Here is a 49,466-nt window from a genome sequence, read left to right on the forward strand (position 1 = left end):
GTAAGTGGCCCAAGGGCCACCCTCCCACCCCGCGAACACCACCGTTCCCAGGAACGAATGCGCTGCGCCACACCCGGGCCGCCGCCCCGATAGCCAGCCAAATCTTTCTCGAGGGAGCCCGGAGTCAAGGACCGCGAAGCGGCCGGCGAAGCCGGCGGCCGAAGGCCGTCCTTTACTCCGGGGTTCCTCGAGAAGACCCTCGAAGCCGGGTCGGCGGCCCCAGGCCGGCCTTCGGGTGGGACGTTCCGGCAGGGAGGTCTCGACAAGCTCGACCACCGAAGCGACCGTGTTGGTCTCGACACGCCTCCGCCTAGCGGCTCCGGCGGCTCGACCAGCGGGGACGGGGTCTCGACAAGCGGGGACGCAGGTCGACAAGCGGGGACGCAGGTCTCGACAAGCTCGACCACCGGAAGCCGCGTACGGTCGAAGCATGGGAATTCCTATCGCAGACCGCCAAGAACTCCTGTCCCAGCCCCTGATCGCAGCCCTCTCGGTAAGCCGAGAAGACGGGCGAGGGCCCCTGACGGTGCCGATCTGGTACGACTACACCCCCGGCGGCGACGTCTGGTTCGTCACCGGGAAGGACTCGCTGAAGGCGCGCCTGATCCGGGCCGCGGGACGATGCACGCTGATGGTCGAGCGGCTGGATCCGACGGTCCGGTATGTCTCGGTCGAGGGGCCGGTACGGATCGCGGATGCCGGGGAGGGCGACACCGCGGCGATGGCACGGCGGTACCTTCCGCCCGAGGCGGTCGGGCCGTACCTGGCGGAGGCGGCCAACTACCCGCCCGAGGTGACGATCCGGCTGACGCCGGAGAACTGGCTCTCCGCCGACCTCGGGGCGGTCTGAGCCTCGACCGTCTGAGGATGGGCGAGCTGACGCCTCACCGCGAGCGCCGCGGCCCGGCCCGCGCGGCTGGCCCCGATGGTGCTCGCGGAGGGGCCGTAGCCGACGAGCTGGACCCGTGAGTCGTACGCAGCGGTGACCGCGGTCTGCACGTCGGCCGACCCGCGCAGCAGCGGTATTCCTCCGTGCGAAGATCGCAGATGCAGCGGCGCGAGGTGGGTGATGGCGGGCCGGAACCCGGTGGCCCACAGGATCGCGTCGACCCGCTCGAAGGCCCCCGACTCCTCCCACCGCAGCCCGTCCGGCTCGATCCGGGTGAACATCGGCAGCCGGCGCTCGTAGACCCCGAGCCGGGCGGCCTCCTGCTCCTGCGGGCGCAGCCCGAGACCGGTGACGCTGACGACGCTCGCCGGCGGCAGGCCAGCCTCGACCCGCTCGGCGACCAGTGTGACGGCCTCGCGCCCACGCTCGGCGTCGAAGTCGGAGCGCCAGACCGGCTCCCGCCTCGTGATCCAGAGCACCGAAGTCAGCGGCGCGAGCTCGCCGAGGAACTGCACCGCCGAGGCCCCTCCACCGACCACCGCGACCCGCTTGCCCCGGAAGTGGGCAGCACCCGGATAGTCGTGGGTGTGCACCTGCTCCCCCAGGAACGCGGAGGCCCCCGGGTAGTGCGGGATGAACGGCCGCGTCCAGGTCCCGGTCGCGTTGACCAGCGTCCGGGTCAACCAGGTCCGCCCGTCGGCCGAGTGCACCGCCAGCAGATCCCCGACCGACGTCACCGAGGTGACCTTCACCGGCCGCTCCACGGGAAGATCGTGCATCGACTCGTAGAGACCGAACCAGCCCGGCACCGCGACGTTGGCCCGCTCGCCGGACTCCCCCGGCGCCCGCCCGTCCGGCAGGTCGGCCACGCCGTGCACGTCGTGCATGGTCAGCGAGTCCCAGCGATGCTGCCAGGCGCCACCGGGGCGCCGCTCGCCGTCGAGCACGACGTGGCGTACGCCCAGACGACTGAGGTGGTAGGACGCCGACAGCCCGGCCTGACCAGCACCGATCACCACTGACTCGTAGCTCTCCACAGAGACCACAACAACGCGTCGGCCACATCCATGCCCGCCGAACCGCTGCGAGAACGTGTTCCATTTGACTACCCTCAGCAGAGTCACTCGGGACCGGGAGGTCGGACACGATGGATCAGGGCACCATGACAGCGACGCTTCGCGAGATCCCGCCGCTCGCGCCCGGCGACCGCGGCCTCCCCTGGGTCGGCCGGCTGCTGGACTACTCGCGAGACCCGGTCGGGTTCTACCGACACCAGTGGGAGACGTACGGACCGGTCTCACCGTTCTTCCGGGCCGGCGAGACCGGCGTGGTGGCGCTCGGACCCGACGCCTGCGAGGCGGTGCTCCGCAACAAGGACAAGGCCTTCGCCAACGGCCCCGCCTGGGGGCAGATCGTCGGCCCCTTCTTCGACCGCGGCCTGATGCTGCTCGACTTCGAGGAGCACCACGCCCACCGCCGCATCCTGCAGGAGGCCTTCACCCGCCCCCGGCTCGCGGCCTACACGACCGCGATGCACCCGGCGATCGAGCAGGGCATGCGTGGCTGGGACACCGACGCACAGTTCCGCGCCTACCCGCGGCTCAAGCAGCTCACCCTCGACATCGCCGCCGACATCTTCATGGGCGGCGCGAAGGACACCAGCCGCGCGGAGATGAAGCGCGTCAACGAGGCGTTCATCGCCTGCGTGCAGGCGGCTGCCGGCGTCGTACGCGCCGATGTGCCGCTGACCCGCTGGGGCCGGGCGTTCCGCGGGAGGAAGGTGCTGGAGGACTTCCTGCGCCACTACCTCCCCGCGAAGCGCGCCATCGCGACCGACGACATCTTCTCGGTGCTGTGCCACATCGAGACCGACGACGGCGAGCGGTTCAGCGACGAGGACGTCGTCAACCACATGATCTTCCTGATGATGGCCGCGCACGACACCTCGACCATCACCACCTCGACGATGCTGCAGTACCTCGGCCAGCATCCGCAGTGGCAGCAGCGCTGCCGCGAGGAGTCCCTCGCCCTCGGCGAGGCGCCGACGATGCAAGAGATCGAGGGCCTCACCAGCCTGGATCTGGTGATGAAGGAGGCGCTGCGGCTGCGCGCCCCGGTGCCGGCCCTGATCCGGCGTACGGTCAAGGAGACCAGCCTCCTCGGGTTCCGGATCCCGGCGGACACCGGCGTGATGGTCGGGGTCCAGTTCAGCCACATGATGGAGGACTACTGGACCAACCCGGCCGTCTTCGACCCCGAGCGCTTCGCACCGCACCGCCGCGAGGACAAGAGCCACCGAATGGCCTGGGAGCCGTTCGGCGGCGGCGTGCACAAGTGCATCGGGCTCTACTTCGCCGGTCTCGAGGTCAAGTCGATCCTGCACCGGCTCCTGCGCGACTACCGGTGGAGCGTCTCCCCCGGCTACCGCGCGCCTCTCGACAACAGCTCGCTGCCCTTCCCGAAAGACGGCAGCCCCATCCATCTGACCCGGATCTGAGGAGATCGATGACCACGAAGACGACCGAGGTCCAAGGCGTACGTCCCGGATGGATCGACGACGTACGGCTCGCCTCCTGGACCCGCTGGGTGGCCTGCCCGGTCTCCGGAGGTGACGGCACGCTGACCGCGACCGCACCGTACGACGCCCAGCCGACGCTCCCGGTGCCGTCGGTCACCCCCGCGGACGTCGCCGAGGCCGCGGCCACGGCGCGCGCGGCACAGCCCGACTGGGCCACCCTCGCCTTCTCGGACCGCGCCGAGGTCATGCTCCGCTTCCACGACCTGCTGGTCGAGCGCCAGGACGAGGTGCTCGACCTGATCCAGTGGGAGATGGGCAAGGCCCGCTTCCACGCCTGGCAGGAGGTCCTGCAGGTCGGGACGATCGCGCGCCACTACGCCCGTCGTGGCCCGACCTACCTGGCCGACAAGCGGGTCCGCGGCGCGATCCCCGGCGTCACCTCCGTGAAGGAGGTGCGGGTGCCGAAGCAGGTCGTCGGGATCATCTCGCCGTGGAACTACCCGCTCTATCTCGGTGTCGGCGACGTCGTCCCGGCCCTGCTCGCCGGCGCGACCGTGATCAGCAAGGCCGACCCGCAGACACCGCTGACGCTGCTGTGGGCGCGGGCGCTGATGGCCGAGGCGGGGCTGCCCGAGCACGTCTGGCAGATCGTCACCGGTCCGGGTGCGGCGACCGGTGAGGCGGTCATCGACAACGTCGACTACATCGCCTTCACCGGCTCGACGCCCACCGGACGGATCGTGGCCCAGCGAGCCGCCGGCCGGCTGATCGGCGCCTCCCTCGAGCTCGGCGGGAAGAACCCTCTCATCGTCCGCCGCGATGCCGACCTCGGCCAGGCCGCTCGCGGCACGGCGATGGCGGCCTTCGCCAACACCGGCCAGATGTGCGTCCACATCGAGCGCGTGGTCGTGCACGAGGACGTCTACGCCGCCTTCCGTCAGGCGCTGGTCGCCGAGACGGAGGGCCAGGTGGTCGGCCAGTCCTTCGACTACTCGGCCGACGTCGGGTCGCTGGCCTCGCAGGCACAGCTCGACAAGGTCACCGCCCACGTCACCGACGCGGTCGCGAAGGGCGCGACCCTGCTCACCGGTGGCGAGCCGCTCCCCGACGTGGGTCCCTACGCGTTCGCCCCGACGGTCCTGGAGGGCGTCACCGACGAGATGGATCTTTGCCTGGGCGAGACCTTCGGCCCGGTCGTAGCGCTCTACTGCGCGGACAGCGACGAGGAGGCGGTCCGGATCGCCAACCAGGGCGAGGCCGGGCTCTCGGCGAGCGTGTTCAGCAAGAACGTACGCGAGGCCGACATGATCGCGCGCCGGATCCGTGCCGGTGCGGTGAACATCAACGACGGCGCCGCGCTGGCGGCAGGAAGCATCGAGGCCGGGATGGGTGGCATGGGATCGAGCGGGCTGGGCAGACGACACGGCGCCGACGGGATCCGGAGGTTCACCGACGCCCAGACCCTCGCGGCGTCCCGGATGGGTCCGATCGGGCCGTTCAAGGGCCAGACGGTCGAGAAGTTCGTGCAGCTCGGCAACGGCCAGCTCAAGGCGCTGCGGAAGCTGGGCGCCCGATGAACGCGGCGGCGACCGGGGCGGCGACCCAGCCTGGGGAGCACAACCTGGCGGTCCTGGCCGATGAGTCCTACGCCCGGCACGGCGACCACCCGGCGGTCTTCTTCGAGGGCACTTGGCACTCCTCGACCGAGATCGCCGAGCGCTCCGCACGGGTCGCCGGCGGCCTGCGCGAGCTCGGGATCGAGCCGGGCGACCGGGTCGTGGTGCTCACCATGAACACCCCGGAGGTCTTCGTCAGCTACCGCGCCCTGTGGCGCGCCGGCGCGGTGGTGACGCCGGTGATCTTCCTGCAGACCCCGCCCGAGCTGCGCCACATCCTGGAGGACTCCGGGGCCAAGGCCGCGATCGTCACGCCCGAGCTGCTCCCCTTGGTGCAGGCGGCCGGAGAGGGCCTCGACCTCACCGTCATCGTCGCCGGAGGGGACCGTGTTGGTCTCGACACGCCTTCGCCTAGCGGCTCCGGCGGCTCGACCAGCGGGTCGGGGCTGGTGGCGTACGAGAGCCTCGAGAGCGCCGACCCGATCGACATCGTCCCTCGCGGCGACGACGACCTCGCGGCGCTGCTCTACACCGGCGGAACCACCGGCCGGGCCAAGGGCGTGATGCTCAGCCACCGCGGGCTGTGGGAGTCCGGGCACGCGCTCCACCGGGTCGGTGAGAGCCAGGGCACGACACGGTGGCTGCTGCCGCTGCCGCTCTCCCATGCGTACGGCCTGATCGTGGTCATCAGCGGCATGCACTCCTCACGGCCGCAGAGCTCGGTGCTGCAGCGGTGGTTCGACGCCAAGGGATGGCTCGAGCTCGCTCAGGAGCACCAGGTGGAGTCGAGCACGGTGGTGCCCTCGATGCTGCAGATGCTGCTCGACCAGCCCTACCAGGACTATGACCTGAGCTCGCTGCGCTCCTTCGGCAGCGGTGGCGCGCCGCTGCTGCCGGCGCTGCGGGAGAAGGCCGAGGAGGCCTTCGGCGTGACCATCCTGGAGGGCTACGGTTGCACCGAGTCGAGCGCGGTCATCGCCGCCTCGACGGTCGAGGAGTCGCGGCCCGGCAGCGTCGGCAAGCCGCTCTCCCACGCCGAGGTCATCATCGCCGGTCCCGACGGCTCACCGGTCCCGGCGGGTGAGGAGGGCGAGATCTGGGTGCGCGGCCCCGGTGTCATGCAGGGCTACTGGAACGACCCCGAGCAGACCGCGGCCACCGTCGTCGACGGCTGGCTGCACACCGGCGACATCGGCCACTTCGACGACGACGGCTACCTCTACGTCGACGACCGGATCAAGGACCTGATCATCCGCGGCGGGTTCAACGTCTTCCCGCGGGACGTCGAGGACGCCCTCCTCGCCCACGAGGCAGTCACCGCCGCCGCTGTCGTCGGGCGGCCCGACGCCCAGCGTGGTGAGGAGGTGGTCGCGGCCGTCGCCCTCCATCCGGGCGCGCGGGCCACCCCCGAGGAGCTGGTCGCCTTCGCCAAGACGCGGCTCGCGCCGCACAAGTACCCGCGCGAGGTGCTGATCCTCGACGCCGTCCCCGTCACCAGCGTCGGCAAGACCGACAGGAAAGCCGTACGCAGCCTGATCCGCACCACCGAGGGAGAGTCATGACCCGCCAGATCAAGGGAACCGCCGTCATCGTCACCGGAGGTGCCCGTGGCATCGGTCGCGCCACCGTCGAGCGGCTGGCGCGTGGCGGGGCCACGGTGGCTGTGGGCGACCTGGACCCGGACCTGCTCGACGAGGTGGTCGCCGAGTTCGGGTCACGCGTGAAGGCCGCGCATCTCGACGTCACCGACCCCGGCTCCTGGCGAGCCTTCCTCGACTCGGTCGCGGACCTGGGGCCGTGGGACGTGCTGGTCAACAACGCCGGGATCATGCCGCTCGGGTCGATCCTGAAGGAGGACGACGCGCTCACCCGGGCGATCTTCGACGTCAACGTGCACGGCCCGATCAACGGGATCAAGGCGGTCGCGCCGGCGATGGCCGAGCGGGGCAAGGGCCACATCGTCAACGTCGCCTCGGCCGTCGGGCGGGTGCCGGTCCCGGACGCGGCCACCTACTCGGCCTCGAAGTTCGCCGTGGTCGGCTTCTCCGAGGCGCTGCGGATGGAGCTGGCGCCGTCCGGGATCGACGTGTCGCTCATCCTCCCAGCCGTGGTCCAGACCGAGCTCTCCGACGGCGTGCCGGCGGCGAAGGGGATGAAGCCGGTCACCGCCGAGGACGTGGCCGCCGCGATCGAGGTGGTCATCCGGGAGCCGCGTCCCGAGGTCTGGGTGCCCAACTGGGCCCAGGCCCTGACCAAGATCACCCAGGCCATGCCACGCAGCGTCCAGGACTTCGTCGACCGCACCACCAACGCCTCGCAGCTGCTCGCCGGCGTCGACCCGGCGGCTCGGGCGGCCTATGAGGAGCGGGTGCGGCGCAACGTACGTTAGGGCCTGTTTGAAAACTCGGAAAGCGCTGGCCAGACTCGGCGCCGAGTTCTCAAACAGACCCTAGGCGGATGGCCGGCTGAGGATTGGCCCAGGAGACGAGGGGCTGATTGGCCGGGCGCGGAGGGCTCCGCCCTCACTAGCGTCGCGGTCGTGAACAACGACGGACTCTCCGTGCCCCAGGGCGCGGCTCTCACCCTCGGTGCCGTGCTCGGCACCGGTGTCATCTCCCTGCCGGCTCTGGCGGCGCAGGAGGCCGGACCGGCCTCGCTGCTCGCCTGGCTGGCGCTGATCCTGCTCTCGGTGCCGCTGGCGGCAACATTCGCCGCGCTCGGCGCGCGGCACCCGGACGGCGGCGGGGTGGCGACGTACGCACGGCTCGCCTTCAACTCGCACGTGGCGACGATGGTGGGCTGGGCGTTCTACCTGACGATCGGCGTGGGGGCGCCGGTCGCGGCAGGCTTCGGTGGGGCGTACGTCGCCGACGCCTTCGGCGGTGGGCAGGGCATGTCGCTGCTGGCGACGGCGGCGATCATCGTGCTGGTCACCGCGATGAACTGGTTCGGGATCAAGGTCTCCGGGAGCGTTCAGCTGGCGATCGCCGGGGCGATCGCGGTGCTGCTCGCGGTCGCGGTCGTGGTGGCGCTTCCGCATGCCGACCTGGGCCGGCTGACACCCTTCGCCCCGCACGGCTGGGGCTCGGTGGGCACCGCGGCGGCGATGCTGGTGTGGGCCTTCGCGGGATGGGAGATCCTGTCGTCGCTCTCGGCCGACTACCGCGACCCGGCGCGCGACATCCGCCGGGCGACGTTCCTGGCGCTCGGTGTCGTGACGGTGCTCTATCTCGGGATCGCGTTCGCGACCGTCGCCTCGCTCGGATCCACCTCCGGAGCCGCCCCGTTGGCGGACCTGCTCGTCCTGGGCTTCGGGGAGCCGGCCCGGCCGGTGACTGCGGTCGTCGCGGTGCTGCTGACCGTCGGCGCGATCAACGCCTACTTCGCCGGCGGCTCGCGGCTCGGGGCCTCGCTGGCGCGTGAGGGCGGACTGCCGCAGGTCCTCGCCGACCCGGTGTCTGCGATCCCTCGGCGCTCGCTGCTCGCGATCAGCGCCGTCGCGCTGGGGACGGTCGTGGTGATCTGGGCTGCCGGCACCTCGACCGACGCGGCCCTGCTGATGGCCTCGGGGACCTTCTCCCTGCTCTACGTGGTCGGGGCCGCGGCCGCACTGCGGCTGCTGCCGCGGGCGACGTGGTCCTGGTGGGCCGCGGTCTGCTCGCTGGTCGCGGCGCTGGTCCTGCTGGGGCTCACCGGCGCCCATCTGCTCGGGCCGGTCCTCTTCGCCGGTGCCGGGCTGGCCTGGTCGCTGGCGCGCTCGGGACGGGACCGCTCACGACCAGCCCGCGAGATCGGCCAGGAGCTCGAGCCCGCGCGGGAGGCTCTCTGTCCGGACGGCTCCGTAGCCTAGGAAGAGCCCGTCGCGCCCGGGCAGCAGGCGGTGGGCGGCGATCGTGTCCAGGGCCAGCCCCTCGGCGGCGGCGCGATCGGTCAGGTCGGCGGGGAGCTCCGCGTAGGCGGACAGGTGCAACCCGGCAGCAGACGGGAGCACCTCGACCGGCCAGGCGGCGAGGGTCTCGAGGAGGAGCGAGCGACGCTCGGCGTACGTCTTGGACGCCCTGTGTACGTGCCGGGCGAGCAACCCCTCCTCCAGGAAGCGGGACAGGGCGGCCTGGGGCTGGACGGGACCGAAGCCGTCGACGAGCTGCTTCGCGGCCAGCAGGCTGTCGACGAGGGAGCCCGGCGCGACCAGGTAGCCGGTGCGCAGGCTGGGGAGCAGCGACTTGGAGAAGGTGCCGACGTAGATCACCCGGCCCTGCTCGTCGAGGGCGTGCAGCGGTTCGAGAGGCCGCCCGGTGAACCGGAACTCGCTGTCGTAGTCGTCCTCGACGATCCCCGCCCCGTGGGTGTTCGCGAAGGCGAGCAGGGCGCGGCGGCGGCTGAGGGAGAGACGCACCCCGAGCGGGAACTGGTGGCTCGGGGTCGTATAGACGAGCCGGGTGTGCTCCGGGAGCTGCTCGACGACCAGCCCGTCCTCGTCGACCGGAACCGGCACCACCCGGGCACCATGAGAGGCGAAGAGATCACGCGCGGACGGGTAGCCCGGGTCCTCGACCGCCACGATGTCGCCCGGCTCGAGCAGCACCCGGGCGATGAGATCCAACGCCTGCTGGGTCCCGTTGGTGACCACGATCTGCTCCGGATCGGCCTGGACGCCGCGGTGGTAGGCGACCGAGTGCGCCAACGCCTCCCGCAGTCTGGGCAGACCGGCGGGCGAGGAGTAGGTCCCGGGGTTGTGCCCCCGCAACCGCGACTCCGCCGCCAGGACCCGCCGCCAGGTCTCGAACGGGAAGAGCTCCGCGTCGGGGATCCCCACCCGCAGGTCGTACGTCGGGACCGCTGCCTCGGCGCTCGTCGGCCGTGGGGACCACCGCCAGCTCGGCTTCGGGGTGAGGGAGCCCGGGGCCGGGTCCCTGCGCCGGCGGGTGGTCTCGGCGACGTACGTCCCCGCGCCGACGCGCGACTCCAGGAACCCCTCGGCGACGAGCCGCTCGTAGACGGTGGCGACGGTGTTCCGCGAGATGCCGAGGTCCTGGGCGAGCGCGCGGCTCGCGGGGAGCCGGTCGCCCGCCTGCAGTCTGCCGTCGGCCAGTGCCTCGCGCAGCGCCTGGTAGAGCGAGGCGGATCTCTCTGCGCGGTCGGTCAGGTCAAGCGCGAGGTCCACAGCGCGATTGCACCACAGCAGGGCGCCGAGCGTCCGGTGGTTTCAGGACAGCCGGCGCCCGTCTGGGTTGGTCGGCAGCCCGAGGCGCGCGATGATCTCCTCGGCAGTCTCGGCCGCGGACAGGTGGGTGTTGTCGACCACGGTGTGGGGGAAGCTCAGCGGGAACGGCATCTCAGGGCCGGTCGAGAGCACGTGGCGCTCGTTCCAGTCGACCACGTTGGCCCGCGCCCACTCGGTGTCGCGCTTGGACGGCTTCGCGGCCAGCCGCTCCGGGGTGCCCTCGCGGCTCAGTCGGGTCGGCATGTCTGCGTACAGCTCGACGCAGTCGACCTTCCCTCCCGCCTCGACCACGGGGGCGACCAGCCTCTCGACCGCCTGGGTGTCCTCCGGGAGCTCGAGCGCCCAGACGTAGGTGAAGATCAGGCCGGGGAGGTCGGAGGCCACTGCCTCCTCGATCACCCGCCGCCGGAACTCGGTCTTGAGCACCCCGAAGGACGGCATCCCCCAGTCGAAGACCTCCAGCAGCGGCTCGATCGTGGCGTGGTTGTGGAAGAGGCGGTACGGCGTGCGTGCCGCCAGCTCCCGGCCCACGCTCATCTTGCCGACCGCGGGTGGACCGAAGAGATTGACGAGATGCATGGGGTCAGTGTGGCCGCTGAGTGTCGGTGCTCGCGACTAGGTTTGTCCTCATGAGCGACACGTCCCAGGCGTTGGCGCGGTTCAGCGACCCGACACGTACGTGGTTCGCGGCTGCCTTCGCGGCGCCGACTTCGGCTCAGGCCGGGGCCTGGGAGGCGATCGGGGCGGGGCGCAACGCGCTGGTGGTCGCGCCGACCGGGTCGGGGAAGACGCTCAGCGCCTTCCTGTGGTCGATCGACAAGCTGCTGACCGAGCCGGTGCCCGAGAAGAAGCAGCGGTGCCGGGTGCTCTACATCTCCCCGCTCAAGGCCCTGGGCGTCGACGTCGAGCGCAACCTGCGCAGCCCCCTGGTGGGGATCCGGCAGACCGCCGAACGACTGGGCGTCGAGGCGCCCGAGCTCCGCGTCGGGGTGCGGTCCGGCGACACGACCGCGGCAGATCGCCGCAAGCTGACCACCACTCCGCCGGACATCCTGATCACCACGCCCGAGTCGCTGTTCCTGATGCTGACCAGCCAGGCCCGCGAGACGCTGCGCGGCGTCGAGACGGTGATCGTCGACGAGGTCCATGCGGTGGCGGCGACCAAGCGTGGCGCCCATCTGGCGTTGACGCTGGAGCGTCTGGACGCGCTCCTGGAGAAGCCGGCGCAGCGGATCGGGCTCTCTGCGACCGTCCGGCCGTTGGAGGAGGTGGCGCGCTACCTCGGCGGCAGCCAGCCCGTCGAGATCGTCGCGCCGCCGGCGGAGAAGCGGTGGGACCTGAGCGTCGTGGTGCCGGTCGAGGACATGACCGCGCCGAGCCCCTACGGCGAGGACGAGGACGACGACCCGCAGCGGGGCTCCTCGATCTGGCCGCACGTCGAGGAGCATGTCGCCGACCTCGTCACCGCCCATCGCTCGACCATCGTCTTCGCCAACTCCCGTCGGATCGCGGAGCGGCTGACCGCGCGGCTCAACGAGATCGCCTCCGACCGGGTCTTCCAGACGCCGACCAACGCTGGTCGAGCCGCGAGCGCCAGCGAGCGTGTCGAGACCAACACGGTCGACTCGAGCGCTCCAGGACACCGTGTTGGTCTCGACACGCCTCCGCCTAGCGGCTCCGGCGGCTCGACCAGCGGCGGGGCGCCGCCCGCGCAGGTGATGGCGCAGTCGGGGCAGTCGCACGGCGCGATCCCGGTCATCGCCAAGGCTCACCACGGCAGCGTGTCGAAGGAGCAGCGCGCGCTGATCGAGGACGACCTCAAGTCGGGCCGTCTCCCGGCGGTGGTGGCGACCTCCAGCCTCGAGCTCGGCATCGACATGGGCGCGGTCGACCTCGTCGTCCAGATCGAGTCACCACCGAGCGTCGCCTCCGCCCTCCAGCGGGTCGGGCGCGCCGGCCATCAGGTCGGCGAGGTCTCCCGCGGCGTACTCTTCCCGAAACATCGCGGCGACCTGGCTCAGACCGCGGTCAGCGTGCAGCGGATGCGGCTGGGCCTGATCGAGTCGATGAGCCTGCCGGCCAACCCGCTCGACGTGCTCGCCCAGCAGATCGTCGCCGCGACGGCGCTGGAGACCTGGGACGTCGACGAGCTGTTCACGCTGGCCAGGAGGACGGCGTCGTACGCGACCCTCCCCCGCTCCGCCTACGACGCCACCCTCGACCTGCTGGCCGGGCGCTACCCGAGCGAGGAGTTCGCCGAGCTCCGCCCGCGGATCGTGTGGGACCGGGTCGCCGGGACCGTGACCGGGCGCCCGGGGGCGCAGCGACTGGCCGTCACCAGCGGCGGCACCATCCCCGACCGCGGTCTCTTCGGCGTCTTTCTGGTCGGCGAAGGCACGGGAAGGCGCGTCGGCGAGCTCGACGAGGAGATGGTCTACGAGTCGCGGGTCGGCGACGTCTTCGCCCTCGGCGCGACGAGCTGGCGGATCGAGGACATCACCCACGACCGGGTGCTGGTGACCCCGGCCCCCGGGATCCCAGGGCGGCTGCCGTTCTGGAAGGGCGACTCGCTCGGTCGGCCGGCCGAGCTCGGCGAGGCCGTCGGCGCCTACACCCGCGAGCTCGCCGCGCTGCCCACGAAGAAGGCGGAGGCGCGGGCGCAGGAGGACGGCCTGGACGCCTACGCGGCCGCCAACCTGGTCGCCTACCTGCACGAGCAGGTCGAGGCCACCAACGTCATCCCCTCCGACAGCAACATCGTGGTCGAGCGGTTCCGAGACGAGCTCGGCGACTGGCGGCTGGTGGTCCACTCCCCCTACGGCCGCCCGGTGCACGCGCCGTGGGCGCTGGCGATCAACGCCCGGATCCGGGAGCGCTACGGCGTCGACGGGCAGGCGATCGACAGCGACGACGGCATCGTGATCCGCCTCCCCGACACCGATGCCGAGGCTCCGACCGGCGAGATCATCGTCTTCGAGCCCGACGAGATCGAGGACCTGGTCACCACCGAGGTCGGCGGGTCGGCCCTGTTCGCCAGCCGGTTCCGGGAGTGCGCGGCCCGCGCGCTCCTTCTACCCCGTCGTGACCCCGGCCGCCGCTCGCCGCTGTGGCAGCAGCGCCAGCGCTCGGCAGCCCTGCTGGAGGTCGCCTCCCAGTATCCGAGCTTCCCGATCATCCTCGAGGCCGTCCGCGAGTGTCTCCGCGACGTCTACGACCTGCCCTCCCTGGTCGGTCTGCTGAAGCGGATCGAGAGCCGCGAGATCTCCGTCGTCGACGTCGCCACGCCGACTCCGTCGCCCTACGCCCAGTCGCTCCTCTTCGGCTACGTCGCCCAGTTCCTCTACGAAGGCGACTCGCCCCTGGCCGAGCGCCGAGCCGCCGCACTCACCCTCGACCAGGGTCTCCTCGCCGAGCTGCTGGGCCGAGCAGAGCTCCGCGAGCTCCTCGATCCCGAGGTCCTCGCCGAGGTCGAGTCCGAGCTCCAGCGCCTCGCGCCCACCCGGAGGGCCCGCGGCGCCGAAGGCATCACCGACCTCATCCGCACCATCGGTCCGCTCAGCCTGGACGAGATCACCGCCCGAACCACCCCCGCCGAGGCGTCACGTACGTCGGCCGAAACGTCACGCGCGTCGGCCGAAGCGTCATCGGCTGACTTCTCGGCCGACCTCAGTGACGTCTCGGCCGACCGGGGTGACGCCTCGGCCGACCGGGGTGACGCCTCGGCGATGCTGGAAGACCTCGCCACGGCTCGGAGGGTGGTCGAGGTCCGGGTTGCTGGGGAGGGGCGGTGGGCCGTGGTCGAGGACGTGGCCAGGCTCAGGGACGGTCTGGGGGTGGCGGTCCCTCCGGGCGTACCGTCGGCGTTCACCGAGCCCGTCGAGGATCCCGTCGGCGACCTGGTCTCGCGCTACGCGCGCTCGCACGGGCCGTTCACGGCCGCCGATGTGGCAGCGCGGCTGGGGCTGGGCGAGGCGGTCGTCCGGCACGCCCTGGCGCGGCTCTCGGCCCGCGGGCGGGTGCTCGACGGGGAGTTCCGGCCGGGCGGCAGCGGGCTGGAGTGGTGCGATGCCGACGTGCTCCGGATGCTGCGGCGGCGCTCTCTGGCGCGGCTGCGCAAGGAGGTCGAGCCCGTCGAGCCGGCAGCGCTGGGCAGGTTCCTCCCGGCATGGCAGAAGACGTCCGTACGCAAGGGCGCGCTGCGTGGGGTCGACGGGGTCCTGAGCGTCGTCGACCAGCTGGCGGGCTGCCCGGTCCCGGCGAGCGCGTTGGAGAGCCTGATCCTTCCGGCCCGGGTGGTCGACTACGAGCCGGCCTTCCTCGACGAGCTGACCGCCGGTGGCGAGGTGCTCTGGGCGGGCCACGGCACCCTGCCCGGCACCGACGGCTGGGTCTCGCTGCACCCGGCAGACACGGCCGAGCTGACCCTGCCACCCCCGGCAGAGGTCACCGAGGGGCCCCTCGCCCAACAGCTGCTCGCGGCGCTGGAGCCCGGCGGCGCGTGGTTCTTCCACCAGCTCGCCCGCACCGTGGGAGGCCACCTCGACACCACCCCGAGCGACGCCGACCTCAGCGCCGCGCTGTGGGAGCTGGTCTGGTCGGGCCGCGTCAGCAACGACACCCTGCTGCCGCTGCGAGCGCTGACCCGTTCCGGGACACCGTCGCACCGCTCGAGGCGGCCACCTCCGCGCGCCCGCGGCGGGCGCTACGCCGGCGGCGCGCGGATGCCGGTGCGGGCCGGTCTCCCGGAGACGGCCGGGCGCTGGACGATCCTGCCCGAGCCCGATCCCGACCCGACCAAGCGCGCCCACGCCGCCGCCGAGCGCCTCCTGGACCGGCACGGCGTCGTCACCCGCGGCGCGGTCCAGTCCGAGCGCACCCCCGGCGGGTTCGCAGCCGTCTACAAGGTGCTCAGCGCGTTCGAGGAGTCCGGCCGCGCCCGGCGGGGCTACTTCGTCGAGGGCCTGGGAGCGGCCCAGTTCGGCACTGCCGGCTCGGTCGACCGGCTGCGTACGTTCTCCCGGGTCGACTCCAGCGACAAGCCGGTCGCCCTCGCGCTCGCTGCCACCGACCCCGCCAACCCCTACGGCGCCGCGCTCCCCTGGCCGGTCTCGACGAGCTCGACCACCGATGCCTCGGGTCACCGGCCAGGGCGCAAGGCCGGCGCGATCGTGGTGCTGGTCGACGGCGAGCTGGCGATGTACGTCGAGCGCGGTGGCCGCACCCTGCTGACCTGGTCCGATGACCCCAACCTCCTCGAGCCCGCCGCCGAGGCGCTCGCCGAGGCCGTCCGGCGAGGCGCGCTGGGCAGGTTGACGGTCGAGAAGGCCGACGGCGCCCCGCTGCTCGGCGCCGGCGAGACCCCGCTGCGCCAGGCGCTGCAGTACGCCGGCTTCATCGCCACCCCGCGCGGCCTGCGCCTGACCTCGCAGAGCAGGTGAGGACGTGCCCGAGGGGGACGCGGTGCTCCGCACCGCCCGGAGGCTCGAGAAGGGGCTGACCGGGCAGGTGCTCACGCGGACGGACTTCCGGGTCCCGCAGCTGGCCACGGCCGACCTCGCCGGCGGCACCGTCCGCGAGACGCTGCCCCGTGGCAAGCACCTGCTGACCCGGATCGACCATTGCACCGGCGAGTGGACGCTGCACACCCACCTGAAGATGGAGGGCTCCTGGCGGGTCCTCGAGGCCGGCCGACGCTGGCCCAAGCCCGGGTTCCAGGCACGAGTGGTGCTCCGCACCGAGAAGACCGAGGCCGTCGGCTTCCTGCTCGGCATCGTCGAGCTCGTCCCTCGGGACCACGAGGAGCGTCTGGTCGGCCATCTCGGCCCGGACATCCTCGCCGAAGACTGGGACCCGGGCGCGGCCCTGGAACGCCTAGTCCGCCAGCCGGAGCGGCCCATCTTCGACGCGCTGCGCGACCAGACCAACCTCGCCGGGATCGGCACCATCTACGCCGCCGAGACGTGCTTCATCGCGGGGATCAGTCCGCTGCGTACGGTCGCAGAGGCCGGCGACCGGCTCCCCCGGATGCTCCAGCGCACCCGGGACCTGATGCAGGCCGACTGGTCACGCTCCCGGCAGATGTGGGTATACGGCCGCCGAGCATGCCGGCGCTGCGGCGGCACCGTGACCGTCGCCAAGGTGGGCCCTCCCGGTGAGGAGCGCCCGGCCTACTTCTGCGGCAGGTGCCAGCCCTAGGCCTGGTGGCCGTGCACGAGCTGCATCCGGATCCGCGCGATCCGCACCCGGGTGTCTCGCATGTGCCGGGCGACGTGCACGCGCTCGCTGGGAGCGACCGAGGTGAGCTCGTCGCGAAGGATGTTCAGGGTCTCTTCCAGCCCGAAGAGCTCAGCCTCGAGCAGCGCGGGATCCATTCGCGGCGCCGGAGCCGCCGTAGCCGGAAGCTCGTTCTCGACAGCCATCTGCATAACACCATCTCCCAATGAACCTGCGGCCCGTCGTGGGCCCGCATCGCACAAGGAGACGGCGACGTCCGTCTTGAGACACCCGGGAAGCGATCTCCCCGAATTTGGGGAGGATCAGGCTGCGGCGGCGTCGGCCGCGGCGCGGACCGGCATCCGCAGGATGGTGGCCTCTTCGATGGCGACCGCGTCGGAGACGTCGCGAAGCACATCGGAGAGAGCCACGTCGAGTGCGCTGCACAGCGAGGCGAGGAGCTCGGAGGAGGCCTCCTTCTGGCCACGCTCGACCTCGGAGATGTAACCGAGGCTCACTCGGGCCTCCGCGGAGACCTCGCGCAGGGTCATCCCACGCTCGAGCCGCTGGGCACGAAGCACCTCGCCGAGCAGTCGACGGAAGAGCACCATTGCGGTCAGCCTCCTACAGTTCACAAGTCACCGACATCTGGGTGACGTCTTTCTCCAACGCTACCCGACCCTTCGATGTTCCTGCCGAAGTAGTCGGAGTAGTTCATCAACAGCGAACAAACACGTATCACGCTGGATCTCCAGGCGCGAGCCCGACAGACCAAGTAGCGTCGATGTCTCGCCGTGCGGACCGGAAAGCCCGACGTAGACCGTCCCCACAGGCTTTCCCTCCTGCTCCTCGGGCCCGGCCACACCCGTGGTCGCGAGCGCGTACGTCGCCCCCGACCGCTCCCGCGCACCCGCAGCCATCGCCTCGGCGCACTCCCCGGAGACCACTCCGACGGTCTCGATCACCGAGACAGGGACACCCAGCAGGGTCTGCTTGAGCTCGGTCGCGTACGTCACGAACCCACCGCGGTACGTCTGCGATGCTCCCGGAGGGTCGGTGAGCAGCGCGGCCAGGCGTCCGGCGGTCAACGACTCGGCGGTGGCCAACGTCGCCTCAGCGTCCCGAAGTGCGGCGTGGAGCTCCTCAACAGTTGCCATGGAAAAAACGTAGCGGACGAACCCCGCCGAGTCGGCTCGTCCTGACCCAAAGCCGCCGAGTCGGCTCGTCGTGACGAGCCGACTCGGCGGGTTGCTTGTCAGTTTGCGCCGACTCGGCGCAGGGGCAGGACTAACGTCCGGCGTTGCGCGCCAGTCCGACGATGACCGGGTCGTGGTCGGAGGAGCGGAACGGCGAGTCGGTGTGCAGGTCGACGCCGGTGTAGTTGTATCGGCTGTACTCGAACAGCAACGACTCCCCCGAGTTGATCTTCCAGATGTCGGAGCCGGTGAAGCGGCGCTGGGCGTGCCGGTTGAGCAGCACGTGGTCGAGCGAGCCGGCCAGACCGGAGAAGGAGTAGCTGTACTCCTCGTTGCCGCTCAGCGTCTCGGAGTCGGCGTAGCCGGCCTCGTAGAGGACCTGCATCGGGTCCTCCTGGGTGTAGGCGTTGAAGTCGCCGGCGAGCGCGACGTCGGTGATGCCGGTCTGCGCGCGGACCGAGGAGACCCAGGAGACCAGCGCGGTCGCCTGGCGCACCCGCGACTCGTTCGAGGAGCCCTGGCCGTCCCCGGTGTCGCGGTCGCCCGGCCACGGGCCGGGCGAGCCCTTCGACTTGAAGTGGTTGACCACGAAGAGGAACGGGGCGCCGCCGACGGTGGGCTTGAAGACCTGGCCGATCGGCTCGCGAGCGTTGCCGAAGGCCTGGTCGTCGCCGCTCTGGTCGCCCAGCGCACGGGCCTCACCGATGCGCCGGACAGCCGAGCGCTTGTAGATGATCGCATTGGTGATCACGTCGGATCCGGAGGCGTCGGGCAGCTCGGCCGAGGACGGGTTGGCCGTCCAGACCTTGCGGCCGGCAGCCTCGTTGAGCGCCGTGACCAGGGAGTTCGTCGCCTCGTCGGGTGTCTCGCCGAGGCGGGCGGAGTTCTCGATCTCCATCAGACCGACGACGTCGGCGTCGAGCGCGTTGATCGCGGAGACGATCTTCGACTGCTGGCGCTCGAAGTCGGCCGGGTCCCAGGCTCCGCGCTGGTTGCAGCCGCCTCTGACGTTGTTGCCGTCGCCGGAGCGGTCCTTGTAGGCGGTGCAGCCACCGTCGCCGACGTTGTCGTCGTCGGCGTCGCCCAGGGTGGTGAAGTAGTTGAGGACGTTGAACGAGGCGATCTTCACGTCGGCGCGGCCGATCTTGCGCTCGTCCGGTGCGTCGCTGCGTACGTCACCGAAGTCGGCCGGCCAGGAGGCCGGGTCTGCGGTGGCGACCCTGGTCGGCTGGAGCCGGTAGGTCGGCGCCGAGGGCGAGCCGCCCTCGGAGAGGATCACCGGGCCGCGGAAGTCGACGGAGGCGCCGACCACGACGGGGGTGGTGTTGGAGACGTAGGGGATCGTACGGCTCGTCGGCGGGCGCAGCGTGGTCGAGGAGCCGTCGTCGAGCACGATCCCGCGAGCGGCGTTGTCCGCCGCGACCGCCTCGGCCTCGTCCGACCCGGGACGGGCCACCTCGGTCGGCTGCAGCAGCGGGCGCTCGCCCTGGGCGAGGCCGAGCTCGCCGAAGTTCTCCACGCCGTAGGTGTTGCTGACCGTGATGTCACCCTGAGGGGCGAAGAGCATCCCCTCCAGCGACTCCTTCTGCGCGCCGGTGGCCGGCCACTGCGAGACGACCGGCTCGATCGAGCCGGTGCCGTCGGCGACGATGTCGCCCGCGGTGGGCACCGAGACCTGGGTCAGCCCGGCGTACTCGGTCACCTCACCGGTCACCGTCACCGCGTCGCCCGGCGCGACGGTGACGGCACCGGCCGAACGGGGCTGGTAGACGAAGACCGCGTCGGAGGCGTCGTGCGAGCCGAGGTCGAGCGAGCCGCCCGTGCCGGGCGTCTGAAGGTAGAAGCCGAAGAACCCACCTGAGGGGTAGGCCGCGGTGACGATACCGCTGGTGGTGACGGTCTTGCCGGCGAGCGGGCTGGTGGTGCCGCTGCCCTGGATGTCGGCGATGGCGACGGCCTCGGCTGTCGTGGCGGCGCGCGCGGTCGGGATGGCGACCGCGCCGACGCCCGCGACGGCGGCCGTCAGGCCGACCACCGAGCCGAGCACCTGACGTGCTGAGAACATGGATGACTCCCCGCGTGGAAGATAGAAGACGGTGGGCGGTCTGCCCGAATCAGCACCGGCCGAACCACGTGACCATAACGCGGGGTACGCACCCTTTGCGGGGATCTTCGATGAACGTCCGGTAACGGAGTTACAACTACCCGAAATCGGAGATCTGCGCGGTCGCGCGATCGCTCAGGAGCGGAGGGCTGCGCGCTGCTTCCACACGCCGTGGAAGAACTGGGCACCCGACCACATGGTCAGCGCGACCGCGACCGCGAGGCAGACCTGGAAGGCATAGAAGAGGATCTCCCAGACCAGGGCGTCACCGAACGCGCCGCCGTGCGCCGAGCCGTGCGGCAGCGGGAGCAGCAGGCCACCGAGGGCGACCGCCTGCACGGTGGTCTTGATCTTGCCGAGCTCGTCGGCCGGGATCACGATCCTCTTCAGGACAGAGAGCCGCAGCAGGGTGACGCTCCACTCGCGCAGCAGCACGATGATGGTCACCCACCACCACACGTCGCCGACGATCGAGAGCCCGATGAGGGCCATGCCGGTGACCGCCTTGTCGGCGATCGGGTCGGCGATCTTGCCGAAGTCGGTGATCAGGTTGTGCTTGCGCGCCAGGTCGCCGTCGATCTTGTCGGTGATCATCGCGAGCACGAAGATCACGAACGCCACCCAGCGCAGGGTCGGGTTGTCACCGCCGTCAGCCAGCAGCGCCCACGCGAAGAACGGCACCGCGAGGATCCGCAGCGTGGTCAGCGCGTTGGGTACGTTCCAGTTGCTCGTCTTCACGGCAGCGTCATCGTTCGGCTCGGCGTTCACGGGCTGCACCTTAACCGTTCACCGAGGCGACCAGGTCGACGCCTTCGGAGGCGATGACGGTCGCGGCCACGAGATCACCCGGACGTACGTTCTCGACGTCGCCCTCGAGCGAGGTCATCCCGTCGACCTCGGGGCCCTGATGGAGGGCCCGGCCGAGGATCTCGCCGTCTTCGACCTCCTCGACGAGCACGACGACCTGCTCGCCAATCCGCTCCTCGGCGCGCTGCGCGGTGAGCTCCTCGACGAGCTCGTTGACGTGCTCCACGCGGGCCCGGATCTCGTCCTCGTCCAGCTTGATCGAGTCGTCGAAGCCAGCGGCCTCGGTGCCGTCCTCGTCGGAGTAGCCGAAGACGCCGGTGACATCCATGCGCGCAGCGACCAGGAAGTCGGTGAGGATCTCGAGGTCCTCCTCGGTCTCGCCGGGGAAGCCGACGATGACGTTGGACCGGACGCCGGCCTCAGGGGCGTACCCGCGGATCTGCTCGAGCAGCCCCAGGAAGCTCTCCGGGTCACCGAACCGCTTCATCCGGCGCAGGACCGCGTTGGAGGCGTGCTGGAAGCTCAGGTCGAAGTAGGGCGCCACGCCCGGCGTGGTGGCGATGACCTTCAGCAGGTCGGGACGGATCTCGGCGGGCTGCAGGTAGGAGACGCGGACGCGCTCGATGCCGTCGATGGCCCCGAGCTCCGGCAGGAGCGTCTCGAGCAGCCGGAGGTCACCGAGGTCCTTGCCGTAGGAGGTGGAGTTCTCCGAGACCAGGAAGAGCTCCTTGACGCCCTGCTGGGCCAGCCACTGCCCCTCGTGGAGCACGTCGGAGGGACGCCGCGAGACGAACGAGCCGCGGAACTGCGGGATCGCGCAGAAGGTGCAGCGCCGGTCGCAGCCGCTGGCCAGCTTCAACGGCGCCCAGGGAGCGTCGTCGAGCCGCGTACGTCCGGCGAAGCCGGGCACCTGGTCCACGGTCGCCATGCCGGGGACCGAGATCGCGGAGGCATCGCGCTCCACCGGCGAGATCGGCAGCAGCAGCCGCCGATCCTGGGGCGTGTGCGGGTGGTGGGCCTCACCACTCAGGATCGAGCGCAGCTTGCCGGCGATGTCGGGGTAGTCGTCGAACCCGAGCACCGCGTCGGCCTCGGGGAGCTCGGCGGCCAGGTCCTTGCCGTAGCGCTCGGCCATGCAGCCGACCGCGACGACGGCCTGCGCCTTGCCCGTCTCCTTGAGGTCGGCAGCCTCGAGCAGCGTGTCGACCGAGTCCTTCTTCGCCTGCTCGACGAAGCCGCAGGTGTTGACCACCACGGTGTCGGCCTCGTCCGGGTCTGCGACCAGCCGGAAGCCGCCGGCTGTCAGCCGGCCGGCGAGCTCCTCGGAGTCCACCTCGTTGCGGGTGCACCCGAGGGTGATCATCGCGACCGAGACCAGCGGCTGGTCGGTCGGCGTGTCCAGGTGCGAGGGTTCGGTGACAGTGCTCATCACCGTGAAGTATGACGCGCACACACCCCGGAGACCGAACCCTCGCAGCGCCGTCCGTCGTACGGGACTCAGTTGGGTTTGACGGCGAGCACCGGCACGGAGGCCTCGAGCAAGAGCTTCTGCGCCATCGATCCGAAGAGCAGCTTGCCGGTCGGGGTGCGGTGCTTGACCCCGATCACGAGCCGGGACGCGCCGTGCCGGGCGGCCGCATCCAACAGACTGCCGACCGCGTCACGGTCGTGCGGACCAGGCATCTCAAAGGAGACCGGCACACCGTCGAGGTGCTCATCGGTCGGATCCAGCTGGACTCCGTCGAGGTTGAAGACCACCAGGTCCTCATCTCGCAGACGCGCTTCCTCGACACCGGCGCGCAGAGCCGCGGCACTTTCGGGCGTATCGGTACGAGCGACGATCACGGTCATGGTTTCACTCCTGGGTGGTGGAGGTGGATGGGAAGGGTCACGTTCAGACGTCGCGGCGTGCTCGGCCGACCAGGACCTGGCGCGCCTTGAGCCCGACGACGATGAGCAGCAGTGCGTAGAGCACCAACGGGATCGGCCCGGAGACGAAGATGGCGTAGTCACCGTTGGACCCGAGGAGTGCGTCGCGCATGCTGGTCTCAGCCAACGGTCCGAGCACCATCCCGATCAGCAACGGCGCGACCGGGACGTCGTATCGCCGCATGGCGAAGCCCAGGCAACCGATCGCCAGGAACAGCAGCAGATCGAACCGCGACAGTCCGGTGGCGTACACGCCCAGGACGCAGAAGAGCACGATCGAGCCGTACAGGTAGGGCGGTGGGACCAGCAGCAGCTTCGCCCACAGGTGGGCGAACGGAAGGTTGATGATCAGCAGCACGATCATCGCGATGAAGAAGCTCGCGAGCAGCGCCCACACCAGCTCGGGCGAGTTGTCGAAGAGCAGCGGGCCCGGCTGCAGGCCGTACTGGCGGAAGGCCGCCAGCATGATCGCCGCTGTGGCCGAGACCGGCAGGCCGAGCGCCAGCAGCGCGCCCATCGCCATCCCGGTGGTCGAGTTGCCCGCGGCCTCGGGAGCGGCCACGCCCCGCAGCGCACCCCTGCCGAACACAGGCACCTTGCGACGCCGGTCGATGCGTCGCTCGACGTCGTAGGCCAAGAAGGTCGGCACCTCGGCGCCGCCCACCGGGATCACCCCGAAGGGCAGTCCGATCGCCGTGCCGCGGCCCCAGGCCGGGATCGCCTCCTTGATCTCGCTCTTGGAGAGGTACGCACGGTCGCCGGAGGCACCGAGCTGCTCGGGCTTGGGGTCGCGCCGGATCCGGGTGACCACGTGGAGGATCTCCCCGAGCGCCAGCATGCCGACCGCGACCACGACCAGCGAGATCCCGTCGAAGAGGTTCATCGAGCCGGCAGTGAGCCGCTCCGCACCCGAGATGGCGTCGATGCCGACCGTGGCGACGATCAGACCGAGAGCCAGCGCGGTGAGGCCCTTGACCACGGAGTCGGCCACCACCGAGGAGATCGCGCCGAAGGCCAGCAGGGAGAGAGCGAAGAACTCGGCCGGGCCGAAGTTCGCCGAGAGGTCGGCCAGGGTCGGGGCCAAGAAGACCACGACGACCGAAGCCGCCATGCCTCCGATGAAGGCACCGATCGCCGCAACGGCCAGGGCTTGGGGCGCCCGGCCGGCCTTGGCCATGGCGTGTCCCTCGATCGTGGTGGCGATCGCGGAGGCCTGACCTGGGGTGTTCATCAGGATCCCCATCGTGGAGTCCCCGAAGAGTCCGCCGAAGTACACGCCGGCGAAGAGGATGAAGGCGGCGGTCGGGTCGAGCGCGAACGTCATCGGCAGCAGCAGGGCCACCGCCATCGAGGAGCCCAAGCCCGGCAGCACCCCGACCGCGGTGCCGATCAGACATCCGATCAGCACCCAGAGCAGGTTCATCGGGCTCAGCGCGCCGCTGAACCCCTCGAGCAGCAGGTTCAACTGTTCCATGTCAGAGCCCTCCCAGGATCCCGGACGGCAGCGGCAGGCCCAGGCCCACGCCGAAGATCAGATAGATGGCGCTCGACACCAGCAGCGCCACCGAGATGTCGAAGGCGGGGCGACTGCTGCCGAACGCCCGGGTCACGCACCAGAACAGCAGTCCGCCGGCGACGATCCAGCCGAGCAGGTCCAGCAGGAGGATGAAGACGACGAGCCCGCCGACGACCCAGGCGAACGCCGTCCAGTCGCTGTAGGTGCGGTATTCGGTCTGGTCGGCCTTCTCGTCGGGGTTCCGGAGGTAGTGCAGCGTCAGGAGTGCCGCCAGCAGGTAGCCCGCCACCGCCAGGATCGTCGGGAAGAACTTCGGGCCGGGGAAGGTCGTGTCGGGCGGCACCTCCATCATCGCGATGCCGATCACGACGTACGTGCTCACCAGGGCCATGATCAGCGGGATCACGAGGCCTCCGCGGCCGCGGAGGCCGCCGCCGGCGCCGTGGGCCGGCCGATCGACGGTTTCGGTGTTCACTGCTCCAGCTCCTCGTACAGGTCGGCCACCAGCTGCTCTTCGTCACGCAGGAATTCCTGGAACTCCTCGCCGTCCAGCCACACCTCGGTCCACTTGTTGCGGTCGACGGCATCAGTCCACTCGGCGGTCTTGGTGGATTCCTCGAAGGTGTCCCGGATGACCTCGGCCTCCTCGTCGGTGATCCCCGGAGGGGCGAAGACGGCCCGCCAGTTGGCCAGGGTGACGTCGTAGCCCTCGTCGAGCAGTGTCGGGATGTCGACCCCCTCGACGGGACGCTCGGCGGCGATCCCGAGGGCACGCAGCCGGCCACCCTCGATCTGGTCCCGTACGTCGGGAAGGCCCGAGGTGGCCGCATCCGCGGTGCCGGTGACCAAGGCCTGTGCGACCTCGCCGCCACCGGACTTCGGGATGTAGGTGACGTCGCTGGGGGCGATGCCGGCGGCCTTCGCGAGCTGGGCCATCACCAGCTGGTCGAAGCTTCCGCCCCCGGTGAACGCCACCTCGCCCGGGTCGGCCTTCCACGCCGTGATCAGCTGATCGAGGTTCTCATAGGGCGAGTCGGCCGGGACGACCACCACGTCGTACTCCTCGACCACTCGTGCGATCGGGGTGACATCGGACATCTTCACCGTCGAGCCCGTCTGCTCCACCCCGGCCACGAGGCCGCTTCCTCCGACCATCGCGACATCGGCCCGCCCGTCGAGCTGGGCCAGCCGGGTCAGCCCGATCGTGCCGGCCGCGCCGGGCACGTTGAGCACCTGGATGTTGGTGGCGAGCTCGTTCTCACGCATCGAGTTCTGAGACTCGCGCATGAAGGTGTCCCAGCCGCCGCCGGCAGCTGCGGGGGCGATCAACGTCGCCTTGTGGCGGATGTCGGTAGAGGCACCCGCGCGCTGCACGGACGTCACGACCCCCAGCGAGATCACCACCGCCGCGATCACGGCATACACCGCCATCCCGAGCCGCGCCCGACCCGGGTGTCCACCCCCGCCTGCGCCGTCGTTCACGGCGGCCGGTCGGGCCGCGTCGTCGGATTCCATGGATTCTCCCTTGTTCACAGCAGGTCCAACTCGTTCAATGTCATGGCCACTCGCCGGTCCTCGGCGGCGAGGAAGTCGTCGAACTCCTCACCGGTGCGGAACCGGTCGGTCCAGCCGTTCTGCGCCAGCACGCGCTCCCACCGCGCCGATGCCCGCATCCGGGTGAGGAACCCGACCAGCCGGTCGGTCTCCTCGACGCTGAGGCCGGGAGGAGCAAGCACCCCGCGCCAGTTCGTGAAGACCAGGTCGATGCCCCGTTCGGTCAGCGTCGGAACGCGTTCCAACGAGGTCAGGCGCACCCGTTCGCGACCCGAGGTGGCGAGGACCCGGAGCTCACCGGAGTCGATCTGCCCCTCGAACTCCGCCAGCCCCGAGAAGCCGACCTGCACCTCGTGCGACAGCAGTGCACTGGTGAGCGGGCCGCCTCCGTCGTACGGGGTGTAGCGAACCCGCCTCGCGTCGACGCCGATGGTCTGCGCCAACCGCATCGGGAAGAGATGATCCGGGCCACCGAGCGCCGACCCGCCACCGATCAGGAGCGAGCCGGGATCCTTCGTCCAGGCCGCAACCAGATCCTCGATGGTGCGGAACGGCGAGTCGGCCTGCACGAGCACACCCTCCGGCTCCTCGATCAGCTGGGCCAGCGCAGTCGCGTCCTGGGGACGGGCGTCCGCCCGGTACGAGCGGCTCGACCCGACCACGCCCATCCCGATCGTCATCATCAGGTTCGGGTTGCCCTCTTCGTTCATCAGCCGGGACATTGCCACCGTGCCGCCGGCGCCGAGGACGTTCGTGACCCGCAGCTCGCCACCGGTGATGCCCTCCCGCTCGAGGACCCCGACCGCGGCTCGACCGGTCAGGTCGTAACCTCCTCCGGGGCTGTTCGGGATCCACATCTCCAGCTCGGCGGTCTCGGCATCACGGTTCGCCCCACAACCGGTGAGGGCACCGAGCACGACGAGCGCGACCGCCGCAACGGCGGCGCGGGTGCGCCACACTGGGGGCTGGCGCGGGCATGATCTCGGCATGTGGCGATGGTCACAGATCACTCCGGCCCCCGTCAGCAATGTGCAACCAAAGGAGGTTGTGGAACTTGTGGTCATACGAGCGATCCGTGGGCCCCGCTCGACGCCACCGCCGCCCTCTCAGCCTCGCCGGGCAGTTCCTCGTCCTCCAGTGTGGGGTCCTGCTCCTGGTCGTCGTCGTGGTCAGCATCGTCTCGCTCCAGCAGAGCGAGGCCGACTTCCGTGACGCGCGAGAGAACCGGCTTCGGGCCGCCGCGGAGTCCCTCGCCGGAATCGCCGCGATCCGTGACGGCGCCACGGGCGACATCGACCCGCGCGCGCTCGGCTTCTACCTGCAGACCCGTGCCGACAATGCCGGCGCCGGGTCTGCCTATCTGGTCACGCTGGACGGCACCGTGCTCGCCGCCACGGACCCGACACGTCGTGGTGAGCGGGTCGAGCTCGGTGGGCCACCGGCACGCACCTGGACGGGCGACATCACCGACCTCGGCGCCAAGAACATCGCCGCCCAGGTTCCCGTCTACGGAGGCGGGACCAGCGGTGCCGACGCCAGCCCGCCCGAGCTCGTCGGCGCGGTCGTGGTCACCCAGCGCTATCCCCCACTCACCGAGCGGCTGGCCAACACCACCGCCGACGTGCTCGCCGTCCTGGGCACGGGTCTGGCCCTCGGGCTCCTCGGCTCCTGGGCGCTGGCCCGGTTGATCAAGCGCCGCACCCGAGGACTCGAGCCGGCCGAGATAGCCGCCCTGGCCGACCATCGCGAGGGCCTGCTCCGCTCGATCCGCGAGGGTGTGCTGGCCGTCGGGGCCGACGGGCGGGTCAGCCTGATGAGCGACAGTGCCCGGGGCCTGCTCGGGCTGACCTCGGACCCGACCGGCCGCCGGCTCGACGAGCTCGACCTGCCCGCCGACACCCTCGCCCTGCTCAGCGGGGCCGAGGAGGTGCAGGACGCACCGCTGGTCGCCGGCGAGCGGGTGCTGGTGCTCAACCGCAACCGGGTCCATCACGACGGCCGCGCCGCCGGGACGGTCACCACCTTGCGCGACCGGACCGAGCTGGTGGCGCTGCAGAGCGAGCTCAACGCGCGCGAGAGCGTCACCGAGACGTTGCGGGCGCAGACCCACGAGTTCAGCAACCAGCTGCACACCATCACCGGGCTGCTGGAGCTGGAGGAGTACGCCGAGGTGGGCCGTTTCGTGACCGGGCTGACCGCGCGCCGGGCAGCGCTGAGCGACCACATCACGTCCCGGATCGACGACCCCGCGGTGGCCGCGCTGCTCATCGCCAAGGCCAGTCTCGCCGCCGAACGGCGGGTGGGCATCGAGCTGGAGGCGTCGAGCGCGCTGCCGCGGCTCACCCCCGACGGGTCCGCCGACGTGGTGACCGTCCTCGGCAACCTGGTCGACAACGCCGTGGACGCGGCCGCGTTGGTCGGACCGCTGGACGGCCGGGTCGGCGTACGCCTGACGGCTGCCGGCGAGACCGTGACCGTCCGGGTCTCCGACACCGGCGGCGGCGTGCCTGCGGAGCGGCTGCCGGAGATCTTCCGGCGAGGCTTCAGCACGAAGCCGCGCGACGCCAGCGGCCGCGGCGTGGGCCTCGCGCTGGTGCAGCTGGTGTGCCGCACGCGTGGCGGCGAGGTCGAGGTGGAGAATAGCGAGTCTGCGCAGCGTCCCGGGGCCGTCTTCGTCGCGACGCTCCCGGGCGCCGTCCCGCTCGCAGCACCCGCCACCACCGACCCCGAGGAAGCCCGATGACATCCACACCTGAGCTCACCGTGCTCGTGGTCGAGGACGACTTCATGGTGGCCTCGATCCACACCCGCTTCGTCGAGCGCGTGGAGGGGTTCCGGGTCGTCGGCGTGGCCGCCACCGGCTCCCAGGCGCTCGAGGAGACCGCCCGCCTCTCCCCCGACGTGCTGTTGCTCGACGTGCACCTTCCCGACTTCAGCGGTATCGAGCTGCTGCGCCGGCTGCGCGGACGCGGAGACGACGCCGACGTCATCGTGATCACCGCCGCCCGCGAGGCCGACACCGTGCGCGCGGCCGCTGCCGGTGGGGCCGCGCACTATGTGGTGAAGCCGTTCCCCTTCGAGGACCTGGCCGCCCGGCTCGACGACGTACGCCGCTCCCGCGAGGCGCTCGCCCGGATCGGGCGGCGGGCCGAGGGGACCGTCGGCGCCGAGCATCGGGACGAGGTCCAGGCCGGGATCGACGAGGTCTTCAGCCACCAGGGCGGACGGGAGACCCGTGAACGGCTGCCGAAAGGGCTCAGCGCCGAGACCGCCCAAGCCGTCCTGGCCGCGCTGCAGACGGCCGGCGAGCTCAGCGCCGCCGAGTGCGCCGACGCGATCGGTGTCTCTCGGGTGAGCGCCCGCCGCTACCTCGAGCACTTCGCGAGCACGGGCCGGATCGGCGTACGGCTCAACTACGGCACCGCCGGGCGTCCCGAGCGCCGCTACCGCACGGGTGACGCGTGAGGCTCCTGCCTCAGGCGGACTCGCGGATCACCAGCCTCGTCGGGAGCACGATCGAGGCCTCGACCTCCTCCCCCGCCACCAGGCGGAGGATCTGTTCGGCGAGGCGGGTGCCGATCTCGTGGATCGGCTGGTGCACCGTCGTCAGCGGCGGGTCGGTGAACCGGGCCGCCTCGACGTCGTCGAACCCGATCACCGCTACGTCGTCGGGCACCCGGCGGCCGAGCCTGCGCAGCGTACGCAGGGCGCCGTCGGCCATCAGGTCGGAGGCCGCGAAGACGGCGTCGATGCCGGGATCGCGCTCCAGCAGCCGCTCCATCGCGTCGATGCCCGACTGGCGCATGAAGTCGCCCTCCTCGACCAGCGACACCGCGCCCGGCAACGCCTGGAGACCGGTGAGGTAGCCCGCCAAGCGCTCGCGCCCGGCGACCATGTCCCGCGGCCCGGCGATGGTCGCGATCCGGCGCCGGCCGAGACCGACGAGGTGCTCCATTGCCGCCTCGACACCGCTGGCATGCTCGACGTCGATGTACGGCACGGTGGCCTCGCCCAGCGGCCGCCCGCTGGTGACGACCGGGACGCCCGCTGCCCGCAGCTCCTCGGGCAGGGTGTCGGCGCCGTGCATCGAGGCGAGCACGACGCCGTCGACGGTGCGGCTGTGCACATAGCGCAGGATCCGGTCGTGGCTCGACCGCGTCGAGGCGAGCAGCAGCACCAGCTGCTTGTCCGCCTTCTCCAGCACCTCCCCGACACCCCGGATCACGCCGGGGAAGAAGGCGTCGTCGGAGAAGACCCGGGTCGCGGACTCCGGCAGGATCAGGGCGATGGAGTCCGTACGCTGCGTCACCAGGCTCCGCGCCGCCGGGTTCGGCACATAGCCGAGGTCGACGATGGCTCGGCGGATGCTCTCGGCGACGTCTGGGCGCACGGTCGTGGAACCGTTGACGACGCGCGACACGGTCGCTCGCGAGGCCCCGGCCGCCCGCGCCACCGTCTCCAGCGTCGGCCGGCCGGCCGGGGTCTCGTTCATGAGTGGAATCTATCGCCTCCGCTCACCGGGAGAACGTGAACCAGTTGAGGTTCACGAAGTCGGCCGGCTGGCCGCTCGTGAACCGTAGGAACACCGTGTGCGTGCCGATCACCCCGCTGATGCTGCCGGGGACCGTACGCCAGCTCTGCCAGCCTCCGGTGTTGCCCACCGAGAAGCTGCCGATCGGGGTGTTGTTCACGTTGTCGAGGCGTACCTCGACCAGGCCGCTGACCCCCGCGGGTGCGCCGGAGGCGACGCGGGCGGAGAACGTGCGGGCGGCGCTCGAGCCGAAGTTCACGCCGTCGTAGCGGAGCCAGTCGCCGTTGCTGAGATAGCCGACGTTCTGACCACCACCGGTGTCGGCGGTCGCCTCGGTCCGCGTGCCGCTCTGGGCGTTGTATGACTCCGCCTGGATGGTGGAGTAGGCGTCCCGGTTGCCCGGGTCGGTCGGGTCGGTCGGGTCGGTGGTGCCGCCGCCCTTTGAGTAGACCGCGACGTAGTCGACCAGCATCGGTACGCCGGAGGCGGTCGCACGGGTCGGGTTGCCGGGCCAGCCGCCGCCGATCGCGACGTTGAGGATGATGAAGAAGCCGTGGTCGGTCGCGTTGTTCCAGGTCGTCGCGTCGACCTGGTCCGAGCGGACCGTGTGGTAGAGCGTGTTGTCGACGTAGAACCGGATCTGCTGCGGGCTGGTGCTGCGGTCCCACTCCATCGCGTAGGTGTGGAACGACGACTGGCAGGTCGAGCCCGGGCAGCCCTGGAGAGTCCCGCCGAGGCCGGTGGTCTCGTTGCACGGGCCGCCCGGCGAGGTGCCGCAGTGCAGCGTGCCCCAGACCTGGTCGGCGCCGTTGACGTTCTCCATGATGTCGATCTCGCCGATGCCCGGCCAGTTCCAGTAGTCGCCGCGGAACGGCTCTCCCAGCATCCAGAACGCAGGCCAGATGCCCTGCGCCGCCGGCCCGGTGACGTTCGGCATCTGGATGCGGCCCTCGACACGGAGCACACCACCGGAGGGCGGCTCGAAGTCGGTCCGGGTGGTCTCGATGCGGCCGGAGGTCCAGTTGCCGGCGCTGTCACGGATCGGCTTGATGACGAGGTTGCCGCTCCCGTCCTGGTAGACGTTCTGGGTGCTGTCGGTGTGGTACGCGATTTCCCCGGTGCCCCAGTTGGGGGCGCCTCCGGGGTAGGAGTGGCCGATGTCGTAGATCCAGTCGTTCGTGTTGATCCGCGACCCGGCCGCACCGGTGAAGTCGTCGCTCCACACCTTGGTCCAGCCGGCCGGGGTGGCCGGTTCGGACGCCTGCGACGCCTGTCCGAACGATGTCAGCGGGATCGCCACCGCGACCACGCCGACCGCGATCACAGCGGCTCCTAATGTCTTGAGACTTCTCATGATGGCTCGCTTCCCGATACCCGAGCGACGAGTCCTGGCGACTCGTGAGAGCGCTCTCTCGAATGATGGTCCCAAACCCGATGTGACCTCCGTCACCAAACTCCGAACTCTTTAACAACCTGGCCGAGTCGGCCCGTCCTGACCGATGTCAGCGAAGAGTCGGTTCGTCATGACGAGCCGACTCGGCGGGGAATGTGGTCAGGATGTGCCGACTCGGCGTCCTTGACGTCAGGGGCTTGCTAGCCGGCGGTGTAAGTGCGCTGAGCGGCTTCGCCGGTCTTGCCGAGCGCGTTGGCCTTGCCGTCCCCGATGGCGACCTTGAGAGAGCCGTCGGAGGTCTGGACCCGAAGCGGCGGGGTGACCTGGAGCTCCTTGGACTCGCCGAAGGCGAGGTCTCCGCTGAAGACCACCTTGCCGCGCGAGTCGCGCACGACGACGTGGGCCTCGCCGCCGGCAGCGGAGATGGTCACCGGAACGGGCGAGGACTTGCCGTAGGGGCTGTCGGTGCCGGCCGAGCCGTCGAGCTGGATCGCTCCGGCCTCGGGCTGGCCCTGGGTGCCGTCCACGACCAAGCGGGCGACCGACCAGACCAGGATGACCGCCATCACCGCGGCGACGAGAACCGACCAGGACGGACCGCCCCGCATCCGCCGCGACGGGCGGATCGCGGCGCTGTGGGCGAGCTCGGCCTCGAAGACGGCGCGCGCGCTCACCGGGCCGGAGGCATGCTTCTCGTCGTAGGTGCGCAGCAGTGGCGCCACCTCGATCCCGAGGACACGCGCCAGCGTGCGCAGGTGGCCACGGGCATAGAAGTCGCCACCGCAGGGGCCGAAGTCGTCGACCTCGATCGCCTCGATGACGTGGGGCCGGATCCGGGTCCACTCGGCCAGGCCGTCGATGTCCAGCGCGAGCCGGCGGCGGGCGGCGGCGATCTCGGCACCGATCTCGGGGACCTGGTTCGACAGCAGCTCGGTGGGCTCGTCGTCCGCGCCGTCGATCGCGACTCTCTCGACCTCGTCGAGCTCGGCGAGCGGACGTACGCCCTCGAGATCGGAGTCGTCGTCGTAAGGCTCGATCGTGAACGCGTCGTCGGCGACAGCTGCATCGAGATCGGCACGGGAGGGGACCTGCGCCGGATCCAGCTGAAGCGCGTTCGCGCCGTGGATGGCGACCGCCTCCTGCGGCTCCGGCGGCACGTAGCGTACGTCCACCCGGACCGCGGTCGAGGGCTCACGCAGCGGCACCGCCGCCTCGGACTTCACCTCGGGCTCGGGGTCGGTCTTCGGCGTCGTCTCGTCCTGTGTGTCCCGATCCACCTGGTCCTGTCCCGCCTCGTCCACCTCGTCCGCGGCATTGATATCAGGCTCGTCCAAGACCCGGAGCAGCCGGGGGTTGGTGTCGCCGGCCTGAGCGGAGAGGGGCGGACGGACCGCGGTGTCACCATCGTCCACGACGAGGTCGTCGTCGGCCTCGTGACCGGCCTCTTCGGCGGTCTCGTCGGCATCCGTCTCCGGTTCCGTCGCCTCGAGCGCGGGGTCGATCTCGACGACCTCGACGCCGTCGGCAGCCACGATCGCGATGGCCTCGGTGACGTCGTCGCCGGCGCCGAGGACACGGGTGGAGAGGCCGAGCGGGATCGAGAACGGCAGACCGTAGAGACGCTGGGTCAGCATCGCCTGGCGCCGAGCGGTCGGGGAGAGCTCATCGAGCACCTCGTCCTCGTCGTGCAGCAGCACGCCGATGCGACCGTCCTTCCAGAACCGCTCGATCCCGTCGGGACGCGGGGTGTGCTCGACGGCCTCGATCTTCGACCACGGGATGCCCTGCCAGGTCTGGCCGAAGCGGAGGCGTACGCCCTGCTCGTCCACGAGCAGCAGCGGCATCCGGGAGTCCCAGGCCGTCCAGCCCTGCACGGCCGCGACGGCGAGCAGGATCAGGCCGACCAGATAGCCCTCGATGCCGCCGCGCAGCACGAAGGCCAGGCCGACCAGGAGGGAGGCGAGCGCCACGACCAGTGCGAGGCGGCCGTTGCGGCGTACCTCGACGACGTCGACATCGACATCGACATCAGCCTCAGGAGCCTCGCCGCTCGCAGCCGTCTCGGCTGGCTCAGTTGCCTCGGCTGTTTCAGCAGGGTCGACGGTCTCGGCCGCCGGTGGATTCTCGCTCACATCTCCCCCTGGATCGTTGCGATCACGCTGTCGATCTCGTCAGGCTTGACGAGTACGTCGCGCGCCTTGGAGCCCTCGGAGGGACCGACCACCCCGCGCGACTCGAGGATGTCCATGAGACGGCCGGCCTTGGCGAACCCGACGCGGAGCTTGCGCTGCAGCATCGACGTCGAGCCGAACTGGGTCGAGACGATCAGCTCGATCGCCTGGATGACCAGGTCCATGTCGTCGCCGATGTCGTCGTCCAGCACCCGCTTGGACTCCGCCGGCGCGGTCACGTCCTCGCGGTAGGACGGTTCCAGCTGGCCCTTGACGCTCTTGACGACCGCGTTGACCTCCGACTCGGTCACCCACGAGCCCTGCACACGGATCGGCTTGGACGAGCCCATCGGCAGGAACAGCCCGTCACCCTGGCCGACCAGCTTCTCCGCACCGGGCTGGTCGAGGATGACGCGCGAGTCGGCCAGCGACGAGGTCGCGAAGGCGAGCCGCGAGGGCACGTTGGCCTTGATCAGGCCGGTGACGACGTCGACCGAGGGCCGCTGGGTGGCCAGCACCAGGTGGATGCCGGCGGCACGGGCGAGCTGGGTGATGCGTACGACCGCGTCCTCGACGTCGCGCGGGGCGACCATCATCAGGTCGGCGAGCTCGTCGACGATGACCAGAAGGTAGGGATAGGGCGACAGGACCCGCTCGGAGTCGGGCGGCAGCTGCACCTTCCCGGCGCGGACGGCCTTGTTGAAGTCGTCGACGTGACGGAAGCCGAAGTTGGCCAGGTCGTCGTAGCGCATGTCCATCTCGCGTACGACCCAGGCCAGTGCCTCGGCGGCCTTCTTCGGGTTGGTGATGATCGGCGTGATCAGGTGCGGCACGCCCTCGTAGGAGTTGAGCTCGACCCGCTTGGGGTCGACCATGATCATCCGCACCTCGTCGGGCGTGGCTCGCATGAGGATCGAGGTGATCAGCGAGTTGATGAAGGACGACTTACCCGAACCGGTCGCGCCCGCGACCAGCAGGTGCGGCATCTTCGCCATGTTGGCGACCACGAAGCCGCCCTCGACGTCCTTGCCGACACCGGTGATCATCGGGTGGTGGTCGTTGCGCGCCGCATTGGAGCGCAGCACGTCGCCGAGGGTGACGATCTCCTTGTCGACGTTGGGGATCTCCACACCGACGGCGGACTTGCCGGGGATCGGCGACAGGATGCGTACGTCGGCGGAGGCCACCGCGTAGGCGATGTTCTTCTGGATCCCGGTGATCTTCTCGACCTTCACGCCGGCACCGAGCTCGACGATGTAGCGGGTGACCGTCGGGCCCCGGGTGTAGCCCGTGACCGCGGCGTCGATGTTGAACTCCTCCAGCACCGCCTGGAGCCGGCTGACGATGTCGTCGGAGGCCTTGGAGCGGGCCTTGTGCGGCGAGCCGGGCTTGAGCAGGTCGCTGGCCGGGAGCGTGTAGGCAACGTCTCCGGCGAGCATCAGCTGCTCGACCCGCTGCGGCAGCTCGGTGTGGGGCGGCGGCTCCAGCTCGCGCTTCTTGCCGGCCTTCGAGGCGGTCTCGCCGACGGCGGGCAGGAGGCCCGCGGCGTCGCTCGGTGCCGCTTCGTTCGGCTGCGTGTCGGCGTCGGAGTCCTCGTCCAGCGCCAGCGCGATGTCGAGCCCGTCCTTCTTGCGCTTCTTCTTCGGCTTCTCCTCCTCGAGGAGCGGCGTCTCGTAGGGCTCGAAGCCCTCGGGGTCGAAGGTGTCGTCGTCGGCGAAGAGCTTCCCGCCCTTGCGCACCCGGCGCATGTTGGTGCCGTTCTCACCCGGCTCCTCGACCGGGGTCAGACCGAGCGCACGGTTGCGCAGGTCCACCAGGCGACTCGGCACCTGGTAGAGCGGCGTCCCGGTGATGACCAGGATGCCGAAAACGACGAGCAACGAGAGGAGCACGACGACCACGGCCGTCGAGCGCAGGACATCGAGGAGCAGGCTGGCCACGACGTAGCCGATCGCGCCCCCGGCCCACTGCAGCTCGCTGCTGTCGCCGGAGGTGGGCTGCGGGTTGCCGTTGGCGATCTGGATGATGCCGAGCGTGGCCATCAGGAACGCCGACCAGCCGATCACGATCCGCCCGACCGGGGCGGCGTCGACCGGATCGCGCATCAGCCGGACACCGGCGACGACGAGACCGACCGGCACCAGCCAGCCAACCTTGCCGACGACGCCGGCCACCGCGATGCGGACGACGTCGAAGAACTGACCGCCGAGCTGGAACCAGACGCCGGCGGCGACGAGGACGGAGAGGCCGATCAGGAACAGGCCGGCGCCATCACGCCGGTGCTCCGGCTCGAGGTCGCTGGCCGCCTGGCCACCGACTCGGAAGAGGGCTGCCACTCCCCCGGCGATCGCCAGCCACAGGCTGGCGATGGTCGAGAAGATGGCGTCGAAGAGGACTGCGATCGGGCTGGGCCCGTTGCGTACGGCACGCGGTGGCGTACGACTCGTCTTCCGGTTAGCTGTCTTTGCTGCGGGACGGCGCTTGGTCTGTCCTTTTTGAGGCGCTGCCTTTGAGCGGGCCCGGCTCGTGGCCGTTGCTCGCTTTGTCGTGGTCGTACTCCGGGGACGGGTGCTCTTGGCTGTGGTCGAGCTCCGCGAACCCGGCGGGGAAGACGTACGGGTCGCCATACAAACAGGGTATTTGACCAGGTGGTCTGGCTCCGGGACCCCATGGGGGTGTGTTGCATGGGTGTAGTTTGCCGACATGCAGAGCATCGCCGTCCTGGTCGCACTCCTGACCGTCGCCGATGCCGTGACGGACTGGACCTGCGTGTGGTCCGGACGGCGCCGTCTCCACTACCTGACCAAACCCCTGGTGATGGTGGGGCTGATGGTGTTGACGGCGCTCCTTGGCGACGGCGAGGCGGCGGCCCGGTGGATCGTCGTCGCGCTCTTCTTCGGGATGCTCGGCGACATCTCGATGATCGGGTCGTCTCCCCGGCGCTTCCTCGGCGGCGTGGCACTCTTCTTCGTCGGCCACCTGGCGTACGCCGCTGCCTTCCTCGCCCTCGGCCTGGAAGCGCCCGGGTGGGCTTGGGCCGGTGTCGCGGTCGCGTTGGTGCTCGCGATACCGATGGGCCGCGTCCTGCGTGGCGCCCGGCTGATGGGCGGTCGGCCGATGATGGCGGCGCTGGCCGCGTACTCCCTGGTCATCGCCACCATGCTGGTGCTCGGCTGGCTGACCGGGAGCGTGTGGATTGCCGCCGGTGCGCTGGTCTTCGTGGTCAGCGACACCCTGATCGGGCTCAATCTGGCCGAGCACGGCAACGAGCCGCCTCGCCTGGCCAACGTGGCGGTCATGGTGACCTATCACGTCGGCCAGGCGCTGATCACGGCTGGCGTGCTGCTCGCCATCCAGTAGTGGATCTCGACCCGCTTCGCGGGTTCGCAAGCTCACCCGCTGCGCTCGCTCGATCCCTTCGCGTTGGTCCTGCGAGCTTCGCTCGCAGGACCAGGCTCAGGCCTCGATGACGACCGGGACGATCATCGGGCGACGACGGTGGGTACTGGAGACCCAGCGCCCGAACGTACGCCGGATGGCCTGCTGCAGCTGGTAGGTGTCGGTCGCGCCCTCGGAGATGGCGCGGTTGACCGCCTTGATGATCGGCTGCTTGACCGGCTCGAAGGCGTTGTCGGGCCACACGTGGCCGCGGGCGTGGATCTCGGGGCCGCTGGCGACGACGCCCTTGACCGAGTCGACCACGATGACGATCGAGACGAAGCCCTCCTCGCTGAGGATCCGGCGGTCCTTGAGCTCGGACTCGGTGACGTCACCGACGGTGGTGCCGTCGACGAAGACGTAGCCGCACTCGACCTTGCCCGCGATCTCGGCCTTGCCGTCGATGAGGTCGACGACGACGCCGTCCTCGGCGTAGACGACGCTCTCGACCCCGGTCTGGCGGGCCAGGTCACCGTTGGCGAGCAGGTGGCGCACCTCGCCGTGGACGGGCATCACGTTGCGCGGACGGACGATGTTGTAGCAGTAGAGCAGCTCCCCGGCGCTCGCGTGGCCGGAGACGTGCACCAGCGCGTTGCCCTTGTGGACCACGTTGGCGCCCAGGCGGGCGAGCCCGTTGATCACCCGGTAGATCGAGTTCTCGTTGCCCGGGATCAGGCTGCTGGCCAGCAGGACGGTGTCGCCCGGCTCGATGTGCACGAAGTTGTGGGTGCCGTTGGCGATCCGCGACAGCGCCGACATCGGCTCGCCCTGCGAGCCGGTCGAGACCATGACCACCTTCTCCGGCGGCAGGTCGGCGAGCTCCTTGGCATCGACGATGACGCCGTCGGGCACGTGCAGGTAGCCGAGGTCGGAAGCGATCTGCATGTTGCGGACCATCGAGCGACCGACGTACGCCACCTTGCGGCCGTGCGCGACGGCGGCGTCGAGGACCTGCTGGACTCGGTGAACATGGGAGGCGAAGCAGGCCACGATGATGCGCTGGTCCGACTCGCGGAAGACCTGCTCGATCGCGGGCGCGATCTTCTTCTCCCCGGTCGTGAACCCGGGCATCTCGGCGTTGGTGGAGTCGACCAGGAAGAGATCGACGCCTTCCTCCCCCAGACGCGCGAACGCCCGCAGGTCGGTGATCCGGCCGTCCAGCGGGAGCTGGTCCATCTTGAAGTCGCCGGTGTGCAGGACGAGGCCCGCCGGGGTGCGGATCGCGACCGCGAAGGCGTCCGGGATGGAGTGGTTGACCGCCACGAACTCGAGCTCGAACGGCCCGAAGGAGATCGTGTCGCCCTCGGACACCTTGTGCTGGACGGTCTCGCGCAGGCGGTGCTCGCGCAGCTTGGAGCCCAGCAGGGCCAGGGTCAGCTCGGAGCCGACCAGCGGGATGTTCTGCCGCTCCCTGAGGAGGTAGGGCGTCGCCCCGATGTGGTCCTCGTGACCGTGCGTCAGGACCAGCGCCTCGATGTCGCCGAGCCGGTCACGGATCGGACCGAAGTCGGGCAGGATCAGGTCGACGCCTGGCTGGTGCTCCTCAGGGAAGAGCACGCCGCAGTCGACGATGAGCAGTCGACCGTCGTACTCGAAGACGGTCATGTTGCGGCCGATTTCGCCGAGGCCGCCGAGAGGGGTGACTCGCAGGCCGCCCTTGGGGAGCTTGCCGGGTTCGGTCAGCTCCGGGTGTGGGTGAGACAAAGGCATTCCTTCTAGAGAAGGCCAGAGGCCTCCAGCCCGGCTCGCAGCGCCTCGACCTCGTCGTCGTCGAGCGCCACCAGGGGCCCTCGCACTTGACGGTTGTCGATCACGCCGGTCAGCTCGAGCGCGGCCTTGGCAGTGGTAGCTCCGTAGTTCGGGACGCCCATGATGGCGTCGATCGCGGGGAGCATCCGCGCATAAGTCTTGCGGGCGGTCTCGATGTCGCTCGCCGCGAAGGCATCGATCATCGTCCGGGTCTGGTCGCCGAGCACGTGCGAGGCGACGCTGATCACGCCGACGGCACCGTGCGCCAGCCAGGCGAGGGTGAGCGCGTCGTCACCGGAGTAGATCGTGTAGCCGAGGTCGAGGAGCCGGGTGCCGCGCGGCAGGTCGCCCGCGGCCTCCTTGACCGCGACGACCGTGTCCCAGCTGATCGCCTCACGGTAGGTGTCGAGGGTGATCGGGGACCCGGAGCGGCCGGGGACGTCGTAGAGGATGACCGGGGTGTCGGTCGCGGAGACGACGGTGCGGAAGTGCTCGCGGATGCCGCGCTCGCCGGGCCTGTTGTAGTAGGGCGTCACCAGCAGCAGGCCGTCGGCGCCGAGCTTTGCTGCCTGCTTGGCGAGCTCGACCGTGGTGCGGGTGTCGTTGGTGCCGATGCCGGCCACGACCTTGGCACTGTCGCCGACAGCGTCCTTGACAGCGGCCAGGATCTCGCCGTCCTCGGCCGGAGTGGTGGTCGGCGACTCGCCGGTGGTGCCGGAGACCACGATGCCGTCGTGGCCGTGTTCGACCAGGTGCTTGGCGACTTTCTGGGTCTGCTCCAGGTCGACCGAGCCATCGTCGTTGAAGATCGTGACGAGTGCGGCGAGCACGGTGCCGAACGGAGCATCAGTCATGGCATACAGACTATCGTCAGACGCGCGGAAGGACCTCGTCGGCTACGAGTCCGAGATGGTCGAGATCGCTCAGGTCGAGCACCTGGAGGTAGATCCGGCTGGCGCCGGCGTCCTCGAAGCGCTTGACCTTGGCGACCACCTCGTCCGGAGTCCCGGCGAGGCCGTTCTCACGCAGCTCTTCGGGCTCGCGGCCGATCGCCTGCGCACGACGGGCGATCTCGTCCTCGTCGCGACCGACGCAGAGCACCTGGGCCGCTGAGTAGATGATCGAATCGTCGCGTCCGGCGGCCTCGAGGAAGCGCCCGACGTTCTCGAATCGCGCCTGGGACTCCTCGACGGAGACGAAGGCGGCGTTGAACTCGTCGGCGAAGGCGGCGGCCAGCGTCGGCGTACGCTTCTTCCCGCCACCGCCCACGATCACCGGGATCGAGCCGGCGTGGCCGCGGGTCTGGACCGGCTTCGGCAGGCCCGGGCTGTTCTTGATGGTGTAGTGCTTGCCCTCGAAGTCGAAGGTCGCCCCCGGCTCGGTCGCCCACAGCCCGGTGATGATCTCGAGCTGCTCCTCGAGCATGTCGAACCTCTCCCCCAGTGCGGGGAACGGGATCCCGTACGCCTGGTGCTCCTCCTCGAACCAGCCCGCCCCCAGGCCGAGCTCGATCCGGCCGTCGGACATGTCGTCCACGTTGGCGGCCTGGATGGCCAGGACGCCCGGGAGGCGGAAGGTCGCGGAGGTGACCAGCGTGCCGAGCCGGATCGTGCTCGTGTCGCGGGCCAGGCCGGCGAGCGTCGTCCACGCGTCGCTCGGTCCGGGGAGCCCGTCGACCGATCCCATCTTCAGGTAGTGGTCGGAGCGGAAGAACGCCCCGAACCCGAGCTCCTCGGCCTTCTGTGCGACGGCCAGGATGTCGGCGTAGGACGCCCCCTGCTGAGGCTCGGTGAAGATGCGCAGCTCCATGCCGCTCACCCTAGACGTTAGGCAAAGAGTTCGCGCGCCAGGGATCGGTGTCGAGCGGTGGAGTAGAGCCTCTTCTCCTCGCGCTCTGCGTCCAGCTGCTCCTGATAGCGGGCGCTGAGCGGGTCGGCGGAGGTTGGGGTGGTCACCGGCTCGCCCCAGATCGTCCAGGTCGGCCCGTTTTCGATTGGGAGCCAGGTGCGTTCGAAGTCGGCGGACCACTCCCCCGCTGGTCGCAGCCGGAGGTCGGCGCCGTCCAGGCCGAGAAGATCGGCGGTGAAGACGGTCCAGGCCCCGAGCGTCGCCACCAGTGGGAGAGGTTTGCGAGAGGCGATCTGGAAAGCGGTCAACAGCGGCAGGTGCCAGTCGCGCGCCATCACGGCCGCCTGATCCTCCCAGCCGGCGCTCAGATCAAGGGGTCGCTGTCGCCCGACGCGAGCGATGAACGGCTGCCAGCGGTCGAGCGACTCGTCCTGACACCGCGGCCGGGCGAGGAGCTCGTCGAGGAGCTCGGCGTCGTAGAACGAAGCCGACCCGACCCGGTGGCGCGGGCCTGCCAATCCGGCGCGCAGCACCCGCTTCGCCTGGTTCTCGCCCAGGAGATGCACCTTCGCAAGCCTGGCCACTGCTTCTGTCGTGGAGATCCACATGGGACGAACTTATGTGTGAGCACCGACAGTAAAGATCGCAAGTGCCCGCGGGAGTCGTGGCTTATGCACTGGATCAGAACTAGCGCAACTCGCTCCTCGCGGCCTGGCAACACCTGGTGAATGATGCGTCGGCATGGACGCTCAGATAGCAGCTTCAGAAGCCTCGCGGGTCTACGTCGACATGGTCGGCGACCTGTTCCACGCCGGACACGTCGAGCTGCTTCGCGAAGCCCGAACCCATGGCGACTACCTGATCGTCGGAGTCTTGTCGGACGAAACCGCTGCGGGTTACAAGCGCCCCCCGATCATGACCCTGGCTGAGCGAGTCGCGGTGGTCGAGGCATGCAGGTACGTGGATGAAGTCATTGCCGACGCACCGTTCCGGATCGATGAAGCCTTCCTAGCCGAGCACGCCATCACCACGGTCGTTCATGGCGACGACCTCTCACCCGAGGGCGCTGAAGCCGTCTACGGCGCCGCCGTCGCGGCCGGCAAGCTCGCGTAGGTCCCGCGAACAACGGGGATCTCGACTACCGAACTGATCCGGCGCGTGCTCGACGCTAAAGCCGCGGGTGCTCTCGACCAACGGGCTTGACGTGCAGTCGGCGCATCACTCGTGACCGGTCCGACTGCGCAATGAATCCGCCAATCTCCGCTATGACAGAGGGTCCGAGTTTGTGAATCGTTCACAAACTCGGACCCTCTGTCATAGCGGACGGAAAGGCTTCGTGCCCCGGCGCCTTCGCACAGGTAGAGCCGTGGCGGCGGGTTGGCCTCATCGGAGAACTGCGGTGCCTACTCAACGCGGGTGAGGAAGACGCGGTCGTATGCTTCGTGCGGCTCGCGCCTCGACTCGACCCACTCCGTCTCGTCGAAGGACGGGTAGAGGACATCGCCCTCTGGCGTGAGATGGACGCGGGTGATGACCTGCTCGGTGGCGAACGGGAGCGCGGCCTCGTAGACCTGCGCTCCACCAGCGACGACAGTGTCGCCCTGCTCCCCCGCGGCCAGGGCGAGGGCGGAGTCGATGTCGTGGGCGACCAGGACTCCGTCGTAGGCCCAGGCCTTGTCTCGGGTCAGGACGACGGTCGTGCGACCGGGCAGCGGACGGCCGATGGATTCGAAGGTCGTGCGTCCCATGACGAGCGTGTGACCCATCGTGATCGCCTTGAACTCGGCCTGTTCGCCGGGGATCTTCCACGGGATGTCCGGGCCGTTGCCGATGACGCCGTTCTCCGCCACCGCAGCCACCATGACGATGCGCCCGGAACCGGCCTCAGACGGCAATGCTTCAGACGGCAATGGGAGCCTTGATGACGGGGTGCGGGTCGTAGCCCTCCACCGTGATGTCCTCGAGCTCGAAGGCGTCGATGTCCTTGACCTCCGGGTTGAGACGAAGCGTCGGCAGCGGCCGCGGCTCGCGGGTGAGCTGGAGACGGGCCTGGTCCAGGTGGTTGCTGTAGAGGTGGGCGTCGCCGAGGGTGTGCACGAACTCACCCGGCTCGAGGCCGGTCACGTGGGCGACCATGTGAGTGAGCAGGGCGTAGGAGGCGATGTTGAACGGCACGCCCAAGAACACGTCCGCGGAGCGCTGGTAGAGCTGCAGGCTCAGCTTGCCGTCGGCGACGTAGAACTGGCACAGCGTGTGGCACGGCGGCAGCGCCATGTCGTCGATGTCGGCCGGGTTCCAGGCGGAGACGATGTGGCGGCGGCTGTCAGGGTCCTGCTTGATCTGGTCGATGATCCGGGCGATCTGGTCGACGTGACGGCCGTCGGGGGTGGGCCAGGAGCGCCACTGGTAGCCGTAGACCGGACCCAGGTCGCCGTTCTCGTCGGCCCACTCGTCCCAGATCGTGATGCCGCGCTCCTGGAGCCAGCGCACGTTGGTGTCGCCGCGCAGGAACCACAGCAGCTCACCGAAGACCGACCGCGTGTGGACCTTCTTCGTGGTCAGCAGCGGAAAGCCCTCGGCCAGGTCGTAGCGGGTCTGATGACCGAAGACGCTGAGCGTGCCCGTCCCGGTGCGGTCGGACTTCTCCACACCCTCGTCGAGGATGCGGGTCAACAGATCGAGGTAGGGCTGCACGGCCCCAGCCTAGGTCAGAGCTCGAGCGTCCCGCGGATGGTGGTCAGTGTGTCTCCGCCCACCCACACCGACTCCCCGGTGGTCGAGCCTGTCGAGACCGTCGAGCCTGTCGAGACCGTCGAGCCTGTCGAGACCACGTGCACCCGTCCCCTCCGCTTCAGGATGGTCCCCTGCGAGGCGACGTACGTCTCCGGCAGCTGCGACCCCGCCAGCCACTGCCCCAGCGCGGCGTTGAGCGAGCCGGTGACCGGGTCCTCGAAGGCGACGCCGTCGGCCGGGAAGAAGGCCCGGACCTCGACCGCGCACTCGCTGCCCTCGGGGTAGCGTCCGACGAGGCCGACCTTGTGATCCCCCAGCGCGGCGTGGTCGGGCGTCACGGCGAGCACGGCCTCCGCGTCGGCCAGCATGATCCCGACCCAGCCCGGACCGTTGTCGCACCACCGCGCACCTTGGATGTCGTCCCGTGCGATCTGCAACCCCTTCGCGATGGCTACCAGCGTCTCCTCGTCGACCTCGCCGCCCCGGATCAGGTCGGGCGCCGCGAAGGCGATCCGCTCGTCGCGGCGAAGCTCGACCAGCCCGACACCGCACTCCTGCACCAGGCTCGCCCCTTTGGGCTTCCCACCCGCCTCCAGCCAGGCGTGCGCCGAACCGAGCGTCGGGTGCCCCGCGAAGGGCAGCTCACCGCTGACCGTGAAGATCCGCAGCCGGTAGTCGGCGGCCGGATCCGTGGGCGTCAGCAGGAAGGTGGTCTCGGAGAGGTTGGTCCACCGCGCGAAGGCGGCCATCTGCTCGTCGGTGAGGCCATCGGCCCCGTGCACGACGGCTACCGGGTTGCCCAGCAGCGGCTCGTTGGTGAAGACGTCGACCTGGCTGAACTCGTAGGCAGTCACGCGCGTGAGCCTAGCCGGGCCCGCAGAGCCTCAGGCGGAGAGCTTCATCGGGCCGTAGACCTGGCGGTCGTGCTCGAGCAGCACCACCGCGGCCACACCCGCGTCGAGGAGCTCCTGCCAGACCTCGCCCACCCACGACTCGGCGTCGCTCTGGTTGGCGAAGCGCTGGCCGGCGAGCTCGCCTTCGATCGGCACCTCGGCACCCGAGGCGTCGACCAGCTGCCACCACCAGGGTCGCTCGGCAGCGGTGGGCTGCTTGAACACGGACGGTACGTCAGGGATGCTCATCAGCCCTCCCGCACGTGCGAGGGGACGAAGGGCGGCTTGGTGAGCTGGAAGATCTCGCGGCGGCCGCGGACGTCGATGCCGATCTCGGCCTCCGGGTTGACCGTGGTCGAGACGAGCACCAGGCCGACGCCCTTCTTCAGCGTGGGCGAGAAGGTGCCGGAGGTGACCTCGCCGACCGGGACGTCGGCGGTCAGCGACGCCGACATGTGCGGGCGCGGGATGCCGCGGCCCACGGCGACGATGCCGCGCAGGGCGCGCTTCGGGCCGGCCTCCTTCTCGGCGACGAGCTTGTCGCGGCCCCAGAACGCTTCCTTCTTCCAGCCGACCGCCCACCCGAGGCCGGCCTCGTTGGGAGTGACGTCCAGGGCGATGTCCTGGCCGTGGAGCGGGTAGCCCATCTCCGTACGCAGGGTGTCGCGGGCGCCGAGGCCGCACGGCACCGCGCCGAGCTCCTCGCCCCGGGACAGCAGCGCGTCCCAGAGCGCACCAGCGGCCTCGTTCGCGACGATCAGCTCGTAGCCACGCTCGCCCGAGTAACCCGACCGGCACACGACGACGCCGATCTCGTCACCGAGCACGTCGGGAGCGGCAGCCTCCACGAAGGACATGTACTCGTGGCCGGCCGGCAGACCGACCGCCTCGAGCAGCTCGTCTGACTTCGGCCCCTGCACGGCGAGCACCGCGTAGTCGCGGTGGTGGTCGGCGAGGTTGATCCCCTCGGGCGCGGCGGCGTCGAGCCGGCGCACCACCTCCGGGGTGTTGGCGGCGTTGGGAACGATCAGGACGTGCTCGTCGTCGCGGTAGTAGGCGATCAGGTCGTCGACGATGCCGCCGGTCTCCTCGTCGCAGCACAGCGTGTACTGCGCCTTGCCGGGCTTGATCCGGTTGAGGTCGTTGGTGAACGAGGCGTTGACGAACTCGGCCGCACCCGGCCCGCTGATCATGACCTTGCCCAGGTGGCTGACGTCGAAGACCCCGACCGCCTCGCGGACCGCGGTGTGCTCCTTGACGACGCCGGCGTACTCCAGCGGCATCGACCAGCCGCCGAACTCACCGAACTTCGCGCCGAGCTCGACGTGGTTTTTGTGCAGAGGGGACTGGAGCAGCTTCGACCCGCCCCCCATGGAGGTCTCTTCAGCCATACTGCGAACTTATCGCACCTGAGCGACACAGCCCGGTCCGCGCCCCCTTCCGGCGTGCCCACATCGGAGACTGCTGAGGATCCCGCCTGCTGCGCGCCGCGATCGGCAGCCGGTCTCCTACACTGCAATGCGTGACCCTGCCTGACATCACCTACACGCTGCGTACCGCCTCTCCTGCCAAGACCCGGGCCGAGGCGGTGGTCGTCGGTATCGGCCAGGGCGCGAAGGATGTCGAGGTGGTCGCGGGCGCGGAGGACGTCAAGGCCGCCTACGGTCGCCGGTGGCACGGGCTGCTCGCCACCCTCGGCGTCAGTGGCAAGGCCGGCGAGGTCACCCGCCTGCCCGCGGGCGAGGAGATCGGCGCCCAGCTCCTGGTGCTGGTCGGGCTCGGGCCCCGCTCGACTTCTGGGGTTGAGAACGGAAGCTACTCGACCGATGCCGTACGCCGCGCCGCCGGCGCCGCCGCCCGTTCTGTGCCCAACGCGACCTCCGTCGCCGTGGCCCTTCCGGCCGACACCCCCGAGCTGGTCCGTGCCGTCACCGAGGGCTACCTCCTCGGCAGCTACACCTACACCTCCTACAAGTCGAGCTCAGCGAAGTCGGGCGCGGGCAAGTCGGACAAGTCCGGGTCGAAGCAGGAGGGCAACGGCCCGAGCGACGTCGCGTTCCTGAGCGCGATCGCGCGGCGTAGCGACGCGGTCACCGCCTTCGAGGAGGCGAAGATCGTCGCTCAGGCGATCGCCGGCACCCGCGAATGGGTCAACGTCCCGCCCGCCGATCTGACTCCCCCGGCGTTCGCCGACGCCATCGTCCACGTGGCCGGGCTGGTCGAGGGCGTGGAGACGACCGTCTACGACGAGAAGCAGCTGGCCGATCTCGGCTGCGGCGGCATCCTCGCCGTCGGCATGGGATCGGCGGCGATGCCGCGCTTGGTCGAGCTGACCTACTCCCCCGACGATGCCCGCGGCCACATCGCGCTGGTCGGCAAGGGCATCACCTTCGACTCCGGCGGCCTGACCATCAAGCCGGGCAACTCGATGTCCACGATGAAGTCGGACATGGCCGGGGCCGCCGCCGTGGCCCAGGCGACCTTCGCGATCGCCCGCCTCGGCCTCCCGGTGAAGATCTCCGCGTTCGTCCCGATGGCGGAGAACATGGTCTCCGGCTCGTCCTACCGGCCCGGCGACGTGGTCACCCATTACGGCGGCAAGACCGTCGAGGTCTCCAACATGGACGCCGAGGGTCGGATGATCCTCGCCGACGCCCTGGTGCGGGCGACCGAGGTCTCGCCGGACGCGATCATCGACGTGGCCACGCTCACCGGTCACATGGTGATGGCGCTGGGCGACCGGGTCAGCGGCGTGCTCGGGTCGAAGGAGATCGTCGACCGCGTCCTCGCTGCCGCCGACGTGGCCGGCGAGCAGATGTGGCCCATGCCCATCCCGGAATGGATGGACGAGCGGATCCGTTCCTCCAAGGTGGCCGACCTCAACCAGCACGACTGGATCCGCTGGGGTGGCGGGCTGTACGCCGCCGCGTTCCTGCGGGAGTTCACCGGCGGCCTGCCCTGGGCCCACCTCGACATCGCCGGACCGTCCTTCAACAGCGGCGGCGCGTCGGGCCATCTCACTCCCGGAGGCACGGGTGCGGCGGTGGCGACACTGGTGGACTACGTACGCGAGATGGCTACCGCTCAGTAGTGGTCCGGTTGACACAGCGCTGCAAGGGTAGTGACAAGATGGGGCCGTGATCGACGCCCTCGGCCGCCCTTCTGGCGGCACCATGCGTGCGTCGGGCAGGTGTCGGCCCAGACCGATGCGCCCCCCTTTCCACAGAGTCTCCGCACCGAGCCCTCGGGCTCGGTCCTGGCGGCGCGCGTGTCCGGACATACAAGTAGAGCAACGAACAGACGTAGAACGAAGGAACCCATGGCCACCGAAGTAACTCTCCCGGCACTCGGCGAGTCCGTCACCGAGGGCACCGTCACCCGCTGGCTCAAGCAGGTCGGCGACACCGTGGCGGTCGATGAGGCCCTGCTGGAGGTCTCCACCGACAAGGTCGACACCGAGATCCCCTCGCCGGTCGCCGGCACCCTGCTCGAGATCAAGGCTGCCGAGGACGACACCGTCGAGGTCGGTGGCCTGCTCGCCGTCGTCGGCGCGGCCGACGAGGCCGATTCTGCTGACGCTCCGGCCGAGCCCGATGCGCCTGCGGAGGAGCCCGCCGAGGCGTCCGCTCCTGCCGCCGAGCCCGAGGCTCCGGCCGAGCCGGAGACCCCCGCCGAGCCCGAGACCCCCGCCGAGCCCAAGGCTGAGGCCAAGCCCGCCGGCGGCAACGCCACCGAGGTCACCCTCCCCGCGCTGGGTGAGTCGGTCACCGAGGGCACCGTCACCCGCTGGCTCAAGCAGGTCGGCGACGACGTCGCTGTCGACGAAGCGCTCCTCGAGGTCTCCACCGACAAGGTCGACACCGAGATCCCCTCGCCGGTCGCCGGCACCCTGCTCGAGATCAAGGTCTCCGAGGACGAGACCGTCGAGGTCGGCGCCGCGCTGGCGCTCGTCGGTGAGGCCGGCGCCGCGCCGGCTGAGGAGCCCAAGCCCGCCGCCCCGGCTCCCGAGCCCACCCCCGAGCCCGAGCCCACTCCCGAGCCGGAGCCGGAGCCCGCTGCCGAGCCCACCCCGGAGCCCGCCCCCGAGCCGACCCCTGCGCCGGCCGCTGCCAAGCCCGCCCCGGCTCACGCCAAGCCGACCACCGAGAGCTCCCCGGCGATCCAGCCCGGTGGCTACGTGACCCCGCTGGTTCGCAAGCTCGCTGCTCAGCACAACGTCGACCTCGACAGCGTGCAGGGCTCCGGCGTCGGTGGCCGGGTCCGCAAGGAGGACATCCTCCAGGCGGCCGCCGCCAAGTCGGCTCCCGCCGCTGCGCCGGCAGCCGCGGCTCCGGCGGCCTCGACCGCTCCGGCCGCATCGGCCGGTGCCCCCGCGTCCCCGTCGCCGCTGCGTGGCACCACCGAGAAGATCTCGCGCCTGCGCAAGGTGATCGCCGAGCGGATGACCGAGTCGCTGCACACCGCAGCCCAGCTGACCCAGGTCATGGAGGTCGATGTCACCAACATCGCCCGCCTCCGCGAGGCCAACAAGGCCGGGTTCCAGCAGCGTGAGGGCGTCAAGCTGACGTACCTGCCGTTCTTCGCCAAGGCCGCGATCGACGCGCTCAAGGTGCACCCGAAGCTCAACGCCGGGATCGACATCGAGGCCGGCACGGTCACCTACTACGACCGCGAGAACATCGCCTTCGCCGTCGACACCGCCAAGGGCCTGCTGACCCCGGTCGTCAAGGACGCCGGCGACCTGTCGATCGCGGGCATCGCGAAGAAGATCGCCGACGTGGCCGACCGCACCCGCAACAACAAGATCACCCCGGACGAGCTCTCCGGCGGCACCTTCACGATCACCAACCTGGGTTCGTTCGGTGCGCTCTTCGACACCCCGATCATCAACCAGCCGCAGGTCGCCATCCTCGGCCCGGGTGCGGTCGTGAAGCGCCCGGTCGTCATCGACGACCCGGACCTCGGCGAGACGATCGCGGTGCGCTACATGGTCAACATCGCGCTCACCTACGACCACCGCCTGGTCGACGGTGCCGACGCCGGCCGCTTCCTGCAGGACGTCAAGAAGCGCCTCGAGGCTGGTCAGTTCGAGCTCTGAGCCCGGGCCTGATAAGCAGCTCGTACGTCGCGGCGCGGCCCCGCCT

The 49,466-nt window shown here is 70.3% G+C and carries 41 protein-coding genes; 14 read left to right on the top strand and 27 right to left on the bottom strand.

Translation table 11 applies throughout. The annotated features are described in order from the left end of the window. The first annotated feature begins 430 nt into the window (after positions 1-430). Entirely contained in the window at positions 431-850 is a 420-nt protein-coding gene (locus H5T77_RS13995; protein WP_292650186.1) for a pyridoxamine 5'-phosphate oxidase family protein, read from the top strand. On the opposite strand, the gene H5T77_RS14000 is transcribed toward H5T77_RS13995, so the two are convergent. Then, positions 781-1,908: an NAD(P)-binding domain-containing protein gene (locus H5T77_RS14000; protein WP_292650258.1), complete on the bottom strand. Its 1,128-nt coding sequence runs from the start codon at positions 1,906-1,908 to the stop codon at positions 781-783. The two genes, H5T77_RS13995 and H5T77_RS14000, sit on opposite strands and share 70 nt — an antisense overlap. 128 nt (positions 1,909-2,036) lie before the next feature. On the opposite strand from H5T77_RS14000, the gene H5T77_RS14005 reads away from it, so the two are divergent. The 5 genes from H5T77_RS14005 (at position 2,037) to H5T77_RS14025 (ending at position 8,873) form a co-directional block, all read left to right on the top strand. Beyond that, positions 2,037-3,386 carry a cytochrome P450 gene (locus H5T77_RS14005; RefSeq protein ID WP_292650187.1) on the top strand — a complete coding sequence of 450 codons (1,350 nt, stop codon included), beginning with the start codon at positions 2,037-2,039 and terminating at the stop codon, positions 3,384-3,386. 8 nt (positions 3,387-3,394) lie between these two features. After that, complete coding sequence (locus H5T77_RS14010) at positions 3,395-4,984, top strand: succinic semialdehyde dehydrogenase (protein WP_292650189.1); 1,590 nt, start codon at positions 3,395-3,397, stop codon at positions 4,982-4,984. Further along, on the top strand, positions 4,981-6,585 hold the full coding sequence (locus H5T77_RS14015; RefSeq protein WP_292650191.1) for a class I adenylate-forming enzyme family protein: 1,605 nt from the start codon (positions 4,981-4,983) through the stop codon (positions 6,583-6,585). The genes H5T77_RS14010 and H5T77_RS14015 overlap by 4 nt, the downstream gene beginning before the upstream one ends. Further along, the gene (locus H5T77_RS14020) at positions 6,582-7,412 is read left to right on the top strand and encodes an SDR family oxidoreductase (RefSeq protein WP_292650193.1); all 831 of its coding nucleotides are present in this window, start codon (positions 6,582-6,584) and stop codon (positions 7,410-7,412) included. Before H5T77_RS14015 ends, H5T77_RS14020 begins: the two co-directional genes overlap by 4 nt. Before the next feature lie 150 nt (positions 7,413-7,562). Beyond that, positions 7,563-8,873, top strand: a complete 1,311-nt coding sequence (locus tag H5T77_RS14025) for an APC family permease (RefSeq protein WP_292650194.1) — start codon at positions 7,563-7,565, stop codon at positions 8,871-8,873. Here the strand turns inward: H5T77_RS14025 and pdxR are convergent. Together pdxR and H5T77_RS14035 are read right to left on the bottom strand one after the other, a co-directional pair. Beyond that, a complete protein-coding gene (pdxR, locus tag H5T77_RS14030) occupies positions 8,796-10,187 on the bottom strand; it encodes a MocR-like pyridoxine biosynthesis transcription factor PdxR (RefSeq protein WP_292650196.1) in 1,392 nt (463 codons plus the stop codon). The two genes, H5T77_RS14025 and pdxR, sit on opposite strands and share 78 nt — an antisense overlap. Positions 10,188-10,229: 42 nt before the next feature. Further along, a complete protein-coding gene (locus H5T77_RS14035; protein WP_292650198.1) occupies positions 10,230-10,826 on the bottom strand; it encodes an AAA family ATPase in 597 nt (198 codons plus the stop codon). 50 nt (positions 10,827-10,876) lie between these two features. Between H5T77_RS14035 and H5T77_RS14040 the strand changes: the two genes are divergently transcribed. After that, positions 10,877-15,685, top strand: coding sequence for an Lhr family helicase (locus H5T77_RS14040; protein WP_292650200.1), 4,809 nt, complete (start codon positions 10,877-10,879; stop codon positions 15,683-15,685). Positions 15,686-15,689: 4 nt separating this feature from the next. Then, positions 15,690-16,442, top strand: coding sequence for a DNA-formamidopyrimidine glycosylase family protein (locus tag H5T77_RS14045; protein WP_292650202.1), 753 nt, complete (start codon positions 15,690-15,692; stop codon positions 16,440-16,442). Here the strand turns inward: H5T77_RS14045 and H5T77_RS14050 are convergent. The 11 genes from H5T77_RS14050 to H5T77_RS14100 all read right to left on the bottom strand — a co-directional run bounded on the left by H5T77_RS14050 (position 16,439) and on the right by H5T77_RS14100 (position 26,555). Then, complete coding sequence (locus tag H5T77_RS14050) at positions 16,439-16,666, bottom strand: hypothetical protein (RefSeq protein ID WP_292650204.1); 228 nt, start codon at positions 16,664-16,666, stop codon at positions 16,439-16,441. The genes H5T77_RS14045 and H5T77_RS14050 overlap by 4 nt on opposite strands. A 117-nt stretch (positions 16,667-16,783) precedes the next feature. Beyond that, entirely contained in the window at positions 16,784-17,071 is a 288-nt protein-coding gene (locus H5T77_RS14055; protein WP_179658425.1) for a helix-turn-helix domain-containing protein, read from the bottom strand. Positions 17,072-17,131: 60 nt separating this feature from the next. After that, complete coding sequence (locus H5T77_RS14060) at positions 17,132-17,617, bottom strand: CinA family protein (protein WP_292650207.1); 486 nt, start codon at positions 17,615-17,617, stop codon at positions 17,132-17,134. Positions 17,618-17,747: 130 nt separating this feature from the next. Beyond that, complete coding sequence (locus tag H5T77_RS14065) at positions 17,748-19,721, bottom strand: ExeM/NucH family extracellular endonuclease (protein WP_292650209.1); 1,974 nt, start codon at positions 19,719-19,721, stop codon at positions 17,748-17,750. Between the two features lie 174 nt (positions 19,722-19,895). Beyond that, positions 19,896-20,528, bottom strand: coding sequence for a CDP-diacylglycerol--glycerol-3-phosphate 3-phosphatidyltransferase (gene pgsA, locus H5T77_RS14070; protein ID WP_292650211.1), 633 nt, complete (start codon positions 20,526-20,528; stop codon positions 19,896-19,898). 10 nt (positions 20,529-20,538) lie between these two features. Continuing rightward, positions 20,539-21,996 (bottom strand): 30S ribosomal protein S12 methylthiotransferase RimO, encoded by a 1,458-nt coding sequence (rimO, locus tag H5T77_RS14075; RefSeq protein WP_292650213.1) that lies wholly within the window; start codon positions 21,994-21,996, stop codon positions 20,539-20,541. A gap of 68 nt (positions 21,997-22,064) precedes the next feature. Next, positions 22,065-22,418 carry a universal stress protein gene (locus tag H5T77_RS14080; protein ID WP_292650215.1) on the bottom strand — a complete coding sequence of 118 codons (354 nt, stop codon included), beginning with the start codon at positions 22,416-22,418 and terminating at the stop codon, positions 22,065-22,067. A gap of 43 nt (positions 22,419-22,461) precedes the next feature. Beyond that, a complete protein-coding gene (locus tag H5T77_RS14085; RefSeq protein WP_292650216.1) occupies positions 22,462-23,970 on the bottom strand; it encodes a tripartite tricarboxylate transporter permease in 1,509 nt (502 codons plus the stop codon). Between the two features lies 1 nt (position 23,971). After that, the gene (locus tag H5T77_RS14090) at positions 23,972-24,487 is read right to left on the bottom strand and encodes a tripartite tricarboxylate transporter TctB family protein (protein WP_292650218.1); all 516 of its coding nucleotides are present in this window, start codon (positions 24,485-24,487) and stop codon (positions 23,972-23,974) included. Continuing rightward, a complete protein-coding gene (locus tag H5T77_RS14095; RefSeq protein WP_292650220.1) occupies positions 24,484-25,527 on the bottom strand; it encodes a tripartite tricarboxylate transporter substrate binding protein in 1,044 nt (347 codons plus the stop codon). The genes H5T77_RS14090 and H5T77_RS14095 overlap by 4 nt, the downstream gene beginning before the upstream one ends. 14 nt (positions 25,528-25,541) lie before the next feature. After that, positions 25,542-26,555 carry a Bug family tripartite tricarboxylate transporter substrate binding protein gene (locus tag H5T77_RS14100; protein WP_292650222.1) on the bottom strand — a complete coding sequence of 338 codons (1,014 nt, stop codon included), beginning with the start codon at positions 26,553-26,555 and terminating at the stop codon, positions 25,542-25,544. Positions 26,556-26,641: 86 nt separating this feature from the next. Between H5T77_RS14100 and H5T77_RS14105 the strand changes: the two genes are divergently transcribed. Beyond that, positions 26,642-28,309, top strand: coding sequence for a sensor histidine kinase (locus H5T77_RS14105; protein WP_292650224.1), 1,668 nt, complete (start codon positions 26,642-26,644; stop codon positions 28,307-28,309). Beyond that, positions 28,306-29,031, top strand: a complete 726-nt coding sequence (locus H5T77_RS14110; protein ID WP_292650226.1) for a response regulator — start codon at positions 28,306-28,308, stop codon at positions 29,029-29,031. Before H5T77_RS14105 ends, H5T77_RS14110 begins: the two co-directional genes overlap by 4 nt. Positions 29,032-29,041: 10 nt before the next feature. On the opposite strand, the gene H5T77_RS14115 is transcribed toward H5T77_RS14110, so the two are convergent. The 4 genes from H5T77_RS14115 to H5T77_RS14130 all read right to left on the bottom strand — a co-directional run bounded on the left by H5T77_RS14115 (position 29,042) and on the right by H5T77_RS14130 (position 36,288). Further along, on the bottom strand, positions 29,042-30,058 hold the full coding sequence (locus tag H5T77_RS14115; RefSeq protein ID WP_292650228.1) for a LacI family DNA-binding transcriptional regulator: 1,017 nt from the start codon (positions 30,056-30,058) through the stop codon (positions 29,042-29,044). Positions 30,059-30,080: 22 nt separating this feature from the next. Beyond that, positions 30,081-31,451 carry a glycoside hydrolase family 16 protein gene (locus H5T77_RS14120; RefSeq protein WP_292650230.1) on the bottom strand — a complete coding sequence of 457 codons (1,371 nt, stop codon included), beginning with the start codon at positions 31,449-31,451 and terminating at the stop codon, positions 30,081-30,083. Positions 31,452-31,690: 239 nt separating this feature from the next. Then, positions 31,691-33,622 carry a helix-turn-helix domain-containing protein gene (locus tag H5T77_RS14125; RefSeq protein ID WP_292650232.1) on the bottom strand — a complete coding sequence of 644 codons (1,932 nt, stop codon included), beginning with the start codon at positions 33,620-33,622 and terminating at the stop codon, positions 31,691-31,693. Next, positions 33,619-36,288: a DNA translocase FtsK gene (locus tag H5T77_RS14130; RefSeq protein WP_292650233.1), complete on the bottom strand. Its 2,670-nt coding sequence runs from the start codon at positions 36,286-36,288 to the stop codon at positions 33,619-33,621. Before H5T77_RS14130 ends, H5T77_RS14125 begins: the two co-directional genes overlap by 4 nt. A gap of 76 nt (positions 36,289-36,364) precedes the next feature. Here H5T77_RS14130 and H5T77_RS14135 point away from each other — a divergent pair, with 76 nt between their 5' ends. Then, entirely contained in the window at positions 36,365-37,021 is a 657-nt protein-coding gene (locus H5T77_RS14135; RefSeq protein ID WP_292650235.1) for a lysoplasmalogenase, read from the top strand. Positions 37,022-37,117: 96 nt separating this feature from the next. On the opposite strand, the gene H5T77_RS14140 is transcribed toward H5T77_RS14135, so the two are convergent. The 4 genes from H5T77_RS14140 to H5T77_RS14155 are packed head-to-tail and all read right to left on the bottom strand — an operon-like array spanning position 37,118 to position 41,304. After that, positions 37,118-38,803 (bottom strand): ribonuclease J, encoded by a 1,686-nt coding sequence (locus H5T77_RS14140; protein WP_292650237.1) that lies wholly within the window; start codon positions 38,801-38,803, stop codon positions 37,118-37,120. Positions 38,804-38,814: 11 nt separating this feature from the next. Then, the gene (dapA, locus tag H5T77_RS14145) at positions 38,815-39,702 is read right to left on the bottom strand and encodes a 4-hydroxy-tetrahydrodipicolinate synthase (RefSeq protein ID WP_292650238.1); all 888 of its coding nucleotides are present in this window, start codon (positions 39,700-39,702) and stop codon (positions 38,815-38,817) included. A 16-nt stretch (positions 39,703-39,718) separates the two neighbouring features. Further along, positions 39,719-40,657, bottom strand: a complete 939-nt coding sequence (locus H5T77_RS14150) for an LLM class F420-dependent oxidoreductase (RefSeq protein WP_292650240.1) — start codon at positions 40,655-40,657, stop codon at positions 39,719-39,721. Positions 40,658-40,674: 17 nt separating this feature from the next. Then, positions 40,675-41,304 (bottom strand): hypothetical protein, encoded by a 630-nt coding sequence (locus H5T77_RS14155; protein ID WP_292650242.1) that lies wholly within the window; start codon positions 41,302-41,304, stop codon positions 40,675-40,677. A gap of 133 nt (positions 41,305-41,437) precedes the next feature. Between H5T77_RS14155 and H5T77_RS14160 the strand changes: the two genes are divergently transcribed. Further along, complete coding sequence (locus tag H5T77_RS14160; protein WP_292650243.1) at positions 41,438-41,809, top strand: adenylyltransferase/cytidyltransferase family protein; 372 nt, start codon at positions 41,438-41,440, stop codon at positions 41,807-41,809. 290 nt (positions 41,810-42,099) lie between these two features. Here H5T77_RS14160 and H5T77_RS14165 read toward each other — a convergent pair whose 3' ends face one another. The 5 genes from H5T77_RS14165 to gcvT are packed head-to-tail and all read right to left on the bottom strand — an operon-like array spanning position 42,100 to position 45,713. Beyond that, the gene (locus H5T77_RS14165) at positions 42,100-42,558 is read right to left on the bottom strand and encodes a dihydrofolate reductase (RefSeq protein WP_292650245.1); all 459 of its coding nucleotides are present in this window, start codon (positions 42,556-42,558) and stop codon (positions 42,100-42,102) included. Between the two features lie 37 nt (positions 42,559-42,595). After that, the gene (locus tag H5T77_RS14170; protein WP_292650246.1) at positions 42,596-43,390 is read right to left on the bottom strand and encodes a thymidylate synthase; all 795 of its coding nucleotides are present in this window, start codon (positions 43,388-43,390) and stop codon (positions 42,596-42,598) included. A 14-nt stretch (positions 43,391-43,404) separates the two neighbouring features. Continuing rightward, positions 43,405-44,283: a PhzF family phenazine biosynthesis protein gene (locus H5T77_RS14175; RefSeq protein ID WP_292650249.1), complete on the bottom strand. Its 879-nt coding sequence runs from the start codon at positions 44,281-44,283 to the stop codon at positions 43,405-43,407. 30 nt (positions 44,284-44,313) lie between these two features. Continuing rightward, a complete protein-coding gene (locus tag H5T77_RS14180) occupies positions 44,314-44,571 on the bottom strand; it encodes a hypothetical protein (RefSeq protein ID WP_292650251.1) in 258 nt (85 codons plus the stop codon). Further along, a complete protein-coding gene (gcvT, locus tag H5T77_RS14185) occupies positions 44,571-45,713 on the bottom strand; it encodes a glycine cleavage system aminomethyltransferase GcvT (protein ID WP_292650253.1) in 1,143 nt (380 codons plus the stop codon). Before gcvT ends, H5T77_RS14180 begins: the two co-directional genes overlap by 1 nt. Before the next feature lie 131 nt (positions 45,714-45,844). On the opposite strand from gcvT, the gene H5T77_RS14190 reads away from it, so the two are divergent. Both H5T77_RS14190 and sucB read left to right on the top strand, forming a co-directional pair. Beyond that, the gene (locus tag H5T77_RS14190) at positions 45,845-47,413 is read left to right on the top strand and encodes a leucyl aminopeptidase (RefSeq protein ID WP_292650255.1); all 1,569 of its coding nucleotides are present in this window, start codon (positions 45,845-45,847) and stop codon (positions 47,411-47,413) included. 228 nt (positions 47,414-47,641) lie between these two features. Beyond that, positions 47,642-49,420 (top strand): 2-oxoglutarate dehydrogenase, E2 component, dihydrolipoamide succinyltransferase, encoded by a 1,779-nt coding sequence (gene sucB, locus H5T77_RS14195; protein ID WP_292650257.1) that lies wholly within the window; start codon positions 47,642-47,644, stop codon positions 49,418-49,420. Positions 49,421-49,466 lie beyond the last annotated feature (46 nt).

It is taken from the genome of Nocardioides sp. (assembly GCF_014360585.1).
Classification (GTDB): domain Bacteria; phylum Actinomycetota; class Actinomycetes; order Propionibacteriales; family Nocardioidaceae; genus Nocardioides.

Bases quoted from the DNA above. Each gene is read 5' to 3' on its own strand.
- H5T77_RS13995 (WP_292650186.1), top strand. From the start codon at position 431: ATGGGAATTCCTATCGCAGACCGCCAAGAACTCCTGTCCCAGCCCCTG.
- H5T77_RS14005 (WP_292650187.1), top strand. From the start codon at position 2,037: ATGGATCAGGGCACCATGACAGCGACGCTTCGCGAGATCCCGCCGCTC.
- H5T77_RS14010 (WP_292650189.1), top strand. From the start codon at position 3,395: ATGACCACGAAGACGACCGAGGTCCAAGGCGTACGTCCCGGATGGATC.
- H5T77_RS14015 (WP_292650191.1), top strand. From the start codon at position 4,981: ATGAACGCGGCGGCGACCGGGGCGGCGACCCAGCCTGGGGAGCACAAC.
- H5T77_RS14020 (WP_292650193.1), top strand. From the start codon at position 6,582: ATGACCCGCCAGATCAAGGGAACCGCCGTCATCGTCACCGGAGGTGCC.
- H5T77_RS14035 (WP_292650198.1), bottom strand. From the start codon at position 10,826: ATGCATCTCGTCAATCTCTTCGGTCCACCCGCGGTCGGCAAGATGAGC.
- H5T77_RS14040 (WP_292650200.1), top strand. From the start codon at position 10,877: ATGAGCGACACGTCCCAGGCGTTGGCGCGGTTCAGCGACCCGACACGT.
- H5T77_RS14050 (WP_292650204.1), bottom strand. From the start codon at position 16,666: ATGGCTGTCGAGAACGAGCTTCCGGCTACGGCGGCTCCGGCGCCGCGA.
- H5T77_RS14055 (WP_179658425.1), bottom strand. From the start codon at position 17,071: ATGGTGCTCTTCCGTCGACTGCTCGGCGAGGTGCTTCGTGCCCAGCGG.
- H5T77_RS14060 (WP_292650207.1), bottom strand. From the start codon at position 17,617: ATGGCAACTGTTGAGGAGCTCCACGCCGCACTTCGGGACGCTGAGGCG.
- H5T77_RS14065 (WP_292650209.1), bottom strand. From the start codon at position 19,721: ATGTTCTCAGCACGTCAGGTGCTCGGCTCGGTGGTCGGCCTGACGGCC.
- rimO (WP_292650213.1), bottom strand. From the start codon at position 21,996: ATGAGCACTGTCACCGAACCCTCGCACCTGGACACGCCGACCGACCAG.
- H5T77_RS14080 (WP_292650215.1), bottom strand. From the start codon at position 22,418: ATGACCGTGATCGTCGCTCGTACCGATACGCCCGAAAGTGCCGCGGCT.
- H5T77_RS14085 (WP_292650216.1), bottom strand. From the start codon at position 23,970: ATGGAACAGTTGAACCTGCTGCTCGAGGGGTTCAGCGGCGCGCTGAGC.
- H5T77_RS14095 (WP_292650220.1), bottom strand. From the start codon at position 25,527: ATGGAATCCGACGACGCGGCCCGACCGGCCGCCGTGAACGACGGCGCA.
- H5T77_RS14100 (WP_292650222.1), bottom strand. From the start codon at position 26,555: ATGCCGAGATCATGCCCGCGCCAGCCCCCAGTGTGGCGCACCCGCGCC.
- H5T77_RS14110 (WP_292650226.1), top strand. From the start codon at position 28,306: ATGACATCCACACCTGAGCTCACCGTGCTCGTGGTCGAGGACGACTTC.
- H5T77_RS14115 (WP_292650228.1), bottom strand. From the start codon at position 30,058: ATGAACGAGACCCCGGCCGGCCGGCCGACGCTGGAGACGGTGGCGCGG.
- H5T77_RS14120 (WP_292650230.1), bottom strand. From the start codon at position 31,451: ATGAGAAGTCTCAAGACATTAGGAGCCGCTGTGATCGCGGTCGGCGTG.
- H5T77_RS14130 (WP_292650233.1), bottom strand. From the start codon at position 36,288: ATGGCGACCCGTACGTCTTCCCCGCCGGGTTCGCGGAGCTCGACCACA.
- H5T77_RS14135 (WP_292650235.1), top strand. From the start codon at position 36,365: ATGCAGAGCATCGCCGTCCTGGTCGCACTCCTGACCGTCGCCGATGCC.
- dapA (WP_292650238.1), bottom strand. From the start codon at position 39,702: ATGACTGATGCTCCGTTCGGCACCGTGCTCGCCGCACTCGTCACGATC.
- H5T77_RS14150 (WP_292650240.1), bottom strand. From the start codon at position 40,657: ATGGAGCTGCGCATCTTCACCGAGCCTCAGCAGGGGGCGTCCTACGCC.
- H5T77_RS14155 (WP_292650242.1), bottom strand. From the start codon at position 41,304: ATGTGGATCTCCACGACAGAAGCAGTGGCCAGGCTTGCGAAGGTGCAT.
- H5T77_RS14160 (WP_292650243.1), top strand. From the start codon at position 41,438: ATGGACGCTCAGATAGCAGCTTCAGAAGCCTCGCGGGTCTACGTCGAC.
- H5T77_RS14165 (WP_292650245.1), bottom strand. From the start codon at position 42,558: ATGGTGGCTGCGGTGGCGGAGAACGGCGTCATCGGCAACGGCCCGGAC.
- H5T77_RS14180 (WP_292650251.1), bottom strand. From the start codon at position 44,571: ATGAGCATCCCTGACGTACCGTCCGTGTTCAAGCAGCCCACCGCTGCC.
- gcvT (WP_292650253.1), bottom strand. From the start codon at position 45,713: ATGGCTGAAGAGACCTCCATGGGGGGCGGGTCGAAGCTGCTCCAGTCC.
- sucB (WP_292650257.1), top strand. From the start codon at position 47,642: ATGGCCACCGAAGTAACTCTCCCGGCACTCGGCGAGTCCGTCACCGAG.